The following is a 54,912-nucleotide window of genomic DNA, read 5'->3' as shown; positions in this document are numbered from 1 at the left end:
CGGCCGCCTCCACGCGGGGCGGCACCGCAGCGGTCATCGGCGATCCTGCGGGCGCGGTGGCCGACCGGAGCTCCACGACGTGTCCATGGGACCCTCCCTCTGCCTGAATCTGGTGGGTGGCGCTGGGCTGTGAAGCGATTCCAGCAAACGGTTCTGTCGTGGCCCTGTGGTGCACCTGTCCCGCTGCCGCCGCGGTCTGTGCTCGCTCTGTCGTCCTAAAAAGATGACTAGTATTTTGGGGACGTTAGGACGCAACTACGGCATCGCTGGCGAAAGCTGATCGCTCTGGAAAGTAACGCTCTGGATACTGTTCGTATGTTCTTCCAGGTCCTGGGGCCGGTACAGATGCTGATGCAGCACGGTGCCTCCCTCCCCCTTCGGGGCGCCCGGTTGTCGACTCTGCTGGCACTGCTGCTCGTCCAAGCACCCGCGGTGGTGAAACGGGATTTTCTGATCGAGGAATTATGGGCCGGCCGACCCGTCAAGGACCCGGTCAACGCTTTGCACCTGCACATAGCCAAGCTGCGCGTCCTGCTGGGCAAGAACAGCGGCCTGCTGCAGACCCGGAAGGGCCTCGGATACCGGATGGGACTCTCGGCGGACATGCTCGACGCGACCCGCTTCGCACGGCTCGCCGTCGAGGGCAACGACCACCTCGACCGAGGGCGCCCGGCCGAAGCGGCGGCGGTGCTGCAGGAGGCACTGCGGCTGTGGCGGGGCCCGGCGCTGGCGGGCGCGGGCGACTCCGTGGCCATCGCCGGTGAGCGGGCGCGATTGCATGAACTGCGCGTCGTGGCATCCGAGCACCTCGCGGAGGCGCGGCTTGCCCAGGGGCAGCACGTCGCCCTGGTGCCGGAGCTGAAGGCGCTGGTCGCCGAGCACCCGCTGCGCGAGAGTCTGCGCGGGCTGCTGATGCGGGCGCTCTACGGAGCGGGCCAACAGGCCGAGGCGCTCGAGGTTTTCGACGCCACGCGCGGAGTACTCCGCGACGCCCTGGGGGTGAGTCCTTCCCCTCCCTTGCGCGCACTGCACGCCGCTCTACTGGCCCACGACACGCACGCACTGAACGCCCCGCGACGGGGGCTCACCGCCACGACGCCGCCGCCGGGGCCTCAGAACGCCCTGAGCCGGGTGGGTCCCGGGTCAGGGTCAGGGCCCCGGACCACCGGTGAGACGGGCCGGACGGGCGGACTCGTCCCGCCGCTCGACGCGTTCGTCGGACGGCGCGCGGACCTCGGGACCATCACAGCAGCGGTGCGGCGGAACCGCCTGGTGACCGTGGTCGGTCCGGGCGGCGTGGGCAAGACCCGGATCGCCCTCCAGGCGGCGGACAGTCTGCGCGAGGAATTCCCGGACGGCATCTGCCTGGTGGAACTCGCCTCACTTCCCGCCGGTGCCGGCCCCGACCGGCTGATCGCCGCATTCGCCGAGGCGCTCGCCATCCCGGATTCGCCCGACTGGATCCCTCAACTCGCCCGTCTGAAGGCCGCCCTGGCCGGAAAGCGGATGCTCCTCGTGGTCGACACGTGCGAACACGTACGCCAGGGCGCGGCCCACACCGTCGACACCCTGATGCGCGGCTGCTCCGCTCTGACCGTGCTGGCCACGAGCAGGGAGGCGCTGGCCGTGCCCGGCGAAACGGCCTTCCCGCTGCGCCCGTTGCCGCTCGGCGAGGCGGTCGAGCTGTTCCGGGCCCGGATGACCGCGGCCACGCCGGACCTGGGGTGGGATGACGCCACGCGGGCGAGCGCGGCAGCGGTGTGCCGCCGCCTGGACTGCCTGCCGCTGGCCATCGAACTGGCTGTCGGCCGCACCCGCATGCTCACCGTCCCGGACATCGAGGCGCGGCTCGCCGACGGCCTCCATATCCTCTCTCAGGCCCCGGTCCCCGCTCCCGAGCGGCATCGCAGCCTGTACGCGACGCTGGACTGGAGCCATGAACTCCTCGGCGCCGAGGAGAAGCGGGTCTTCCGCGACTTGTCCGTGCTCGGGGGCACCTGGGACCTCGACGCCGCGGAACACGTCTGCGCGGACGCGACCCTGTCCGGCGCGGAGGTGGTAGACACCGTCGGCCGGCTGGTCGGCAAGTCGCTCCTGGCACCCCTGCGGGGAGCGGGCAGCTCACGCTTCCGGATGCTGGAGACGGTGCGCGTCTACGCGCAGCACAAGCTCGTGGCCTCCGGCCGCGAGGAGGAGGTCCGCAACCGCCTCGCGGCCTGGACCTCAACGCAACCCCAGTCGGCCGCCCGGAGCGGTCCCGAGCTCCACAGCGGTCGGCTCCTGGCCCGGCCGATCGCGCCGGCCTGGCGCGATGCCATGTGGACCGCGAGAAGCCAGGGCGCGTGCCGGAGTTGCTCTCTCACGAGCTGAGCACACACAGCGGCTCTGCGCGGCGGCGCGCCAACCCGCTGGACGCCGACGAAACCGCCTAGCGCCCGCGGGCCTGGAGCGACGCCAGATAGGCGTTGTAGGCGGCGAGTTCCTGATCGCCGTCGCGGTCCGCCGTACGGTCGTCGCGCCGCGCCTGGCGCTGGTCGGACCGGTACCACTGGTACACCAGCGCCACCAGCACGATCACCGACGGGACCTCGCTGAACGCCCAGGCTATGCCGCCCGCCGCGTTCTGGTCGGCCAGCGCGTCGATCCCCAGCGAGCCGGGCGGATGCTCGAACGTGCCGACCATGGGCGCGCTCGCCATCATCAGCGCGATCCCGAAGAACGCGTGGAAGGGCATCCCCGCGAACAGCTCCAGCATCCGCATCACATAGCCCGGCCGGTGCGGCCCCGGGTCCACGCCCATGATCGGCCAGAAGAAGACCAGGCCCACCGCGAGGAAGTGGACCATCATCGCGATGTGCCCGGCCTTGGAGCCCATCAGGAAGTCGAACAGCGGGGTGAAGTACAGCCCGTACAGGCTCGCGATGAACAGCGGGATCGTGAACACCGGGTGGGTGATGAACCGCATGTAGCGGCTGTGCAGAAGCGCCACCAGCAGCTCCCGCGGCCCCTTGCGGCCCCGCCCGGCCGCCGGCAGGGCGCGCAGGGCCAGCGTCACCGGCGCGCCCAGCAGCAGGAGGATGGGGGAGACCATGCTGATGATCATGTGCTGGACCATGTGCACGCTGAACATGACCATGCCGTAGTCGTTCAGCCCGGTGCACATCGCGACCACGATGGTCAGCACACCCGCCACGAACGCCGCCAGCCGCCCGACCGGCCAGCGGTCACCGCGCCGCCGCAGCCGCGCGACGCCCCAGCCGTACAGGGCGAGGGCGAGCACACAGCCGACGAGGAAGAAGGGATCACCGCCGAACTCCAGCCCGCGCGACAGCGTGAACGGCGGCAGATCCATCGTCATGCCGTGCCCGCCGTGATCCATGCCCTATCCCGCGCCTTCCTGGGTTCTCCCGATGCGCACCACAATGTGCTCGCACCAGCCTAGAACCGGTCAGATCACAGCACGCACTCGGCCTCGGTGTACCGCTCGGCGGGGACCGTCTTCAGCCGCTCCACGGCGTCCGCGAGGGGCACCAGCACGATGTCCGTGCCGCGCAGCGCCGTGATCTTGCCGAACTCGCCGCGGTGCGCCGCTTCCACGGCGTGCCAGCCGAAGCGGGTGGCCAGGACCCGGTCGTACGCCGTCGGCGTGCCGCCGCGCTGCACATGGCCCAGGATCACCGGCCGGGCCTCCTTCCCCAGCCGCCCTTCCAGCTCGACGGAGAGCAGGCGGGCGATACCGGCGAACCGCTCGTGGCCGTAGACGTCCCGCTCCCCGGACGCGTACTCCATCGTGCCCTCGCGCGGCTTGGCGCCCTCGGCGGCCACCACGATGGCGAACTTCTTGCCCGCCTCGAACCGTGCCCCGACGGTCGCGGCCAGCTCCTCGATGTCGAACGGGCGCTCCGGTACGACGATCGCGTGGGCGCCCGCGGCCATGCCCGAGTGCAGCGCGATCCAGCCGGTGTGGCGTCCCATGACCTCGACGATCAGCACCCGCTGATGGGACTCCGCGGTGGTCTTGAGCCGGTCCAGGGCCTCGGTCGCCACCCCGACCGCGGTGTCGAAGCCGAAGGTCACATCGGTCGAGGCGATGTCGTTGTCGATCGTCTTCGGCACTCCGACGATCGGCAGCCCGGCGTCCGACAGCATCCGGGCCGCCTTCAGGGTGCCCTCGCCGCCGATCGGGATGACCGCGTCCAGGCCCAGCTCCTCGACATGGCCCTTCGCGCGCTCCACCCCGTCGCGCAGGTGCGCGGGCTGCACCCGGGTGGAGCCGAGGATGGTGCCGCCGAGGGCCAGGATGCCGCCCACGGCGTCCAGGTCGAGCTTGCGGTAGTCACACTCCAGCAGGCCCTTCCAGCCGTCCTGGAAGCCGATCACCTCGTCGCCGTGGTCGACGACGGCGCGGTGGACGATGGACCTGATGACCGCGTTCAGCCCGGGGCAGTCGCCGCCGGACGTGAGCACACCGATGCGCATGGCGCGTGATTCCTCTGTCTGCGAGAGGCCGACGGCCGGACCGCGCTGTCCGGCGGGACGACCGCCACCCTACAAGCGACCGGGCGGGCCCGCCGGGGACCCGCCCGGGAACGGGTCAGGCGGGCTGGGCGGTGGCCGCCGCGATCCGCTCGTTGCGCAGCGCCTCGTACCACTGGTCGTCGACCGGCGGCAGCCCGTTCACATCGAGCGCCAGCTTCAGCAGATGGTCCGCGATGTGCGGATTGCGGGCCATCACCGGACCGTGCATGTACGTCCCGAAGACGGTGTCCTTGTACGCGCCCTCGTAGCCGTCGCCCGTGCCGTTGCCGTTGCCGAACCGGACGCGCGCGAAGGGGCGCGCGGTCGGGCCCAGATGGGTCACGCCCTGGTGGTTCTCGAACCCGGTCAGCGGCGGCAGGCCCAGCGGGTCGTCGATGTCGGCCAGCACATCGCCGACGCAGCGGGCCCCCTCGCCGCGGGTGCTGATCACGTCCAGCAGCCCCAGGCCCTGCTGGCGCTGGCCGAGGTCGTTGATGAACTCGTGGCCGAGGATCTGGTACCCCGCGCACACCGAGAAGACGATCGCCCCGTTGGCGACCGCGCGGTTCAGCCCGCCGTCCCGGATCAGCCGCTCGGCGGCCAGCCGCTGCGGGCGGTCCTCACCGCCGCCGATCAGGTAGATGTCCCCGGAGGTGGGGATCTGCTGGTCGGAGCGGACGTCCAGGCGGGAGACGTCCAGCCCGCGCTGGCGCGCCCGGCGCTCCACCACCAGGACGTTGCCCTGGTCGCCGTACGTGCTCAGCAGGTCGGGGTAGACCCAGACCAGACGCAGGCCGTTCTGGCTCGTGCTACGCATCGTCGTGTCTCCTCGTACGGGGGTCAGTTGCCGACCCGGCGGCGCAGGTCCTGGAACGCGGTGTAGTTGGCGATCACCTCGATGCGGCCGGGCGGGGAGATCCGCACCGCCTCGTCCGCGTCGGCGCAGACCCGGAAGTCGAGCCCGGCGACCTCCAGGCGCACCGCGAGGTCCAGCTTGCGGTCGCCGATCACGCAGATCGGGTGCCCGGCGAGCCGGGTGTAGTCCACGTCCCACAGCCAGGAGGTGTCGGTGCCGTCCGCGCCGCGCGCGTTCACCGAGAGGATCACCGGGGTGGGCGGCGGGTCGATCAGCGAGAACGTCTCCAGCCAGCCGGCCGGGTTCTTCGCCAGCAGCAGCCGCAGCTGCCGCTCCTGGAAGGTGACCACGTCATAGCGGCCGGCGACGGCCTGCACCTGGTACATCCGCTCCAGCGCGACCTGCGGGGGCACGCCGAAGGTCGCGGCCACGGCCGCCGAGGTGGCCGCGTTCGCCTTGTTCGCGCGGCCGGGCAGCTGGAGGTGGATCGGCCAGGCCGCGCCGTGCGGGTCCAGCACGTAGTCGCCGTTCAGCGCCCAGCTGGGCACCGGGCGGCGGAAGCCGCACTCGCCGCACACCCAGTCGTCGCCGGGGCGCTGGAGCACCCCGCCGCACGACGGGCAGGACCAGGCGTCGTCCTTCCACTCCTGGCCCGCGGCCACCCACACCACATTGGGGCTGGAGGAGGCGGCCCAGACGATGAGCGGGTCGTCCGCGTTCGCGATCACCGTGGCCTTCGTACCGGCCAGGCCCTCGCGCCACTTCTCGGCGAGCATCCGGGTCTCGGCGGCCCGGTCGAGCTGGTCGCGCGAGAGGTTGAGCAGCGCGATGGCCTTGGGCTCGGTGTCGCGGGCGACCCCGGCGAGGTACTTCTCGTCGACCTCGATCACGCCGTAGCGGGCGTCGGAGCCGCCCGCCAGGGCCGAGGTGATGCCCGCGGGCATATTGGCCCCGAGCGCGTTGGAGACCACCGGGCCCGCGGCCCGCAGCGCCTCGGCGATCAGCCGGGTGGTCGTCGTCTTGCCGTTGGTCGCCGACACCAGGATCACGTCCAGGTGGTTCGCCAGCCTGCTGAGCAGATCGGGGTCGAGGCGCAGGGCCACCTTGCCGCCGATCACCGATCCGCTGCCGCGGCCCGCGGCCTTCGACACCGCCGCCGCGGCCTTGCCCGCCGTCACGGCCAGCTTGGCACGTGGCGACAGCGGCTCTGAGTTGCCTGCCATCGTCTCTCGATCCTCCTCGCATACCGGCGCCGCACCTGCCCCCCGAGGCACCGGTGGTACGCCCCCTCCGTGCCGAATCGCCAGCCGGGAGGCCACGGTCGGGGATCAGCCTATCGAGATCCGGCCGGTGTCCCGAATTCCGTCGGCCCTTCCGGGGGACCGTACGCTTGGCTCTCATGCGAAACGGCGCGATCCCGGGGAGCCGGGGGAGGGTGCGGCCCCTGCGGCTGCTCGGTGATCAGGCGCTGCGCGCGCCCTGCGAGGAGGTCACCGCGTTCGACGCCGGGCTCGCCGGGCTGGTCGAGGACCTGTTCGCCACGATGTACGCGGCGGGCGGGGTGGGCCTCGCCGCGAACCAGATCGGCGTGGGGCTGCGGGTCTTCGTGTACGACTGCCCGGACGACGAGGAGCGGCGTCATCTGGGCCATGTGGTGAACCCCCGCACGGTCACGGCCGACGGGGTGACCGTGCGGGGCGCTGAGGGCTGTCTGTCGCTGCCGGGCATCGAGGCGGGCACCCCGCGCTTCGACCGGGCGGTGGTGGAGGGCGTGACGGTGACCGGGGAGCCGGTGCGGGTCGAGGGCAGCGGCTTCTTCGCCCGCTGTCTGCAGCACGAATGCGACCACCTGGACGGCGGGCTGTTCCTGGACCGGCTGGACGGCTTGCGGCGGCGCCGGGTGCTGTGGGCGGCCCGCCGCGCCCCGTGGGCGCGCGAGCGGGCGTAGAGCGGGGGCTTCCGTGACGAGGCCCGTGAACGAGGCCCGTAAGGGGGCGCTCAGAACCCCGGGGCGCCGATCCGGTCGTCCACCAGGGCCAGCCTGCCCCACAGCAGATCGGTGAGGTGATGCACCAGCTGCTCGCGCGAGCAGGGCCGCTCCCGCAGCCACCAGTCGCCTGCGGCGTGCATCATGCCGACGATCCCATGGCCCCAGATCCGGGCCACCTCCTCGCCGCCGGGGCCGAGTTCGACCCGGTCGGCGATCACCTTGGCCAGCTCGTCGCCCATGCGGCGCAGCAGCGGGGCGGAGTGGTGGCCCACGTCGAAGCCCTGTTCCTGCTCCTGCTGCTGGCCCTGGTCGGCCGGATGCATCAGGAAGCGGTAGACCTGGGGCCGGGCCTCTATGGCCGCCAGATAGGTGTCCAGTGTGGCCGCCACCCGTCCGCGGCGGTCGGGCGCGGGGGCGTCCAGGGCGTTGCGCAGCGAGGCGAGCAGGCCGTCGGTGTGGCGTACCGCGAGGGCGCGGTAGAGCCCTCCCTTGTCGCCGAAATGGCGGTACAGAATGGGCTTGGTGATGCCCGCTTCCGCGGCGATCGCGTTCATCGAGGCTTCGGGGCCGTCGCGCAGCACCACCCGGTCGGCGGCCTCCAGCAGCTCCTTGCGCCGCCGTGCGGCGGCCTGCTGCTGGTGGTCCTCGCGCTGGCTGGTCCCGGTCTCCATGACGTGGCCTCCCCGCCCCCTGATGTTTCACGCGTTACATGTATGGGCTCCGCGTATCTGCGCAACGTAACACCCGCCCGGGACAAGGGGTTCGCGCGGCCGTGGAGTTGACATCTCCTACTGGCCGGTAACAGACTGCTGTTACCGTAGGTAACAGCAGATGCAGCAGGTGGAGGGGCCATGGCGGAGTTCTCGTTCGAACTCAACGAAGATCAGAAGGCAGTGCGCGAGTGGATCCACGGCTTCGCCGCGGACGTCATGCGCCCCGCCGCCGCGGAATGGGACGAGCGCGAGGAAACCCCCTGGCCGATTATCCAGGAGGCCGCCAAGATCGGCCTGTATTCCCTGGACTTCTACGCCCAGCAGTACTTCGACCCCACCGGCCTCGGCATCCCCATGACCATGGAGGAGCTGTTCTGGGGCGACGCGGGCATCGCCCTGTCCATCGTCGGCACCGGCCTGGCCGCCGTCGGCGTGCTCGCCAACGGCACCGAGGAGCAGATCGGCACCTGGATCCCGCAGATGTACGGCGACGCCAATGACGTGAAGGTCGCCGCCTTCTGCTCCTCCGAGCCCGACGCGGGCTCCGACGTCTCCGCCATGCGCACCCGGGCCGTCTACGACGAGGCCAAGGACGAATGGGTCATCAACGGCACCAAGACCTGGGCCACCAACGGCGGCATCGCGGGCGTCCACGTCGTGGTCGCGGCCGTCGACCCGGAGCTCGGCTCCAAGGGCCACGCGTCCTTCATCATCCCGCCCGGCACCCCCGGCCTGTCCCAGGGCCAGAAGTTCAAGAAGCACGGCATCCGCGCCTCCCATACCGCCGAGGTGGTCCTCGACGGCGTACGGGTGCCCGGCAGCTGCCTGCTCGGCGGCAAGGAGAAGCTGGACGAACGCCTCGCCCGCGCCCGCGAGCGGGCCACGGCGGGCGGGGAGCGGCTGAAGAACGCCGCGATGGCCACCTTCGAGGCGTCCCGCCCGGCCGTCGGCGCCATGGCCGTCGGCACCGCCCGCGCCGCGTACGAGGTCGCGCTCGACTACGCCAAGACCCGGCAGCAGTTCGGCCGCCCCGTCATCGACAACCAGGGCGTCGCCTTCCAGCTCGCCGACATGCGCACCCGGATCGACGCCTCGCGCCTGCTGGTGTGGCGCGCCTCCTGGATGGCCGTGAACGGCAAGCCCTTCGACTCGGCCGAGGGCTCCATGTCCAAGCTGTTCGCCAGCGAGACCGCCAAGACGGTCACCGCCCAGGCGGTCCAGATCCTCGGCGGCAACGGCTTCACCCGCGAGTACCCGGTCGAGCGGATGCACCGCGACGCAGCGATCTACACCATCTTCGAGGGCACCAGCGAGATCCAGCGCCTGGTCATCGCCCGCACCCTCTCCGGCGTCCCGATCCGCTAGGACTCTCCCGCATCACCTCGCGCCGAAGCGGCGTTTGCGCCCCGCGAACGCCGCCAGCAGGCCGCGCAGTTCCTCCGCCGTGAAGTCCGGCCACAGCGTGTCCACGAAGAACAGCTCCGCGTAGGCCGCGCGCCACAGCATGAAGTTCGAGATCCGCTGCTCCCCGGACGTCCGCACCAGCATGTCGATGTCCGGGAGGTCGCCGTGCGGCAGGTGCCGGGTGAACAGCGCCTCGTCGATCAGGCCCGGGTCCAGCGCCCCGTCCGCCGAGGCCCGCGCCAGCGATGTCGCCGCGCGGGCGATCTCCTCCCGCCCGCCGTGGTTGAAGCAGAAGGCCAGCGTCATCGCGCGGTTGCCGGCCGTCTCGGCCTCGGCCCGGCGCAGCGCGGCCAGGGTGGAGCGGGGGAGGCGGGCCTCGGAGCCGAGCCAGCGCAGCCGTACGCCGCGCTCGCCGTACGCGCGGAAGACGTCGGCCAGCTGGGCGGTGAGCCGCATGAGGGCGGCCACCTCGGCGCGCGGCCGGTTCCAGTTCTCGGTGGAGAAGAAGAACAGCGACAGATGCTCGACGCCCTCCTCCAGCGCCGTGTCCACCACGCGCGGCAGCGCCAGCACCCCCGCCTCATGGCCCCGGGTGCGGGAGAGGCCGCGTGAGGACGCCCAGCGGCCGTTGCCGTCCATGATGATGGCCAGGTGCCGCGGCCGCGCCGAGCTCTCCTCCCGGGGGCCGCGCTGCCGTACGACGGCGGCCTTCCCTGCGACGGACGCCCGCAAGCGCCGTTTGACCGAGGGCACTCTCCAGGCTCCGACCTCGAACACCCGCGCGTCCCTCCGCCTCGGCTTCCCCGGTGCCGTGTCTGACGACGGGGCGGGGCCGCGGGTTACCTGCCCGGTGGCCGAACCATTCGTTTGGTCGGCACGGCCGGCCGGTTCGGCGACGGCCCTCGTCATGGTTTCCGCGCGACGCCCCCGTGCACATCCGTCGTCTCGACGGGCGTCCCGGACGGCCCGGGCCGCCACAGCGGACACGAGACGATACCGGGTTCGACCAGCTCCAGGCCGTCGTAGAAGCGGCTGATCTCCTCGAGGCCGCGCAGCACGTACGGCACGGCGCCGGTGTCGTCGTAGCCCTGCTGGGCCTCCTTGAGCGCCTGGTCGGTGTCGGTGCTGTCGTAGTGCACGAAGTAGCTGCCGGAGGGCAGTGCCTGCTGTAACCGGCGGACGATCGACACCGCCGCGTCGTAGTCCTGGATGTGCCCGAGGATGCCCATCAGCATCAGGGCGATGGGCTGCTCGAAGTCCAGCGTCTTCGCCGCCATCTCCAGGATCCGCTCCGGCTCGTGCAGATCGGCGTCGATGTAGTCGGTCTCGCCCTCGGGGGTGCTGGTGAGCAGCGCCTGCGCGTGCCGGAGCACCAGCGGGTCGTTGTCGACGTAGACGATCCGGGCCTCGGGCGCCACCCGCTGGGCGACCTGGTGGGTGTTGTCGTAGGTGGGCAGCCCGGTGCCGATGTCCAGGAACTGGCGGATCCCGCACTCGCCCGCCACATGGGTGACGGTGCGGATGAGGTACGCGCGCGAGGCGCGGGCCATGACCTCGATGTTCGGGGCGACCTCCCGGTACTGGTCACCGGCGATCCGGTCGACCTCGTAGTTGTCCTTGCCGCCCATCCAGTAGTTCCAGATCCGGGCCGAGTGCGGGACGGTCGTGTCGATCTTCGACCACGCCCGCTGGTCGGGGCCGGGGCCGGGGGCGGACGAACCGTTGGTCATCGGGACTTCTCCTGCCGTACGTGATGCCTGTGGGAGGCTCCAACTTACCGACTCTGCCCGGGAGTTCAGCGATTCCCGGCATAGCGGCGGACGGGTGAGCGAATCCGTGGCAGGCGGCGGGCGAAGGAGGCCGTCTGGAGCGTCACCGGAGTCTCGCCCGGGCCCGGCTCCGCGCCCGGACCGGAACCGGGCTCCATCGGCGGCTCCTCGTCGACCGTGACCACCGGGGCGTGCTGGGCGAGGGTGCGGAAGGCGTGGTCGAAGCCGGTCAGCGCGGCGTCGATCTCCGCGAGGTCCGCCGCGCCGGCGCCGCGCGCGGCCAGCCGGTCCTCCAGCACGGTCGCGGGCGCGGTCACATGGACGAACGCCCCGTCGCGCTCGGCCACCGCCTCCGCGAAGTCGAACGCCTGGATCCAGGTGACCCGGGAGTGCCCGCGCCGCAGCGGCCCGTAGACCAGCTCGCCGACCAGCCCCGCGTCCACCGCGAGCGCCCCGTCGTGCTGGAGCAGCTCGCGGTAGGGCCGGACCGGGTCCAGGTGCGGGAGGTCGGGGGAGGGGCGGGTGACGGCGAAGCCGTGCCGCTCCGCGAGCCCGGCCAGCAGCCCGTCCCGGCGGACGCCGTCACACCCCTCGACGATCAGTGTGCGCCGCTGTGGATACGCGTGCTGGAGCTTCATCCCGTCTTCCCGTCGTTCCGGAGCGACCCGGATTGGATGGAGGGACGACACCGCCGCCCGCCACGGCGCCTTCAGTGTGCGTGGCGGGGTGGCGGGGGCGGGAGTGCGCTACGGGGTTGTGCGGTTGTGCGCCCGTAGTGGTTTTCGAACCATGGCCCGTCAGGGGGTACGCCCGGCGCGCCTTGGGGGCGGCCGCCGGATGGGGGCCTGTGTGAGGCCTGCGCGATGCCGACGCGAGGGGCCTAGGCGATGAGGAAGTCGGCCTCGCCCGCCTTGGCGGCCTCCAGGAAGGAGGCGACCTCGGAACGGGTGTAGATCAGGGCGGGCCCGTCCGGGTCGGTGGACTGGCGGAGGGCCACCCGGCCGTCCGCCAGCCGCTTGGCCTCGATGCAGGTGCCTCCGTTGGACCCGCTCCAGGGCTTTTCCCAGCCCTCCGTACCCAGGTCCGTGGCCGGCATCCCGGTGTAGACGGGGTCTGTCATCACAGCTCCTTACGCAGTTCGGCCAGGATGGTGCTGGTGTCGCCGATCGGGTCCGCCTGGACCGCCATCCGGTCCAGGACCTCCAGATAGGCCCCGACCTCCTTCGGCCGGTCCACGTAGACCGCGCCGGTGAGGTTCTCGGTGTAGACGACGTCGGGCAGTTCGGAGAACCCGAAGCGGAAGTAGTGGAAGGGGCCGAAGGCCCCGGGGTGCGGCCCGGACGCGAAGCGCATGATCTGCAGCCGGACCTTCGGCATCGACAGCGCGTCGATGATGTGATCGATCTGGCGCCGCATCACCTCGCTGGGACCGACGGGGCGGCGCAGCACGGTTTCGTCGAGGATGGCCCACATGATCGGCGCGTCCGGCTTGGTGAGCAGGCTCTGCCGCTGGAGGCGCAGGGCGATCCGGCGCTCCAACTCCTCCTCGGTGTCGTTGGGGAAGCCGATACGGAGCACCGCCCGGGCGTAGTCCTCGGTCTGCAGCAGCCCGGGGACGTAGTGCGGCTCATACGCACGGATGACGGTGGCCTCGCTCTCCAAGCTGACATACGCACTGAACCAGTCGGGCAGTACGTCCCGGAACTGATGCCACCAGCCGGGCTGGTTGGCCTCCCGGGCGAGGGCGAGGAAGCTCTCGATCTCCGGTCCCCGGACGCCGTAATTCCGCAGCAGTTCCTTGACGTACGGGATCTTGAGGCCGACTTCCGCCTTCTCCATCCGGCGCACCGTCAACGGGGTCACTTCGATGGCCTGAGCTGCCTCTTCGAAGGAAAACCGGGCCCTCTCCCGCAAGTGCCGCAACCGCTTGCCGAGGACCCTGCGTAAGACGGTGGGGGCGGCGCCGCTCGGCCGTGCCTCGCTCACGTCCCGCCTCCCGGAGTGGCTGTCATATGCCTGCACAGTGTGCCTGGACAGTGTGCCACGAGCCCGACGACACAGACAGGGCTATGCGGATCGTTCTGAAATTATCAGAACGAAGGTTGCGGGGTGAGTGACCCACCACGCATAGTGAGCGGGTGACCCATCTCACCCTCCACGGCGGGGGCTCCCAACCTCCTTTGTCCACAACGTCGTTGACACAGCCGTTGAGTACGGCGCCGTGCGGCGGGGATCCCGAAACCCTCCGTGGCGCGTGCCGGGGAGGGTTACGGTGATGCCGGGCGCACAGCCGGGAAGCGGGCGCCAGGGCGCCCCCGCCAACGCCGCGTTGGCCGCGGCCCTCAAGGAATCCGGTTGCTCCTACGCCTCGTTGGCGCACCGGGTCAACGAACTGGGCCGCAGACAAGGACACGAGTCGAACTACGACAAGGCGTCCGTCACCCGCTGGTTGCAGGGCGGACAGCCGCGCGGCAACACGCCCGAACTGATCGCCGCCGTGCTCTCCCACCGGCTCGGCCGGCCGCTGGCGCCCGCCGAGCTCGGCTTCATCGCCGACCGTCAGCGCCCCGTCGTCGCCAGAGCGCTGGCCTACCGGGAGGACGTAGCAGAGACCTTGCACACGCTCGCCGAACTCGGCTCCACCGATATCTCCCGCCGCAGCCTGCTGGGCGCGGTGCCCTTCGTCGCCGGAGCCCTGGTGACCCCGCAGCGCGAATGGCTGCTGTGGCTGGTCGAGAACCAGGACACCCCCCGGCTCTCCTCCGCGGCCGATGGCGGCCGTGTCGAGCAGGTCCACGCGGCCATCAGCATGTTCGACGAGATGGACAACCGCTTCGGCGGCGGCCAGGTCCGCGCCAGCATCGTGCTCTATCTGTCGACCGAGGTCGTGCCGATGCTCCAGCAGCGCGGCGCGCCGCCGCACGAGCGGCGCCAGCTGTTCACCGCGGCCGCCAAGCTGGCCGCGATGGCCGGCTGGAGTTCCTACGACAACGCCGAATACGGCCTGGCCCAGCGCTATATGACCCAGGCGCTGCGGCTGTGCGCCGAGGGCGGCGACCGGGTGCTCGGCGGCCAGATCCTGGCCGGCCTGTCCCATCTGGCCACCAACCTCGGCCAGGCGGAGTCGGGCGTCGAACTGGCCCGGGTCGGCGTCGCCACCGCGAAGAACGCGGGCAGTCCGCTCGGTCTGATGCGGCTGCACGCCATGGCCGCCCGCGGTCATGCGGCGCTCGACCAGCCCCGGGAGGCGTCCAAGGCGCTGCGCGCCGCCGAAGCCCAGCTGGAGGCGAGCCGGGGCGCCCAGCAGGAGTCGCCCTGGGTGCGCTTCCTGGACCACCACTATCTGGCGGCCGAGGCGGCCCTGTGCTTCCGGGACCTGGGCAACGCGACGGAGGCCGAGAACGCGGCCACCGAGTCGGTGCGCGCCAACGCCGACCGGCGCCGCCGCCAGGCCATCAGCCGCTCCGTCCTCGCCACGGCCTACCTCCAGCAGAACCGGCTGGACGAGGCCATCGGCACCGCGGGCGAGGCGCTGGACACCCTCAGCGGGGTGCACAGCGAGCGCTCGATCCAGGCGCTGCGCGACTTCCGCAGCCGGCTGCGGCCCCGGCGGGGCGAGCCCATGGTGCGCGAGTTCGAGCATCGCTCCCGGGCGGTGCTCGGGTCCGCGGCCTGACCGCGGCGCGCGGCGGGCCCCCGGAGCGGGGGACCGGGGGTCTGCCGGGCGTACGGGCGTACGGGCGTACGGGCGTGGAGGGGGTCACCGGATCGGGTGACACCCCCCTTCGTCCCCTTCGTCGCCGATGGGGCGTCAGTAGCCGTTCGGGGTGGGGGCGTTCTGGGCCCGGTCCACGGGCACATGCGCGCCCGAGACCCCGCTGGAGGCGTCGGAGAGCAGAAACGCCACGACCCGGGCGACCTCCAGCGGTGTGACCAGCCGGCCGGCCGGAACCTCGGCCGTGAACCGGGCGTACCTCTCCGGCTCCTCGGCGCGCATCCGGTCCCAGCGCTTGCCGGGGATGAGCATCGAGCCGGGTGAGACCGCGTTCACCCGGATGTGGTCCGGGCCCAGTTCGCGGGCGAGTGAGGCCGCCAGATGGATCTGGGCGGCCTTGGCCGCCCCGTACTGCGCCTGCGGTCCCGGTTTCCAGCCGGAGATGGAGGCGACCACCACCACCGAGCCGCCGCCGCTGTGCCGCAGATGCGGCACAGCGGCCTTGACCAGCCGCGCCGTATGGCCGACGTTCAGCTCCCAGGTCGCCGACCAGTCCCGGGCGTCCGCCTCCTGCAGTCCGCGGCCCCGCGCTCCACCCGCGCACGCCACGACGCCGTCCAGCCCGCCGAAACGTTCCGCTGATGCCTGGACGAATGCCTCCAGCCGGTCCGGCGCGGTGAGATCGAGGGCCTCGGTGAACAGCGCCCCCGGCGGGCTCGTATCCGGCTCCGAGGACAGCGACGCCTCGAGGGCCCGCAAGTCCTCGGCCGTCCGCGCACAGGTGGCCACCCGCGCGCCGGTGGCGGCCAGCAGCCGCACGATCTGTTCGCCGAGCCCCCGGGTGCCCCCGGTGACCAGCACGCGCTTGCCGTCCAGACGGAACACACCGGGCAGGCCGGGCCCAGCGGCCGGGGCGGATTCCCCGCCGCGGTCCCCGCTCACGCCTGCCCCGCCAGAGCCGTGCGGCCCGAACCACTACGCCCGTACAACCGGACAACCCCCATGCCCTCTCGCCCACCGGTCGGTTCAACCGTTTTTCTACATGACGGTGACCGATGACGCTCCGAGCTGCCGTCGAAGGAGGAACCATGCCGGTATCCGGCATCCATCGCGACCGCGTCGACTCCGTCCGTGGCAGCCGGTCCAGGCGGGTCGGACGGGGGGCGCGCACCAACCGCCACCGGCTCAGATGCAGCGCTGTCAGTCGCCGGCAAGCGCCTACCCGCGTAACCGAATGTCAACCACTCCATGTGCCTGTATGTCATGAGAGCCCACAGACCGACGAGGACGGACACCGTGAGCCGATCCCTCCCAGGACTGCCGCAGCGGCCGGCACCGGCCGATGACGAGGACCTGGGGCGCGATCGCCCTGCCCTCGCGGTGTCCGTCAACCGCCACTGCATCCGGATCACCGGGCCCGAACCGCGCGGGGAGGGGCCGATGAGCGCCCTGGTCGCCCGCCGCCTCTTCCGGGCCGAATTCCCCGCCCTTCCCGACCGTGCCGCCGCGGTGCGGCGCATGGTCACCGGCCATCTGAACGACTGGCGGCTCGGCGCGCTCGTCGACGGTGCCGTCCTCGCCACCAACGAACTGTTCGCCAACGCGGTCGAGCACGGCAGCTCCGGCCCCGCCGACACCGTGACCATCACCGTCTCCCTGGAGGCCGCCGGATGCTTCGGCCATGAGCTGCGGGTCGAGGTGGCCGACGGCTCGCCCGTCATTCCCGTCTTCCGCCGCGCTTCGCCGACCGAGGAGTGCGGCCGCGGTCTCGCCATCGTCGACTGCCTCGCCAGCGACTGGGGCACCGAGCCGCCGGACCCCGGGGGCGAGGGGAAGAAGGTGTGGTTCACCCTGCCGCTCGAGCGCGCCTCATGAGCCCTGTGGGCGGCACCGTGGAGACCGATGCGGCCGACTGGCTGCTGTCCGCCAGCGACGACCCCGGGCGGATACGGCTCCAGTGGGCCAGCGGCGAGGGCCTCGCCGATCTGCCGGTGGGCACCGTCTTCGACCTGGTCCGGATGGCCGACGACATCGGCACGGCGGTGATCCAGTCCCTGCAGCGGCGCGACGCCGCGACGGGGCCCGTGATGCTGGCGACTACGAGCCATGTGCTGACCTTCCTCGTCCCGCCCGGCTCCGCGGCCGAGTGGAAGCGCTGGCTGGCCGGGACCCCGTACGCCCGCCGCCGCACGGTCGCGGCGGCCGGGGCGGGCCGGGTGCTGCGATGCCCCCGCCCGGGGTGCGTGCGGCGCGGCCATGTCTGGCTGACCCGGCCCGGCGACGGCCTCACCGACAGCCGTACGCTGCGGGCGGCCCTGGAGGAGGCGGCGGGGCGCTGAGGGGCCCGACCCCACCCCGCCGCCTCCGCGCAGGTGGGGACGTAGCATCGTGTCGTGGCATGAACACCATCGCCCTCTGGGAACTGGCCGCGCTCGCCGGTGCGGCCCTGCTCGTCGGCTTCTCGAAGACCGCCGTCAGCGGGGCCAACACGGTCAGCCTCGCCATCTTCGCGGCCGTACTGCCCGCCCGTGAGTCGACGGGGGTGCTGCTGCCGCTGCTCATCGTCGGCGATGTGCTCGCCGTGTTCACCTACCGGCGGCACGCCCACTGGGCCACCCTGTGGCGGCTGCTTCCCGCGGTCGCGGTCGGGGTGGTGGCGGGCTGGGCGTTCATGCTGTGGGCCGACGACGCGGCGGTGCGCGTGTCGATCGGCGCGATCCTGCTGTTCATGGCCGCCGTCACGGTGTGGCGACGGCGTACGGGGGCGGACGGGGCGGCGGCCGGTCAGCCGGCCGGCGGCGCCGGGGGCCGGGCCAAGGCCGGTTCGTACGGCGCCCTCGGCGGGTTCACCACCATGGTCGCCAACGCGGGCGGCCCGGTGATGTCTCTCTACCTGATCTCCTCCGGTTTCCGGAAGCTCGGCTTCCTGGGCACCTCGGCCTGGTTCTTCTTCATCGTGAACGTGTGCAAGGTGCCCTTCAGTGTCGGTCTCGGCCTGATCGACGGCGACTCCCTGAAGCTGGACGCGGGCCTCGCCCTCTTCGTGATCCCCGGCGCCATCCTCGGCAAGCTGTGTGTCGACCGCATCGACCAGCTGCTCTTCGAGCGGCTGGTGATCGCGGCGACCGTGGTGGGCGGACTGCAGCTGCTGCTGCGCTGACCGGCCCGAGCGCTGACCGTGGCGCACTGCCGCGGAGCCAAAGAGAGCGATAGCGTACTGAACGAGGTGGATTGCATCACCAACGCGTTAACCGAATAAGGGGGTTGTTCCGGTATGAAATCGCCCAGACTCAGTGGCTTACGTGGAACGTTCGCCGTCCTCATCGCCGCGTTCGCCGTCGTCCTCGGCCTGGCCGCGCAGGCCGGGACGGCCCGGGCAGATGACGGACCGGGGCTGACCGGCCTGAGCTTCACGTCGGTCAACAGCGGCCGCAACCTGGACGTACAGAACGGCAACACCGGGGACGGCGTCTTCATCGTCACCAACTCCGCGCCGGGCCACCATCAGAAGTGGCACGCCAACACGCAGGCCGACGGGGCGTTCACCCTCGTCAACGACGACACCGGCAAGTGCGTCGAAGCCGGCTACCCGCTCAGGCAGCAGTCCTGTTCCGCGTCGTCCGGCCAGCGCTGGTACTTCCAGCCCGTGAGCGGCGCCGGCGACACGTTCATGATCCGCAACGCCGGTGACAACAAGTGCATCGACGTCGTCCTGGCCGCCCAGTACGACGACGCGTGGACCCAGACCTACGGCTGCAACGGCAGCAAGGCGCAGCAGTGGAAGATCCCCTCGTCGGCGACCGGCGCCGCGCTCCGGGCCGCTGTGGATCACGCGTCGAAGCGCTGCCAGAAGGACGCGGCGACCTGCTCGTGGACGAAGGGTTCCCAGGCCCCGGCCGAGCCGCTGCCGAAGAGTTGCGTCTCTCCCGTCTGGTACAACGGCACCGAGGCGCCGGTCCCGTGGACGTTCTCGCTGAAGACCAGCACCGGCTGGTCGAGCAAGCTCGGGGTGTCGTTCACCGGGCAGATCGGCGCGGGAAGCGCGAGCCCTGTTCAGACCAGCGTCAGCCTCACCATCTCCGGTGAGGTCAGCTACAGCCTGAGTGAGGAGCTCGGCAACAGCCTGACGATCAGCGTGCCGTCGCATCAGTACGGATGGGTGGCGCTGTCGGAGCTGGCGACGAAGGTGACCGGTGAATGGACCTTCGACGCGAACGGTTTCCCGTGGAAGGCGCAGGACACCGTCACGGTCCCGCTGCGGAGCGACGACCAGGGCCGGTCCAGCATCTATCTGGCGCAGACCAGCCCGGACTTCACGTCCTGCAACAGCTGAGCCGGAAGGTGGGTCCGCGCGGCCGTGCGGACCCACCGTCTACGCCCAAGCCGCCCGGTGGGCTGTGGCGAAGTCCCGGAACGACCGGGGCTCGCGGCCGGTGATCCGGAGGACCGTATCCGTCGTACGGTCCTCCGCGCCGCCCCGGATGTCCTCGTCCAGGCCCGCCAGCACCGCCGCGAACTCCTGCGGTATCCCCGCGTCCGCCAGCCTCTCCCGCAGCGCCCCGGCCGTCACCGTGACATGGTCGACCCGGCGCCCGGAGACCTCGGCCACGACGCGCGCCGCGTCCGCGTAGCTGAGCGCCTGCGGGCCGGTGATGACGTGGTCCGTGTTGTGCGGGCGGTCGTCCAGCAAGGCCCGGACGGCGACGGCGGCGATGTCGTCCGCGTCGACGAAGGCGACCCGGCCGTCACCGGTGGCGGTGACGATCCAGCCCTCGCCGCGGATGGCATGGGCCACCGCGTGGTCGCCGGTGAAGTTCTGCATGAACCACGAGGGCCGCAGCACCGCCCATTCGGGCACCGTGTCCCGCACGAGCCGGTGCAGGGCGCCCAGGCCAGGGGCGTCGGCGGGGACCGCGGAGGAGCTGAGCAGCACCACCCGCCGTACGCCCCGGCGGAGCGCGGCGGCGAGGAACGGTTCGACGAGGGGCACCGGGTCGGCCTCGCCGACGGGGGCGACCAGATAGATCCGCTCCGCCCCGCTCAGCGCGGCGGCGTGGGTGGCCGGGTCGTACCAGTCGAAGCGCACCCCCTCCGGGCCGGGCCGCCGGGCCGCCGCCCGGACCGGCACCCCGCGCTCCCGCAAGCGCCGTACGACGCGCGAGCCGGTGTTCCCGGTCGCGCCGGTGACCAGCACGGTGGGTTCAGCCATCGGTCCGGCCTCCCTCGGCGGCGAACGTCAGCCCGTCGTCCAGCATGAGCGGATTCCAGTAGTCCCGGTAGGAGACGATCTCGCCGTCCCGGACGGTGATGACGGCCACGTAGTCGATCCGGTGCGCGCGGCCGGTGGCGACGGCGACGGCGTCCACCGTGAACTCCACGATCAGCACGCCCGGGTCCGCGGTCCGGTGGACGGCCTCGTGGACGACGGCCCGCAGATCGATGTGGTCGGTGTAGTCGCGCACGTACTCCCGCACCGCCTCGCGGCCCTCCAGCCTGCGCGGCCACCCGGGCGGGGCGAACGGGAACTCCATGGTGCCGTCCTCGGCCCACAGATCCGCGAACCCCTGCATGTCGTGGGCGAGCAGAAGCTCCCTGGCCCGCTCGTACACCCTGACGCGTTCGTCCATGACGGTTTCTCCTCCGGTGGATGGACGGAATGAATGGACGGGACGGTACCGTCCCGTTCGCAATGTAAACAGAACGATACCGTCTCGTCCATCTGGTAGGGTCGGCCCATGCCGGACCCCTCCCGCCCCGCCTCGCCCGCCCGGCGCGCCCCGAGCGGCGCCGCCACGCTGCGCCCCCACAAGACCGAGGCCATCCGCGCCGCCGTGCTCGACGAACTCGCCGAACAGGGCTACGCGCGGCTGTCGATGGAGGCGGTCGCCAAGCGGGCCGGGGTCGGCAAGAGCGCGCTGTACCGGCGCTGGTCCTCCAAGCAGCAGATGGTCATCGACATCGCATCCGAACTGAGCGTCGCGATGGTCGACCTGCCCGACTCCGGGTCGCTGCGCGGCGATGTGCTCGCCGCGCTGCGCGCGGTCACCGACTGGCTGACCCATCCGCGGTTCAGCCGCATCATCCCGGACCTGATCGCCGAGGCACGCCGGGACGAGGCGCTGTCGCGGGCGCTCGCCGACAGCATCGGCGGGCCGCGCCGCGCCCGCGCGGCCGCGCTGCTGGACCGCGCGATCGCGCGCGATGAGCTGCCGCCGGACACCGACCGCGAACTGGCGCTCGATCTGCTCGCCGCGCCCGTCTACTGGCGCATCGCGGTGCGGGGCGTGCCGCCGGAGCCCGGCTATCTGGAGCGCACCGCCGACCTCGTCGTGCACGCCCTGTCGGCCCGGGGCGCGCGAGCCCGGCAGAATCCGGAAGACACCCCCTAGTTCCCCGTATGGGCCCGGAAAACAGGGCGGAGCGGTACGCGCCGCCGCATCATCCTGGGGAGGGCGAGCCATCGCCCGCGGGGCGGCCGCGCCGCGCACCTGCCGACGACCGCGACCCGAGGAGCCCCCATGCCCATCGGTCTCTCCGTCCACATCGGACTCAACCAGGTCGATCCCGTGGCGTACGACGGCTGGAACGGCGAGCTGAGCGCCGGCGAGCAGGACGCGGCCGACATGGCCCGGCTCGCCGGTGCCGCGGGCTTCGAGGTCGGCGGCCCGCTGCTGACCGGCGCCGCCACCGCCGAGGCGGTCACCTCCGCGCTGGAGACCGCGGCCGGCCGGCTGGCCGAGGGCGACATCCTCTTCCTCACCTACTCCGGCCACGGCGGCCAGGTGCCCGACCTCAACCACGAGGAGACCGGCGACCGGCTGGACGGGACCTGGGCGCTGTACGACCGTCAGCTGGTCGACGACGAGCTGTTCGGGCTGTTCGGCAAGTTCGCCAAGGGTGTGCGGATCTGGATGCTCTCCGACAGCTGCCACAGCGGCACCGTCGCCCTGCGGCTGCCCGAGATGCTCAGCCCCGGCGAACTCGGACGCCGCTTCGCCACCGACGACCCCCGCGAGGTCGGCAGGAGACTGCGGGCCATGCCCCAGCCCGTGCAGTCCGCGCTCTACGCACGGGACCGCGACCTCTACGACCGGATCCAGAAGATCCACACCGCCAAGGACCTGGCGAAGATCGACGCCGAAGTGCTGCACATCTCCGGCTGCCAGGACAACCAGACCTCCGCCGACGGCGTCGTCAACGGGCTGTTCACCGGCACCCTGCTGGAGGTCTGGCGGGGCGGCGCGTTCCCCGGCAGCTACCGCGCACTGCACCGGGAGATCGTCAGAAGGATGCCCCCGGACCAGACCCCCCATCTGTCGCTGGCCGGATCCGCGCGCCCCGTCTTCGCCCGGCAGCGCCCGTTCACCATCTGACCGTGACCGCGTCCCCCATCGGTGGTGCGGTGGTGCGCCGGGCGAGGTATGACAGAGGGAGGGCACGGCGAGCCGGTGAGGTGCCGGTATGACGACGCATGACCGTCTTGACCAGGACAGCGAGGCGGCCCGGACGGGCGGGGACGGCCTGACCACCGTCGCGGGCGGGGTGCTGGACCTCCTGCGGGTCGCCGCCGTGGTGCTGGACGCCGACGGCCGTATCACCCTGTGGAGCCCCGAGGCGGAGCTGCTGTTCGGCTTTCCGGCGGCCGAGGCCCTGGGCCGCCGCGCGGACCGGCTGCTCGTCCGCCCGGAGGACCGGCGGGCGGCCGTGGAGCTGTTCGCCCGGGTCCGGGCGGGCGACACCTGGGCGGGCGTCTTCCCCGTCCGGCGCCGGGACGGCGCCACCGTGCGCGTCGAGTTCCACACCATGGGCCTCCACGACGTGCACGACGACGCGTACGCCCTCGGTCTGGCCGCCGCCGAGGAGACCGTACGGAGGGTCGAGACCGACCTGGCCGTATCGGGCCTGCTGATCGAACAGTCGCCCGTCGGCCTCGCGGTCTTCGACACCGAGCTGCGGTGGCTGCGCGCCAACCCCTCGCTGCAGCGCATGAACGGCATGGCCGAAACCCTGGTGCGCGGGCGCCGGATCAGCGAGATGCTGCCCGGGCTCGACACCGAGGCCATCGAGACCGCCATGCGGCGCGTTCTGGCCACCGGGGAACCGATCCTGGACCAGCAGACCATCGGCCGGACCCCCGCCGACCCCGACCACGACCACGCCTGGTCGGAGTCGTACTACCGGCTGGAGGACTCCGGCGGCCGGGTCCTGGGCATCGCCATCTCGATCATCGACGTGTCCGCACGCCACCGGGCGGCCAGCGAGATCGCCGAGGCGCGCGAGCGACTGGCCGTCGTCGCCGACGCGGGCGTCCGCATCGGCACCACCCTGGACCTGCGGCAAACCGCACAGGAACTCGCCGACGTGGCGGTGCCCCGGCTCGCCGACCTCGCGGCCGTCGACGTCCTCGACGCGGTGGTGCACCGCGAACCCGTGGCCCGGGTGCGCAGCGACGGCTCCGCCCGCTTCCGGGCGCTCGCCGTCGCCGCGGGCTACCCCACCGACGCCGTCCACGCCGCCGACCCGGTCGGCGAGATCGCCCGCTACGGCCCGAGCCGCCTGATCACCCGGTGCGTGCGCGACGGCAAGCCGATCCTGCTGCCGCACACCTCCGAGCAGGACATACGCCGTATCGCGCGCGACGACGACGCCGCCGAGGTGCTGCGGCGCGAGGGCGTCCACTCCTCCATCGCGGCCCCGCTCATCGCCCGCGGCAGCGTGCTCGGCACCCTCAGCCTGCACCGCACGGTCAACGCCAGGCCCTTCGACGAGGACGACCTCACCCTCGCCAGTGAGCTGGCCATCCGCGCCGCCCTGGCCATCGACAACGCCCGGCTGTACGGGCGTGAACGGGACGCCGCACTGACCCTCCAGCGCAGCCTGCTGTCCCTGCCGCCGCGCGAACTCGACGGCCTGGAGACCGCCTCCCGCTATCTGCCCGCGGTCAGCGCCGCGGGCGGCGACTGGTTCGATGTGCTGCCGCTGCGGGGCGGCAGGGTCGGCCTGGTCGTCGGGGACGTCATGGGCAAGGGCATCCACGCCGCCGCGATCATGGGGCAGCTGCGCACCGCGACCCGCGCCTTCTCCAGGCTCGACGTGCCGCCCGTCGAACTGCTGCGCCACCTCGACGAGATCACCCGGACCCTGGGGGACTCCATCGCCACCTGCCTGTACGCGGTCTGCGACCCGCGCACCGGGTACTGCCAGCTCTCCACCGCGGGCCATCTGCCGCCGGTCCTGGTCCACCCGGGCGGCGACGCCGAGCTGATCGACGCCCCCACCGGCGCACCGCTGGGCGTCGGCGGCGTTCCGTTCGCCGCGGTCGACTGCGAACTGGCCGAGGGCGCGGTGCTGGCCCTGTTCACCGACGGTCTGGTGGAGAAGCGGCACGAATCGCTGGACGTCGGACTGCACACCCTGGTCCAGCTGCTGCGCCGCTACCACCACGGCCCGCTGGAGCGGATCTGCGACCAGGTGCTGGCCGCGCTGCACGGGGCGCCGGACGACGATGTCGCGCTGCTGCTGGCCCGGCTGTGCGGGCGCTCGCCCTCCGCTGAGGAACGTGGTTACGGTGGATAGTCCGTATATGGCCGTAAACGCCGCATTGGGTGGTATCCCATGCACCGCATCGCCCGCGGTTCCGCCGTCCTGATCACCCTGGTCGCCGTCGGCCTCGGCACCCCGGCCGCGGCCCTCGCCGCCGCCGAACGGACGCCGGAGCCGAGGCACGGACCCGAGCCGCAGGTCGCCGTCATCGGCACCGGCGGCACCATCGCGGGCGTGAGCAAGAGCCGGGTGTCCTTCCAGAACTACGCGTCCGGACAGCTCCCGGTGTCCCGGCTGGTCGATGACCTCAGACCCGAGGTGAACCGGCTCGCGGACGTCACGACCCGGCAGTTCGGCAACAAGGACTCCAACGACTACTCCCTCCCCGAGTACCGGAAGCTCACCGCCGCGGTCGACGACGCGCTGCGCACCAACGACGCGGTCGTCGTCACCACCGGCACGGACACCATGGAGGAGTTCGCGTACTGGCTGGACCTCACCGTCCGCAGCGACAAGCCCGTGGTGCTCACCGGCGCGCTGCGCCCCTGGACGGTCATCGGCTCCGACGGCCCCGCCAACCTCTACAACGCGATCCGCCTCGCCGCGAGCGGCCGCACCACCTGCTTCGGCACCGTCGTCATGCTCAACGACCAGATCCAGGCCGCCCGCGAGGTCCGCAAGGCCGACGCGCTGCGGCTCAACGCCTTCACCAGCGGCAGCAGCGGTGAGCTGGGCGTCGTCGACCAGAACCACATCCGCATCGACCGGGCCCCGGCGCGCGTCCAGGAATGCGGCAAGCCGGGCTGGAAGACCCCCTTCGACCTGGACCGCATCGCCCGGCGGCCGCTGCCGAAGGTCGAGATCGCCTACAGCTACCAGGGCGCCGGGCCCGAGGCCATCAAGGCGTTCGCCGACGCGGGCGCAGCGGGCGTCGTCACCGCGGGCACCGGCGCGGGCGGCCTCTCCCCGGCCATGGCGGAGGCGCGCGCGGACGCGGTGAAGAACGGCGTGGTCTTCGCGTCGTCCTCCCGCACCGGCTCGGGGACGGTGTACGACCCGCACGTACGCGGTGTCGTCGGCGCCGAGGACCTGACCCCGCAGAAGGCCCGGCTGCTGCTGACGCTGTCGCTGGCGAGGACCCACAACGAGGACCGGATCCAGCACTGGTTCGCCACCCTGGGCACCGAACCGCTGGTGTCACCCCGGCGGTAGCCGCCGGTCACTCCCCGCGGAACGTGCGGCGGTAGGCGCTCGGGGAGACGCCCAGCGCCTCGCGCAGATGCATCCGCAGCGACGCCGCCGTGCCGAAGCCCGCCTCCGCCGCCACCTGGTCCACCGGCAGATCCGTCTCCTCCAGGAGCTGGCACGCCCGCTCCACCCGGCGCCGGGTCAGCCACCGCACGGGCGTCATCCCGACCTCCTCCCGGAACCGGCGCGAGAAGGTCCGCACGCTCATCGACTCGCGCGCGGCCAGCTCCGCGAGGGTCAGCGGGCGGTCGAGGCGGGTCAGTGCCCAGGCCCGCGCCTCCGTCGTGGAGGAGCCGCGCGGCGCGGGGACGGGGCGGCGGATGAACTGGGCCTGGCCGCCGTCGCGGTGCGGCGCCACCACCGCGCCCCGCGCGACCTCACCGGCCACCGCGGAGCCGTGGTCGAGCCGGATCAGATGCAGCAGCAGGTCGATGCCGGAGGCGTCCCCGGCGGAGGTGAGGACGTCGCCCTCGTCCGTGTACAGGACGTCGGGGTCCAGCTCGACCGACGGGAACAGCGCCCGGAACTGGTCCGCGGCCTGCCAGTGCGTCGTCGCCCGGCGCCCGTCCAGCAACCCGGCCGCCGCCAGGACGAAGGCGCCGGTGCAGATGGACGCGACGCGGGTGCCGGGCCGCCGGATACGGGCGAAGGCCCCCGCCAGCGCCGGGCCGAGACGGCCCTCGGTCTGCGGCTCGTCCTTCTCGTTGGCGGCCGGGACGATCACCGTGTCGGCCTCGGCCAGCGCCTCCGGGCCGTGGGCGACGTTCACGCTGACATCGGAGTCCGTACGCACCTCACCGGGCATCAGCGCACACGTCACCACCTCGTACAGCGGCTCACCGGCAGCCGAGACGGCCCGCCCGAACAGGCGGTGCGCCATGCCCAGCTCGAACGGCAGCATCCCGTGCCGCACCAGCACGGCCACCCGGTGCCGGTCCGGATGCGCGAAGACAGAGGCCATGGCCGTGATTGTCGCACCCTCACTGCTTGGCGCGGCTCGGCTGGACCCGCTTCGGCTCGCCCTTCATCTTGGGGTGCTCGGGCGGATACGGAAGGTCGCCGAGACCGTGCTCCCGCTCGTCCCGGTCGGCCAGTTCCAGCGCGGCCTCCAGCCGGTACGCGTGCTCGTCCATGTCCGCGTGCACATCGCCCACCTCCCGGTAGCGCACCGGCATGGTCGCCAGGTCGAAGTCGCGCGGCCGGGCGTCGGGCACCTCCTCCCAGCGCAGCGGCGCGGAGACCGGGGCGTGCGGCTGGGGGCGTACGGAATAGGCGCTGGCGATGGTGCGGTCCCGCGCGGTCTGGTTGTAGTCCACGAAGATCTTCTCGCCGCGCTCCTCCTTCCACCACGCCGTGGTGATCCGCTCCGGCGCCCGCCGCTCCAGCTCCCGCGCGACCGCGATCGCCGAGCGCCGCACCTGGGTGAAGGTCCACTCCGGCGCGATGGGCACGAAGACGTGCAGTCCCCGCCCGCCCGAGGTCTTGGGCCAGCCCCGCAGCCCCAGCTCGTCCAGCACCTCGCGGAGCTCGCCCGCGGCCCGTACCGCGTCCCGGTAGTCCGTGCCCGGCTGCGGGTCGAGGTCGATGCGCAGCTCATCGGGGTGCTCGGTGTCGGGGCGCCGCACCGGCCACGGGTGGAAGGTCAGACAGCCCAGGTTCGCGGCCCACACCACGGCCGCCACCTCGGTGGGGCACATCTCGTCGGCGTACCGCCCGCTGGGGAAGGAGATGCGGCCGGTCGGGGTCCAGTCGGGCAGGTTCTTCGGCGCCCGCTTCTGGAAGAACGATTCCCCCGTCACCCCGTCGGGGTAGCGCTCCAGCGTCGTCGGCCGGTCCCGCAGCGCCCGCAGCGCGCCGTCGCCGACGGCGAGGTAGTAGCGGGCGAGGTCGAGCTTGGTGAAGCCCCGCTCCGGGAAGTACACCTTCCCGGGGTTGGACAGCCGCACCGTGCGCCCACCGACGTCAAGCTCCACCGTCTCTGCCATACCCCAACGCTAGGTCCACTCCGCCCGCTCCACCTCCCGGCGGGCGCGCGGGCCCCGGCGGCCGCACAATCGAAGACATCATGGACCTTCCGGTGATGCCCCCGGTGGCACCGATGCTGGCCAAGTCGGTGGCCACGATCCCGCCCGGGATGCGGTACGAGGCGAAGTGGGACGGCTTCCGGGCCATCGTGTTCCGCGACGGGGACGAGATCGAGATCGGAAGCCGGACGGCCAAGCCGCTCACCCGCTACTTCCCCGAACTCGTCGACGCCTTCCGCACCCGGCTGCCGCCGCGCTGCGTCCTGGACGGCGAGATCGTCATCGCGCGCGGCGGCCGTCTGGACTTCGACGCCCTCCTGGAGCGCATCCACCCCGCCGACTCCCGGGTGCGGATGCTGGCCCGGACCACCCCGGCGGGCTTCGTCGCCTTCGACCTCCTCGCCCTCGGCGACACCTCGCTCATGGACGGGCCTCTCGGCGAGCGTCGCGACGCCCTCACCGAGGCGCTGCGCGAGGCCGCCGCCCCCGTGTTCACCGCCCCCTGGACCGACGACCTCGACGTGGCGCGGCAGTGGTTCGACCACTACGAGGGCGCCGGGCTCGACGGCATCGTCGCCAAGCGCCCCGACCTCGGCTACCGGCCCGGCGAACGCGTCATGGTCAAGGTCAAGCACGAGCGGACCGCCGACTGCGTGGTGGCCGGGCTGCGGCTGCACAAGTCCGGACCGGTCGTCGGCTCCCTGCTGCTCGGCCTGCACGACGCCACCGGCCGCCTCCAGCACGTCGGCGTCTGCGCCGCCTTCCCGATGCGCCGCCGCCAGGAGCTGATGACCGAGCTGGAGCCGCTGCGCATGGAGTCGGTCGAGGGCCACCCGTGGGCCGACTGGGCGCGCGAGGAGGCGCACACCCGGAGCCGGATGCCGGGCGCGCCCAGCCGCTGGACCGGCGTCAAGGACCTGTCGTGGCTGCCGCTGCGCCCGGAGCGGGTGTGCGAGGTGGCGTACGACCACATGCAGGGCGACCGCTTCCGGCACACCGCCCGGTTCCGGCGCTGGCGGCCCGACCGCGAGCCGGAGAGCTGCACCTACGCGCAGCTGGAGGAGCCGGTCTCGTACGACCTGCGCGAGGTGCTGGGCACCTGGCCGGCCACTGGCTAGCCACGGCGTGCGCCGCCCCGCTGCTCGGCCATCCGCGCGAACCAGTCGCGCGCCGCCTCCGCCGCCTGCTCCAGCGCCCCGGGCTCCTCGAAGAGATGGGTGGCCCCGGGCACCACATGCAGCTCGTGCGGCGCGGCCAGCATCGCGGCGGCCTGCTCGTTCAGCCGCAGCACCTCATGGTCGTCCCCGCCCACCACCAGCAGCACCGGCGCGCGCACCCGGTTCAGCACCCCGCCCGCCAGGTCGGGGCGGCCGCCCCGGGACACCACGGCCCGCACCCGCTCCGGCCGCTCCGCCGCGGCGGTCAGGGCTGCCGCCGCGCCCGTACTGGCGCCGAACAGGCCCACCGGCAGCCCGCTGGTGCCGGGGTGGCCGGCGAGCCAGTCGACCGCCGCCACCAGCCGCCGCCCCAGCAGCGGGATGTCGAAGCGGTGCTCCGCGGTGATCGCGTCCACCCGCTCCTCGGCGTCGGTGAGCAGGTCGAACAGCAGCGTCGCGAGCCCTGCCGACTGGAGCACCCCGGCCACCGCGCGGTTGCGCGGGCTGTGCCGGGAACTGCCGCTGCCGTGCGCGAAGGCCACGACACCGGTGGGCTGTCCGGGCTGCTCAGGCTGTCCGGGAAGGGCCAGATCGCCCACGAGCAGGGCGTCGTCCGCGGCGATACGGGCGGTCTCGGAGCGCATCGGCACCTCCTGCCGGGGGAGCGGGGGCGTTAACGGGTCACGCGTGGGCCAGCAGCCCTTGGCGCAGCTCGCTGTAGAGCCGGGACAGCCGGCGGGATATGTGCATCTGCGAGAAGCCGAGGATCTCACCGATCTGGCTCTGCGAAAGGCCGGCGAAGAACCGCAGGTAGAGCACGTAGCGGTCCTGTTCGGAGAGGTTCGCGATGAGCACCCGCAACGACTCCCGGTTGACGACCCGTTCGATCGCGGCGTCGTCCGCGCCCACCGTCTCGGCGAGCAGCCGCTCCTCGGCGCCCTGCACGGCGGCGTTGAGGGACAGCGGGGTGCAGGAGGCGCTGGCCTCCAGACCGGCGCGTACGTCCTCCTGCGGCATACCGGTACGAGTGCTGATCTCCCCGACGGTCGGGGTACGGCCGCCCAGCTCCTGCTCCAGCGCGTCGCGCGCCGAGCGGGTGCGGGAGCGGACCTCCTGGATGTTGCGCGGGATGTGCAGCGTCCACAGATAGTCGCGGAAGTGCCGCTTCAGCTCACCGGTGATGACGGGGATCGCGTACGAGGGGAAGGCGTGGCCGAGGTCCGGGTTGTAGCGGTCCACGGCCTTCACCAGGGCCAGCGAGGCGACCTGGGTGAGGTCTTCGATGTTCTCGCCCTTGTTGCGGAAGCGCAGCGCCAGACGCTTGGCGACCGGCAGCCACTCGCAGATGATCGCCTCGCGCAGCGCGTCGCGTTCGGGCCCGGAGGGGAGCCGGGACAGTCGCAGAAAGGCGCCGCCGGTGTCGGGGGTGTCGTCATGGCGTCGGCGGCGAGTCGCGGTTGCTGGCATGGTCACTCGCCTCCGTGGTCCGATGTCACGGCCTGCCCGCGGCACAGCGGTGATGCGGTGAGGCCCCGCTCTTGAAGGGGGCGATCGGTTTCACGGTCGGTTCTGCGGTCGCAACCAGGCTCGCATGCACCCCAAGATCGTGCAATTCGGCCAAATCGCCCCATCTTTTCAACGCCTTTGGGGGGAATTGTGACGCTGGGTGATTCGGTGCCGGAGCGTTGGGTATCCGCCGGTGATGGACGCCACCCTTCGTCTCGCCCAGCAGCCCGAGGCCGACGCCCTGCTCGCGCGCAGCCCCCTCGCCCTCCTGACCGGCATGCTGCTCGACCAGCAGGTGCCCATGGAATGGGCGTTCACCGGCCCGTACACCATCGCGCGGCGGATGGGCGCCGACGACCTGGACGCCCATGAGATCGCCGCGTACGACCCCGAGCGGTTCTCGGAGCTGCTGTCGGAGAAGCCGGCCGTGCACCGCTACCCCGGATCGATGGCCAAGCGGATCCAGCAGCTGTGCCAGTACCTGGTCGAGCACTACGACGGTGACGCGGCCGCCCTGTGGCGCGATGCCCCCACCGGCGCCGAACTCCTCCGGCGGCTGAACGCCCTGCCCGGCTACGGCAAGCAGAAGGCGCAGATCTTCGCCGCCCTCCTCGGCAAGCGGTTCGAGGTACGGCCCGAGGGCTGGCGCGAGGCGGCGGGGGCGTACGGCGAGGAGGGCTCGTACCGCTCGGTGGCCGACATCACCGGACCGGAGTCACTGGACAAGGTGCGTGCCCACAAGCAGCAGATGAAGCGGCAGGCCAAGGAGCGCGGCGCCGGGGGCTGAGACCGCGAGGCGCGGCCGGTGTCAGGCCGTGCCCAGCGCGCCGCGCAGGGTGTCCACGGCGAGGGTGAGCGCGGCCCGTGCGGCATGGGTGTCGCGCAGCGCGTCGAGCATCAGGAAGTCATGGATGATGCCCTGCATCCGCAGCGCGGTCACCGGCACACCGGCGTCGCGGAGCTTGTTCGCGTACGCCTCGCCCTCGTCCCGCAGCACATCGGCCTCACCGGTGATGACCAGCGCGGGTGGCAGCCCCTTGAGCTGGTCGGTGTCCGCGCGCAGCGGGGAGGCGGTGATCTCGGCGCGCTGCGCGGGGTCGGTCGTGTACTGGTCCCAGAACCACTTCATGCCCTCGCGGGTCAGGAAGTAGCCCTCGGCGAACTGCTCGTACGAGCCGGTGTCGAAGCTCGCGTCGGTCACCGGGTAGAACAGCACCTGCTGGACGAAGGTGACATCGCCGCGCTCCTTGGCCATCAGCGTCAGCGCGGCGGTCATGTTGCCGCCCACCGAGTCCCCGGCCACCGCGAGCCGGTTCGCGTCGAGCCCGGCGCCCTCGCCGTGCGCCACGACCCACTGCCCGACCGCGTAACACTGCTCCAGGGCCACCGGGTAGCGGGCCTCGGGGGAGAGGTCGTACTCGGGGAACACCACGGCCGCGCCGACCCCGACCGCCAGCTCCCGGGCCAGCCGGTCATGCGTGTGCGCGTTGCCGAACACCCAGCCCGCGCCGTGCACATAGAGGATCACCGGAAGCGTCCCGGAGACATTCGGCGGACGGAGGATCCGCGCCCGCACCCCACCGGCCGGAATGCCGGTGACGCCGATCCACTCCTCGTCCACCTCGGGTTTGGGAACCTCCCCGGACTGCACCGCGTCGACCGTCCTGCGGCCCTCCGCGGGCGACATCTCGTACAGAAACGGCGGCTGCGCGGTGGCCTCGGCGAACGCGGCGGCTGCGGGCTCCAGAACGGGTCGGGGCGGTGCGGTGCGCGGCATCTGCGGCTCCTTGGCGGTCCGGGATTCCGAGCCTCTCACCGCCCGCGCGACCGCACCCATCCGCTTACGCCGGCAGGGCTATGCGGCGCCTCTGGGACCCCATTCCCGATCAGGCCGGACCGGATCAGGTCAGCGGGCCCGGCGCCGGGGAGGGATCGGGGACCGGATCGGGGCCCGGGGGATGGGGCACCGGATCCGGGGACGGGCCCGGAAGCGGCCCCGGCGTGGGGCTCGGCGGCTCCGGCGGAGGCGACGGCACCGGATCCGGCGGCGGCCCCGGAGGCGGCCCGGGCACGGGCCCCGGCGCGGGTCCCGGCTCGGGGCCGCCCGGCCCCGGCGACGGGGTCGGGTTCGGCGGCACGGGGTCGTCGGGCCGCGTCGGGTCGGCGGTGGAAAGCGGATCGGTCTGCCGTGCCACGATGTCCTCCAAAAGCTCATGAGACGGTGGCCACGTCATCTGCGGGTCGGGTGCCCGATCGCCCCCTGTCCACGCATGACTACGGCTGAATTCATCTGGGAGTCCCGTCGTCCACGATAGTGACCTCGACGCCCCCGGCGCGCAGCGCCCGGAGCTCCTCCTGGTCGGAGCCGCTGTCGGTCACCAGGGTCCAGCCGGGTGGCAGCCGTACCCAGGTGTGGAACGGGCGGCGGCCCACCTTGGCCGAGTGCGCCAGCACGTACACCTTCTCGGCGCGCCGGGCCATCAGCTCCTTGAGCCGGGTCTGCCGCAGATCCGCCTCGCAGATGCCGTGTTCGGCCGTCACCCCGTCGGCGCCCAGGAAGACCCGGTCGAACGTCATGCGCTCCAGCGCCGCCTCGGCGAGCGGGCCCAGGAAGCTCTGGCTCAGCGGCCGGAGCGTACCGCCCAGGCACTCGACCCGCACGGACTCCACGTCGGCCAGCTCCTGGAGCGCGGTGAGCCCGGTCGTGGCCACCGTCAGCCCCTCGGCCGTGCGCAGCTCATGGGCGAGGGCGCCGACGGTCGACCCCGCGTCCAGCAGCACCGTCTCGCCGGTACGGACGGTGGACGCCGCCCAGCGGGCGATGGCCCGCTTCGCCTCGAACGCCTCGCCGGTGCGCTGGCGCAGCGACGCCTCGGGGTGGGCGACCAGGGCCATCGCCCCGCCGTACGTCCGCGCCAGCCGGCCGTCGGCGGTCAGCTGGGCGAGGTCGCGGCGGATGGTGGAGGCGGTGACCCCGAAGGCACGGGACAGCTCCTCCACGCTGGCGAGGCCCGTGGTCGTCGCGAGGTGGACGATCTGGTCGCGCCGGGCCCGTGCTCCCTGTACCGGCAATGTCACGCGTCCTTCTCGGTCCGTCGGTGGTGGGCTTCAGCGGGTGGGCGACGGCGACATGTCGGCGGCCTGCCGCAGCGCCTCGATCATGCTACCGGCGTCGGCCTTGCCGGTACCGGCGATGTCGAACGCGGTGCCGTGGTCGACGGAGGTACGGATGACCGGGAGGCCGACGGTGAGGTTGACCCCGGCCTCCAGGCCCAGCACCTTGACCGGGCCGTGCCCCTGGTCGTGGTACATGGCCACGATCAGGTCGTAGTCGCCGCGCCCGGCCAGGAAGAAGGCGGTGTCGGCGGGGAGCGGCCCGCGGGCGTCGATGCCGTCCCCCCGCAGTACCTCCAGCGCGGGCACGATCTTCTCCTCCTCCTCGCCGTAGCCGAACAGCCCGTTCTCCCCGGCGTGCGGATTGATGCCGCACACCCCGATCACCGGCTGCGGGGTACCGGCCCGGACCATCGCGTCGTGGCCGCGGCGCACGGTGCGTTCGACCAGACCCGGCTCGATCTTGTTGACGGCGTCGATGAGCCCGATGTGGGTGGTGACGTGGATGACCTTCACCGTCGGGGTGGCCAGCATCATCGACACCTCCTCGACACCGGTGAGATGGGCCAGCAGCTCGGTGTGGCCGGGGAAGACGTGCCCGCCGGCGTGCAGGGCCTCCTTGTTCAGCGGCGCCGTGCAGATGCCCTGCACCTCGCCGTCCATGGCGAGCCGGGCGGCCGCCCGTACGTACTGGTACGCGGCGTCCCCGGCGACCGGGGACAGCTCGCCCCAGGGCAGGTCGGCGGGGAGCAGCCCGAGGTCGATGACGTTGATCCGGTCCGGGGTGAACTCGGCCTCGGCGGGCGCGCCGACCGTGACGATCTCGCACGCTATGCCGCGCAGCCGGGCCGCCTGCCGCAGCCGCTCCGCGTCCCCGATGACCACCGGGCGGCAGCGCCGCAGGGTCTCCGGGGCGAGCAGGGCGGGGACGATCACCTCGGGCCCGATGCCCGCGCCGTCGCCCATGGTCACCGCGATGAGCGGGAGCGGGCCGGCGGCGTCGAGGTTGGTGGGTGCGTTCATGAGGTGACCTTCCGTTCGGTCGAGTGGGGGCGCAGCGCCCGGACGATGTGACGCAGGGAATCGGGATCGCCGAAGCTGCCCGGGCGGGTCACGACGGATCGCCCGTCGGGAGTGCGGAGGTGTACGGCGCCGTGGTGCACCTGCCCGACGGGGTCGAGCCGGGTGATCGCGAGCGCGTCCAGGACCCGGCGTGCGGTTTCCCCGCCGGTCAGGACGAGGTCGACGGCGCCGCCGTGCGTGGTGAGGGTGCCGGCGACGGTACGGGCCAGCCCGTGCACGAGATGCCGGGCGGGTACGGGGGTGGTGTCGATGACCTCCGCCGCGGCGGCCGTCGCGGGGTCTACCGCGCCGCGCGGCGGACCGGCGGCCGGGGCGATGGTGACGACCGTGACGGGGGCCGTCAGCGGGGGCAGTGCGGCCGCGGGCGGCACCGACAGCAGGCCGACCAGGTCGAGCGCGACATGTACGGCCCCGTCGGCGACCAGTCGGCGCACCTGCTCGACGGCGCCCGGCTCGGCCGTACCGACGACGACCAGCACGGGCCGGTCGGCGGCCTCCGTGGCTTCGGCCCGCAGCGCGGTTGCCGCGCGCGGCGCCGCGTTCGCCGTCCCGGGGCGCGCCGCGATGTCCGGCCGCGCCGCGGTATCGGCCCGCGCCGGGCGCGCGTCACCGCCCGCCGTGGCGGGCAGGCCCGCCAGGTGGCGGCCGAGGGCGACCGCCAGGCCGCCGGTGCCGACCAGGTGCGGCCGCGGGCCCCCGGCGAGGGAGGCCTCGACGATCGCGTCCAGGTCGGCGTCCGTCTCGGCGTCGCAGACCGCGACCCGTCCCGCCGCCACCGCGGCCCGCAGGGCTGCCACCAGGGTGTGCCGCGAGGCGCGTACGGTCGCGAGGGGGACGAGCGCGGTGGGCAGTCCGCCCAGCGCGTCGGCCACCGAGGACGGCGGGGCCGTGGCCTCGGCGCGCCAGGCCTCGCTCTCGTGCAGCGGCACCCCGCCGATGTGCACCACGCCCGCGCGCACCACGCGCCCGGCGACCGGCAGGGCGGGGGCGACGACCACGCCCGCCCCGTCCGCGGCCAACGCGGCGACTTCGGCGGCGACATTGCCGCGCAGCAGTGAGTCGATCTTCTTCAGGACCAGGGTGCCGCCCGTGGCGGTCCGCCGCAGCGCGCCGCGGACCGCGTCGGCCGCGTCCTCGGCCGGGCAGTACCGCGAGTCGAGGTCCAGCACGGTCACGGTGTGCGCGTCCGCCGCGGACATCTGCTCGGGACGCGTGCCATCGGGCCCAAGAAGCAGCACACGACTGCGCGTTGTGCGCGAACTCAGCCCGGCGGCCGTCTCGGCGGCACCGGACAGGTCGTCCGCGACGGCCAGCACGCTCCGGACGGGCGGCAACTCCACCGGTACCTCCTTGAATGGCCATGACAGGGGGAGTGATCAGACGTGATCAGATGCGATCAGACGACGGACACGCTGTCTCCGTGGTCTCGATGATGACACACGTTGCGCGAACCGCGCGAGAGGTATTGCGTAAAGCGCGCAGTCATGTCACGGTGACCGCCGCGACACCTTGACCCGTCCGGCCCTCGGTCCGAGCGGGTCGAGCGAGCCGGTCGCTCGCCTCAGAACCGCCGAGAGGTCACCGATGACCCGTATCCCCCAAGACCCGGCCAGCAGTGGTCCGGACGTCCGCGGTCCGGACATCAGCCGCCGGGCCATGCTCCGCCTCGGAGCGGGCGCCTCCGCAGGTCTCGCCCTCGCCCCGCTCGCCGGGTGCGCGGGCCCCACCGGTGGCCCCGGCCCCGGTGCCATCAGCCTGGGGCTGAACCGTTCCCTGGTCAGCCTCGACAACAAGCTCAACCAATTCGACGCCGCCGTCACGGTGCAGCGCGCGGTCCGCCAGGGCCTGACCCGGATGGGCAAGGGGCTCCTGCCGGAGCTGGTGCTCGCCGACCGGTTCGAGATGACCGAGCCCACCCGCTGGACGGTGCGGCTGCGGGACGGGGTGCGCTACTCCGACGGCAGCCCGGTCACCGTCAAGGACGTGGCGACCGCGCTGAAGATGTACTGGGGCGTCAACGGCTCGTTCATCGTCGGGCTCTTCCCCGAGCGGCCCGCCCTCGAACCGGTGGACGAGCGCACCTTCTATCTGCACACCAAGCGCCCGGTCCCCATCCTCGACCAGCTGATGGCCAACATCCTCATCAGCCCGGCCGCCAAGAACCGGCCCGAGGAGCTGTCCGGCGGCGCCGGCTCCGGCCCGTACGTGGTCACCTCGGCGAACTCCGGCACCGGTGAATACGCGCTCGCCGCCAACCGGCACTACTGGGGGCGCCGCCCCGCCACCCCACAGGTGCGGGTCCGCTTCGTCCCCGAGGAGTCCAGCCGCGTGGTCGCCCTCCGCAGCGGCGAGCTGGACGTCATCGACACCATCACCCCCGACTCGGCCGAGCAGTTGCGCGGACTGCCCGGGGTGCGTCTCGACCGCACCACCGGCACCCGCGTCAACCAGCTGTTCTTCAACTTCCGCAAGCCCCGCGGCCATCCGCTCGCCGATCCGCGGGTGCGCGAGGCGCTGAGCTACGCCATCGACGGCAAGTCCCTGGTCGACGATGTGCTCACCGGCTCCGCCCAGCAGGCCGAGGGCGTGGTCCCGCTCGCGCTCAAGGGCGCGATACGCACCGGCGGTTACGTCCACGACCCCGGCAAGGCGCGCAAGCAGCTCACCGCGCTCGGCCACCGCGACCTCAAGGTGAAGATCATCTGGGAGTCCGGGGAGTTCCCCGGCGACACCTCGGTGATGGAAGCGGTCCTGGAGATGCTGCGCTCCGTGGGAGTCCGCGCGACCCTCCAGCAGTTCGAGCCCGGCGGCGACATCCAGCAGTGGCGGCAGGGCCGCCGCGGCGACTGGGATGTCCTCGGCAACGGCTTCTCCGTCCCCACCGGACACGCCAGCACCAGCCTCCAGGGCATGTACGGCGGCACTCCGGAGAAGGAGAAGACCCGCGACACCTATCAGGGCTACGTCTTCCCGGAGATCGCCGACCGGCTGGCCGACGCCTCCGCCGAAACCGACGAGAAGACCCGCAACGCCAAGCTCGCCGCCGTCCAGAAGGAAATCTGGAACACCCGCCCCTGCCTGTGGGCCTTCGTCCCCGATGTGGTGCTGGCCCGCCGCTCCCGGGTCCGGGACGTGAGGCTCCTGCAGCTCAACTCCTACGACCTCGCCGCCGTGCGCCTGGAGGGCTGAGCCGTGCCGCGCTATCTGATACGCCGCCTTGGCCAGAGCGTCCTGACCATCTTCCTGACCCTCTCCACCGTCTTCGTCCTGGTGCGCATGGCACCCGGCGACCCGGCCGCCGCCCTGGCCGGGCCCAACCCCAGCAGCGCGGACCTCGCCCGGATCCGTGAACAGTTCGGGCTGGATCAGAGCCTGCTCACCCAGTACGGCGTCTTCCTGCGCGATCTGTTCACCGGCGACCTCGGGACCAGCTACTCCTTCCACGCCCCCGCCTTCGACGTGGTGTTCGACCGGGTCCCCTACACCATCACCCTCGCCCTCTCCGCGATCCTGCTCACCACCGTGGTCGCCGTGCCGCTGGGCGTGTGGATGGCCCGCCGCGCCGACACCAAGCGCGAGATCGGCGCCAATGTGCTGACCATCGCCGGACAGTCCATGCCGGACTTCTGGATCGGCGTCATGCTGCTGACCGTCTTCGCCGTGGTGATGCCGGTGATGCCCGCCTCCGGCTTCACCACCTGGAGCGGCCTGGTGCTGCCCACCGTCACCGTGGCGACCCTGCAGATGGCGCTCATCTCCCGGCTGGTGCGGCGCGAGATGGTTGCGGCCCTCAGCTCGCCGTACGTCACCACCGCCCGCTCCCGCGGTGTCTCCGAGCGCGCCCTGACCTGGCGTTACGCCATGGGCAACTCCGCCATCCCGGTGCTCACCGCGCTCGGCACCCGGTTCGCCGCGATGCTCAACGGCGTCGTGGTGGTCGAGGTGGTCTTCGGCTGGCCCGGCGTCGGCTCGCTGGTCGTCCGCGCCCTGGAGACCCGCGACTACCCGCTGATCCAGGCGACCGTGCTGGTCACCGCCGCGCTGGCGGTCCTCGTCCAACTCCTCATCGACCTGGCCTACCCGCTGCTCGACCCGCGGGTACGCCTGGGAAAGGCGGCCTGAGAGATGAAAGGCGCTCTCGAACCCCCGGCCCCCACCGGCTCCCCGGCCCCCGGCTCACCGGCCCCCGCCGAGGCCACGCCCGCGCCCCGCCCCAGCCGGGTCACCGCCGGCGACCTGTCCCGCGCGGCCGCCACCCGGCGCCATCGCAGCGCGAGCCTCAAGCTGTGGGCGGGCGCGGTGTGCACCCTGCTGGTGGTGGTGCCCGTCGCCCTCGCACAGGTGCTGCCGCTGTCCGGCGCGAACGACCAGGACCTGTCCCGGCGCCGGCTCCCCCCGCTGACCGACGGCCATCTCTTCGGCACCGACCAGCTCGGCCGCGACCTGCTCTCCCGGGTGCTGCACGGCGGCCAGGTGTCCCTGTCGATCGGTGTGCTCGCCGTCCTCGTCTCCGGCCTCATCGGCATCGTCGCGGGCGCGGCCGCCGGATACTTCGGCCGCTGGGTGGACGCCATCGTCTCCCGGCTGCTGGAGGCGCAGATGTCGCTGCCGCTGCTGATGATGCTGCTGCTCGTCGTCGCCCTGTTCGGCCCGTCCGTCACCGTCATCACCTGCGTGATCGCCATCGCCCAGTGGCCGGAGGTGGCCCGGCTGACCCGCTCGCTGGTGCTGGTCGAACGCGAGAAACCGTACGTGGCCGCCGCCCGGGTGCTGGGGCTGCGCCAGATCGCCATCCTGGCCCGCCACATCATCCCCAACATCGTCCGCCAGGCGTCCCTCGTCGTCCTGCTGCTGCTCGCCCAGGCCGTCCTGCTGGAGAGCGCGCTCAGCTACCTCGGCGCCGGACCCCAGCGGCCGTTCGCCACCTGGGGGCGCATCATCTCCGACGGCCAGGACTACATCACCACCTCCTGGTGGCTGGTGACCCTGCCCGGCCTCGTCATCGCCCTGCTGGTGGTCGGGGTCAACCTGCTGGGCGACGGGCTGCGCGACCGTACCCGCCGACGTACGACGGAGGGCTCCTGATGAGCGACCGACAAGCCCCGCTGCTGGAGGTCGAGGACCTCCAGATCGAGCTGATCAGCGACCGCGGCGTGGTCCGCGCGGTCGACGGCGTCGGCTTCACCCTCGCCGCGGGCGAGACCGTGACCCTCATCGGCGAGTCCGGCTCCGGCAAGTCCACCACCGCGATGGGCCTGCTGCGGCTGCTGCCCGAGGGGCTGGCCGTGCTATCCGGCACCGCCCGCGTCCGGGGCGTCGACGTCATCGCCGACCCCCGGGCGGCCCGCCGGATCCGCGGCCGCGGCGTCTCCCTCATCCCGCAGGACCCCATGACCGCGCTCAGCCCGGTGCACACCATCGGCCGCCAGCTCGGCGAGGCGCTGCGGATCCGCCACCCGGAGCTGTCCCGCGCCGACGCCCGCGCCAAGGGCATCGAACTGCTCGGCCGGGTACGGATCCCCCGCCCCGAGACCCGGTGGGGCGCCTACCCCCACCAGTTCTCCGGCGGCATGCTGCAGCGCGTCCTCATCGCCATCGCGCTCGCCGCCGAACCCGAGCTGCTGGTCGCCGACGAGCCGACCTCGGCGCTCGACGTCACCGTCCAGGCCGGCGTCCTCGACCTCCTGATGGAGCTCCAGGAACGCACCGGCATCGGCATCCTCATGATCACCCACGATCTGGGCGTGGCCCGGCTGGTCTCCGACCGCATCCACGTCATGCGCGGCGGCCGGTTCGTGGAATCCGGCCCCGTCGAACAGATCGTGGAACACCCCGCCGAGCAGTACACCCGCGATCTGCTCGCCGCCGTCCCCACCCTCGGCCCCTGGGACGAGACCTCCGCCCTCCCCGCCGCCGTCCCCGAGGAGGCGCTGTGACCACACCCCTGCTGGCCGTCGAGGACCTGGTGGTCGAATACCCGGTCCCGGGCGGCGTGTTCCGCGCCGTGGACGGCGTCGGCTTCACCGTCGCGCCCGGCGGCGCGCTCGCCATCGTCGGCGAGTCCGGCTGCGGCAAGTCCACCATCGCCCGCTCCCTCGTCCGGCTGCTGCGCCCCACCGAGGGGCGCATCCTGCTCGACGGCACCGACATCGCGTCGCTGCCCGAGCGGCGGCTGCGGCCGCTGCGGCGCCGGGTGCAGATGGTCTTCCAGGACCCGTACGGCTCACTGGACCCGCATCTGACCGCCGAGGAGATCGTGGCCGAGCCGCTGCGGCTGGCCGGGACGCGGTCCGCCGCCGAGCGCGGCCGCCGGGCCGCCCAGCTGATCGACCAGGTGGGCCTGCCCTCCAGCGCCCTCCAGCGGCGCCCCGCCGAGTTCTCCGGCGGCCAGCGCCAGCGGATCGGCATCGCCCGCGCCCTGGCCAGCGGGCCCGAGCTGCTGGTCTGCGACGAGGCCACGTCCGCGCTGGACGTCTCCGTACAGGCCCAGGTGCTCCAGCTGCTGCGCGAACTCCAGGCCGAACAGAACCTCGCCTACATCGTCATCTCCCACAACCTCGGAGTGGTCCGCGAGATCAGCTCCGAGGTGGTGGTGATGCGCAGCGGGCGGATCGTCGAATCGGGACCGACCGCGGACGTGCTCGCCGCGCCCACCCAGCCGTACACCAGGGCGCTGCGGCGGGCGGCACTCGACCCGGCGACGATGCGGGGACGCAAACCGCGGGCCCTGGTGTCCGCGATCGCCACCGACCGCGATCATGATCGTGACCAGGACCCTCACCAGGAATCAGGAGCACCGCAGTGAACGCGCACGCGCAGACCGACACCACCTCCCAGGCGTCGCCCGGCGGGGTGACCCTGCCCGGGGCCCCGGTGCCGCTGTCCCGGCTGGTGCTGGGCACCATGACCTTCGGCGACACGGTGGACCGGGAGGGCGCCGCGGCGATGCTGGACGCCGCGCTCGACGCCGGGGTGACGGGCGTGGACACCGCCAACGCCTACGTCGGGGGCGTCACCGAGACCATCCTCGCCGAGCTGCTGCCCGGCCGCCGCGACCGGATCGTCCTCGCCACCAAGGCCGGTATGCCGCACGCCGACGCCGGTGAGCACTCCCCGCTGTCCGCGCGCGGCATGCGCGCGGCCCTCGAAGGCAGCCTCCGCCGCCTCGGCACCGACCACGTCGACCTCTTCTACCTCCACCAGCCCGACCGCGCGGCGCCGCTGGAGGAGACGCTGAGCACGGTTGCCGAGTTCGTCGCCGAGGGCAAGATCCGCGCACTCGGCGTCTCCAACTACGCCGCCTGGCAGATCGCCGAGCTGACCCACACCGCCGACCGGGTCGGCGCCCCGCGCCCGGTGGTGGCGCAGCAGCTGTACAACCTGCTGGCCCGGCGCATCGAGGAGGAGTACCGGGAGTACGCGGCCACCAGCGGCCTGCGCACCATGGTCTACAACCCGCTCGGCGGCGGCCTGCTGACGGGGCGTCATGTCTTCGAGGAGACCCCCGAGTCCGGCCGCTTCGGCGACTCCAAGCTCGCCGCGATGTACCGGCAGCGCTACTGGGACCCCCGGCTCTTCGAGGCGGTCCGCGACCTGGGACGGATCGCGGATGAGGCGTCCATCCCGCTGACGGATCTGTCGCTGCGCTGGCTGCTGGGCCGCGACGGCGTGGACGCCCTGCTGCTGGGCGGCTCCCGGATCGAGCATCTGCGGGCCAACCTGGCGGCCGCCGCCGCGGGGCCGCTGCCGGCGGACGTGGTGGCGGCGTGCGACGAGGTGGGCGCCCGGCTGAGGGGCCCGATGCCCGCGTACAACCGCTGACCACCGCCAACCGCTGACCACCGCGTTCGAGCCGAAGACCCGCGTACCACCGCACACCCTGAGGAGCCCGGCGCCATGACCGCCGACCATGACACCGCGATACCGCTGACGGACGGGCGGCTCCGGCCGCGGCCGGGCGACCCGGCGCGCCAGGAGGCGTTCCTGCCCGCACCGGCCGTCCAGAACCACGCCGCCAACCTGACCGTGCTGCCCGGCGGCGACCTCGGCTGCGTATGGTTCGGCGGCACCCAGGAGGGCGTGCCGGACATCTCCGTGTGGTTCTCCCGGCTGGCGCCCGGCTCCGGCACCTGGTCCGGGCCCGTACGGCTCTCCGACGACCCGCAGCGCTCCGAGCAGAACCCGCTGCTGTTCCCCACCCCGGCCGGTGAGCTGTGGTTGCTCTACACCGCCCAGCGGGCGGGCAACCAGGACACCGCGGAGGTCCGGGTGCGGGTGTCGGACGACAACGGGGAGACCTGGGGCGCGCCGCGCACCCTGTTCCCGGCCACCGGCGGGGGCGGGGTGTTCATCCGCCAGCCGATCGCGGTCCTGGACGACGGGCGGTGGCTGCTGCCGGTGTTCCACTGCGTGTCGACCCCGGGCGCCAAATGGGTGGGCGACCATGACACCAGCGCGGTGATGATCAGCGACGATCAGGGCCGCACCTGGCGGGAGCGGCCGGTGCCGGGCTCCACGGGGTGTGTGCACATGAACGTCCACCCGCTGTCCGACGGCACCCTGCTGGCGCTGTTCCGCAGCCGCTGGGCCGACGCGGTGTACCGCTCGCACAGCACGGACGGCGGGGAGAACTGGAGCGAGCCGGAGCCGACCGAGCTGCCCAACAACAACTCCTCCGTCCAGTACGTCCCGCTCGGCGACGGACGGCTGGCGCTGGTGTACAACCACAGCAGCCGCGCGGACGCCACGGCCCGCCGGGTGTCGCTCTACGACGAGATCGACGACGACGGGCAGGCGGGCGACTCCCCGGCCGCCGCGCCCTCACAGCCCGCCCAGCCGGAGGACGCCCCCGGCGCCTTCTGGGGCGCGCCCCGGGCGCCGATGACCCTCGCGCTGTCCGCCGACGGCGGACACACCTGGCCCGTACGGCGCGATCTCGACGTCGGCGACGGACACTGCCTGACCAACAACTCACGCGACCGGCTCAACCGGGAGCTGTCGTACCCCACCATCCGGCAGACCCCGGACGGCACGCTGCACATCGCGTACACCTACCACCGCCAGGCCATCAAGTACGTCCGCGTCAGCCCGGACTGGGCCGCGGATGGCTGAGCCCCGCCACCGCCACGCGGTGGTCACCGGCGTCAGTTCCGGTATCGGCGCGGCCATCGCCACCCGGCTGCTGGACGAGGGGTGGCGGATCACCGGGATCAGCCGTACGGCGCCGTCCCACGGGCACGAGCGGCTGCGCTGGCTCCCGGCCGACCTGGCCCGGCCGGAGGAGCTGCCGGCGGCGCTCACTCCGATGGCCGAGGACGGCCCGCTGGACGCCCTCGTCCACGCGGCGGGCGTCCAGCGCTCCGCCCGGCTGGGCGAACTGCGGCCCGAGGACGGGTCCCTCATGTGGCGCGTCCACGTCCAGGCGGCCACCGTCCTGGCGGACGCGCTGGTGGACCGGGTGCGGGACGGCGGACGGCTGGTGCTGGTGGGCAGCCGGACCATGACGGGTGTGCCGGGCAAGAGCCAGTACGCGGCCACCAAGGCGGCGCTGGCGGGTCTGGCCCGGTCGTGGGCGGCCGAACTGGCGCCGCGCGGGGTCACTGTGAACGTGGTGGCCCCGGGGCCGACGGACACCCCGATGCTGCGGGACCCGGGCCGCAGCCGTACCCCGCCCGTCGTTCCGCCGCTCGGCCGGCTCGTACGGCCCGAGGAGGTGGCCGGGCTGACGTCGTTCCTGCTGGGCCCGGAGGGCGGTTCGGTGACCGGCCAGACGCTGGTGATGTGCGGGGGCGCCTCGCTGTGACGACCGTGGTCAGGGCCGTGGTGTGGTCATGGCCCTGACACGGAATCTCTTCGTGATGTTCACCATTGGACGATCCTGTGTCTGACACGCTTTCGGGGATCGAACAACGGTCGTAAATCGGGGAGAGGACACCACACATGACCCGTGTGACCCGCTGGAAATCCCTGGCGCTGCTGGCCGGCGTCGTGACGGTCGCCGTCACGGCGCAGACCCCGGCCACCGCGACACCCGCCGCCACCACGTACGACGACACGTACTACAAGGACGCGACGGGCAAGACGGGGGAGCCGCTGAAGGACGCCCTGCACCAGATCATCAGCAGGGACGTCAGCAAGCTGTCGTACGACGAGGTCTGGGACGCCCTCAAGAAGACCGACGAGGACCCGGACAACTCCGCCAACGTCATCCTGCTCTACACCGGCCGTTCCCAGAGCAAGGACTCGAACGGCGGAAACGCCGACGACTGGAACCGCGAACACGTCTGGGCGAAGTCGCACGGCGACTTCGGTACCGCCACCGGACCCGGCACGGACATCCACCATCTGCGCCCGGCCGATGTCTCGGTCAACAGCACCCGTGGCAACAAGGACTTCGACGAGGGCGGCTCGGAGGTGGGGGAGGCGCCGGGCAACCGCACCGACGACGACTCCTTCGAGCCCCGTGACCAGGTCAAGGGCGATGTGGCCCGGATGATCCTGTACATGTCGGTCCGCTACGAGGGTGGCGAGGGCTTCCCCGACCTGGAGCCCAATGACAAGGTCGACAACGGCAGCCGGCCTTTCATGGGGCGGCTGTCGGTGCTGAAGAAGTGGAACGACGAGGACCCGCCGGACGCCTTCGAGAAGAAGCGCAACCAGGTCATCTACGACGACTTCCAGCACAACCGCAACCCGTTCATCGACCACCCGGAGTGGGTCGCCGAGATCTGGAAGTAGCCCGGTTCCGGAAGGACCCGGTCCCGCGCTTCGCGCGCCGGTCAGGCGCCCCGGGCCGCCGCCAGCAGTTCGGCGGTGGGCCCGGGGTGTCCGGGGCGGGCCTGCAGCGAGGGCAGCAGCAGGGTCCACAGTTCGGCCAGATGGTCCTCGACGAGCCGCCGCCCGTCGAGGGCCTCGGACACCGTGTGCAGGCCGAAGAAGGCGCACACGATGGTCCGGGCGGCGGGCAGCGGATCGACATGGGCGGCCAGCTCGCCCTCGCCGTGGGCCCGTTCCAGCATGGCCCCGACGGCGTCGATCCAGCCGATGAACGGGGGCGGGAAGGGCGCCGCGATCAGGGAGCGCTCGGTCCACAGCCGGGCCCCCGCCCGTACCACGATGTCATCGCGGAAGGCGCGGGCCACCGCGAAGCTGAGCCGGACGAGCTGCTCCAGGGCGGGCACCCGGAGCCCGGTGTGCCGCTGGATCAGGGGCGGCCAGGTGGCGAAGTGTTCCTGCACCACGGCGAGCGCGAGTCTTTCCTTGCTGGTGTAGTGGAAGTAAATGGCGCCGCTGGTGTGACCCGACCGGGCGGTGATGTCGCTGATGCTCGTTCCGGCGTATCCGCGTTCGTCGAAAAGGGATGCGGCCGCTTCCAGAAGAGACCGGCGTGTTTGTTCGGCCCGCTCTTGCACGTGTTCGTCGTCCTATCAGTCAGCCGGTCCGGTGTGACGGAGTGAACTTAGCGGACTTTCGGCCGCCGATGGTGATGAGGACAGACAGGTCAAACATTATTAGTATTTTATGGTGATCGTTCGTGAGGCTCGCGGCCTTTCGGAGCCGACCGGTCCCACCGGTCGGCCGCTCAGCTGGTCCCGCACCGTGGCACGTGAGGCCGTGCACCGGGTGTCGGTGGCCGAGGTGCTGCTCACCGACGTCCGTACGCTGGGTGACGGCCGGTTCGAGGCGGCCGCCCAGTGGCCCCGGTCCCATCCGACGTTCCCGCACGGCGGGGACGGCCGCCACCATCCGCTGATGATCGCCGAAACCCTGCGCGAACTGGGGATCTACATCCCGACCCGGTACTACGCCGTGCCCGCGGGCGCGCACTTCCTGATCCGGGACCTGTTCTTCCGGCTCGAGCCGGAGGCCGAGCCCCGCGCCCCGTACGGGGCGACCGACATCACCTGCCGGATCGCGGTGACGGACGTCCGCACCGCGGCACCCTCCGGGCGGTTCGTGTCCGGGATGCGGCTCGACGTCGGTCTGTGGGCGGGTGGCCGGATCTTCGCGCGGGCCGGGGGCACCGCCCGCTTCCTCGACGGCACGGCGTACGCGGAGACCCGCTCCGCGCACTCGGGTCAGACCGCCAGGCGCCGGCTGCGTGCCGCCGTACGGCCCTCACCAGGGCAGTTGGGCGTCACCGCGCCCCGGGACGTGCTGGTGGTGCGGGACGGGGGAGTGGTGTACCTGGACCCCGCGGACACCCGTCACCCGTTCTTCTTCGACCACTGGAGCGACCATGTGCCGGGGCTGGTGCTGCTGGAGGGCGCCCGGCAGGCCGCGGCGCTGGCCAGCGGGGGCCTGCTGATCCGCCCCCTCGCCTGCCGGATGAAGGCGATCCGCTTCACCGAATCCCATCCGCCCGCCGTCGTCGAGTGCGTCTCCCACGGCAGAACGTGTGTCTTCCGGCTGCGCCAGGCGGACATCTGCACGGCGGTCGGTGTGCTCCAGTACGGCTGACCGCACACCAGAACGACGAACATGCTGCACGACGAACACAGCGAGCCACGAACGCACTGAGCGACGAACAAACCGCCGACGCTGAGTGACCCCTTGCCTACTCCGAGTCATCTCACTAACGTAGTGATCGTTATGTTTCGGGCAGGCAATTCTCCGCCTGTACGGCGTTCATAAGCGCATTCCGCGTGCGGCGCCGCAAGCGAATTCACCGCGCTGCTCCCCGTGGTCACAGGCACGCCCTGCGCCGATTCCCCCCATCTCTCCTGGAACGGCAGGCAGATGACAGCAGAAACCCTTCTCGCATGGACCCCCGCCGCCATCGTCTTCGACTGCGACGGCACTCTGATGGACTCCGAACGGCACTGGGAAAAGGCCCGCGAAGTGGTGCTCGCGGACTACGGGGCCGTCACCGACGAGGAGTTCGCGCGGCGCACCAAGGGGCTCCACTACACCGAATGCGGCCGCATGCTGGCCGAATTCGCCGGACTTCCCGACCTCGCCGACGAAATGACCCGGCAGCTGCTCAGCGCCTTCCGCAGACTGGTGGCGGACGACCCGGTCACCATGCCCGGCGCGGCCGAACTGGTCCACAAGGCGGCGGCGTTCGCACCGCTGGCCGTGGCGAGCAACTGCCCGCGCGACGTGGTCGAGGACGGGCTGTCCAAGGCCGGGCTGCTGCGCTACTTCGACCATGTGCTGGTCCCCGGCGGGGAAGTGCGGCCCAAACCGTATCCCGATGTGTATCTGGCGGCCGCCCGCCTGTGCGGTGCGGCCCCCGGCGACGCGCTCGCGGTGGAGGACTCCCACTGCGGCTTCCTGTCCGCCTCCCGGGCCGGGCTGAGGGTGCTCGGCGTGGGACCCCGCAAACCGGTCGACGAGCGTCCGCCGGTGGATCTGTGGGTCTCCACGCTCGCCGACCCCGACCTGCTCAAGTGGGCTGATTCCTGCGCGGCTTGAGGACCGAGCGTGGCACCGGTCAGTCCATCTTCATCCCGTCGTGGGACTGCGACTTCTCATGGGACTTCGAACCGCCCTGGGACTTCGACCCACCGTGGTGCATCATCGAGCCCTGCTCGATGTCCCCGCCGAGCTTCGCGCGCAGCGGCTCGAGGGATCCCGAGGACTGACCGGTGACCGACCAGCGGGCGCCGACCAGATACATGCCCCCGTAGTCCTTCGAGGTGTTCAGCCAGTCCGTCTGGCCCTTCTCGGTCGCAAAGGTGACCATGGTGTACCGGTCGCCCTTGCTGGACTTGCAGGCACCCTGGCGCAGTTCGTCCGCCTCGGTGACGATGGTCGCCTTGCAGCCGATGGCATCGGCGATCTGCGTCAGGGCCGCCGGCTTCCCGGGCTTCCCCAGCTCCTTGGCGGCGGGCGCCTTCTCCTTCCCCGGCTTCTTCACATGGGCCTGGCCGCTCCCGCCGCAGCCGCTCACCACGCCGCTCACGAACAGCAGCGCCGCGCAGAGCGCGGTGGCACGAAGTGCGCGTGACACATCAACCTCCCGTCGACATCCGGCGGGTGGCCCGGAGCGCACCGCTCCGGGGCCCGCCGAGGTGGACCATCCTGCCGTCTTACTGGCCCGCCTTCTTGCCCTTGTCGGTCACCGCGAACCAGGTGCCCTTCACACCCTGGCCGTTGGTGTCCCCGGGCTTCTTGTCACCGACGAAGGTGTACAGCAGCCAGCAGTCGAACGCGGCCTGCTTGGAGCCGTCGGGGCGCTTGAAGGAGGTGACCTTCGAGGCGTCCACACCGGCGACCTTGGTGGTGTCGACGGCCTTGACCGGCTTCCACTTGTCCAGGCAGGCGGCGTCGACACAGGCCGTCTTCATCGGCCAGGCGCTGTCCTTGTCGAACCGGTAGACGGTCATGCCCTTGCCGTCCACCATGATCCTGCCGAGGTCGGCGTTGTTGCTGACCATCAGCTGCAGGGCGCCGCCCGCGGCCTTCTTGCCGGCCGGCTTTCCGTCCGGGGCCAGCGCATTCCAGGTGCCGCCCACGCCCTGGCCCTTGGTGTCGCCCGCCTTGGTGTCACCCGCGTAGCGGTAGACCGGCCAGCCCTCCAGGGTCAGCTGCTCGGTGCCGTCGGCGCGCTTGACCTTGCCCAGCTTGCTGGAGTCGATGCCCGCGCCGGCGAGGGCGTCGTCCGCGGGCACCGGCGGCCACTTGGTGGCGCACGCGTCGTTGCAGTTGGACTTGGCCGGCTTGGGGGTGTCCTCGTCGAACCGGTAGAGGGTCATCCCGGCGCTGTCGGCGACGAACTTGCCCAGCTTGGCGTCGGTCTTGACCGCGAGCTGCTTCGCCGCGCCCGTCTTGCTGTCACCGCTGCCCGCCGCGGAGCCACTGCCCGCCGCGCTGCCGTACCCACCGGTCGCGCCGGCCCCCGCGGCCGCCGCACCCGCCCCCGCCGACGCCGAAGCACCCACGCCCGCACTCGCCGCCTGGCTGCTGCCGCCCACGGGCTGGACGTTCGCGCTGCCCGCGGAGGTGTCATTGCTGCCACACGCCGCCGTCAGCATGACCATTGCCACGGACACTCCCGCGAATGCGATCTGACGCCGCTTCTCCATGACCACTCCCTGCGAAAAATCCTTATCGGTGTCCGGCGGTGTAGGCGCCGACACCATGCCCATACGGAGCCCGTGCCGAGCGACGTTCAGCCGGTTAAAAATTTGTCACCAGACGCAAAAAACGCTGGATACGTGAGCGCACAGCAATCGACGGCCGTTGGTTCAACGGCCGTCGTGGAAGCGGTACTTGTGGGCGGGGCTACTCCTCGATGCGCAGCGCGAGCGCGGGGCAGCGGCGCACCGCGCGCACCGCCTGGCCGCGCAGCTGGCGGGGTACGTCCATCCGGGCGGAGGACGGATAGCCGTCGATGCCCAGCGTCAGTACCTCGGGCGGCAGGATGTCCGCGCACAGCCCATGGCCCTGGCACAGCGACCAGTCCACCAGGAGCTTCTCCGTCGGGCCCCGCTGCTGCCGCTCCGCGCGCGGGGGCGCGGACGCCGGACCGGGCGGCAGGGCCAGCGGCTGGGTCTCCTCGGGCATCGGCAGTACGCCGATCGTCGGCCGCCCGCAGCCGGCGCCGAGGGCATGGGACTCGAACTCCTCGGGAAACGCGTCCAGCGCGGTGGTCACGAAACCGGCCGTGCCATCGGGGTGGCTGCACGCGCCCCGTTTGCGCACCGAGTTGATGTACGCGCGCACATTGTCGATGGCCGACTGGCCGCCGCCCCGCTCCACCTGGCCGATGGCGTCCGCGAGCGCGGGCAGCCCGATGAAGCAGGGGCCGCACTGACCGGCCGTCTCGGCGGCCAGCCAGCGGGCCACCCGCGCGGTCTCGCCGAGCGGGCAGGTGTCCTCGGGGATGGGCAGCACCGCGCCCGCGCCCAGCCGCGCGCCGTGCTTCTTCATGGACTCGCGCGAGATGGTGGTGGCGTTGATGCTCTTCGGGTCCAGCCACTTGCCGTGGTAGCCGCCCACCAGCACACCCTGGCCGGGGGAGAGCCCGCACAGCTCCAGGATGTACGTGAGCGGCACCCCGGTCGGCGTCTCCATCACGTACTTGCCGCCGACCGTCAGCAGCGTCGTGCCCGGTTCGGTGGGCAGCCCCACCGAGCGGTACGGCAGGGCGCCCATCCGCGCCGCGATGGCGAGCTGGGCGTAGGTCTCGGTGTTGGACAGCAGGGTCGGCAGCCCGCCGAGACCGTTCTCGCTGGACCGGATCTTCCGGCCGTTGGGGATGGCCGGGGCGCCGCTGATGCCGTTGATGACGGCGCCGCCCTCACCGGCCACGAACCGGTCGGGCGTCACGCTCACTTCCACCGGGACCCCGCTGGGGCCGCGCTCGGCGATGGCGGCGTTCAGCGACTCCTCGACATCCGGCCGGTGGCAGGCGATGACGACTTCCTCGGCACCGATCGCCTCGGCGGCCAGGGTGGCGCCGTCGATGACCAGATGCGGGGTGTGCAGCAGCAGCGCGGTGTCTTTGAGGCAACTGGGTTCGCCCTCGCTGCCGTTGACCACCACGTTGCAGCGGCCACCCGCGCGGCCCGCCGCCTCGACGACCGCGGTCACCTTCTTGGCGAAGGGGAAACCGGCCCCGCCGCGCCCGCGGAGATCGATGTTCTCCGCGAGCGCGACGAGTTCGTCAGCCCGCAGGGCGGGCATTGTGCCGTGCACCGTCAGGTGGCCGACTCGGTCGAGCCGGTACGCCTCGTCCAGCCCGGCGAGCAGCCGGGGCGGATCGACACAGGCCAGCCTGGGTTTTGTCTTGATCACCGGTCCCACCCACGGGAGGCACCGAGCCGTTCACCGTCCCGCCGGCCCGAGTCGGCCGAACGGGGCCGCGGCACTGTGGGCGCGGCGCGCCGCGTGCGGCCTTCCTGCAGGCCGCGGGCGGGAGGATTCCTCACCGAGATGCCGTCCCCTCGATCGTCGTCCTGGCTGCGCCGGGCTGCGAGCCGCATCCACAGCGCGATGGCCACTCCGGCCAGAGCCGCGATGTAGCCGTATGTCGCCCAGATCTTGGCCTCACGTCCGGCCTTCAGGCCGTGGATCAGCGCGAGACCCCAGGCGGGGTAGGCGCCCACGTGGAGCGCCCGCCACCACCGGTACCGCCAGCGGGAGTTGCCCGCTGCGGCGAACGAGCTGCGGACCGCTCCGGTCACCGCCGCGATGACGAAGAGGTAACCGGCAATGGTGCCCAGCCCGATCAGTACCGGCTGCTTTGCGTCAGCGAACGGTAGCACGATCGAAGCCGCGTTCGTGTGGCTCTCCGCGACCTTCACCCAGATGTGAACACCGAGGAAGATGAGGCCGGCGACCGCGGCCGCCCGGTGGATGCCCTGGGCGATCAGGCGGTGGTTGGAGTGCAGGATCAGCTGGTCGGTCGCGGCGAGCCCCCACAGCACCGCTGAGCTGAGGCAGACCAGGGCGAGCACCCCGGCTCCGAAGTCGAGGAACGCGAAAGTCTGGCTGAAAGCACCGGCGTTGTACGTCACGATGAGGGACAGCACGAGGGTCGCGACGATAGCGTAGATGCGGATGTTCCGGGACCACCCGATACCGGGCTGGTCCCGCCGAGTCCGGCGAGCGGCTCGTCGTCCTCCAGGTGCTTGGCGTCCCCCGTGGCGCCCCTGTGAGGGAGAAGGCGTTTGGGACATGGACATTGGAGCCTCCCGATCGCGCGTGTTCCGCGCGGATGACGAGATACGTCAAAGTCGTCTTGGGGGCAGCAGCTTCTCGGAACTACACGTGATCTCCATAAGATTTGTCGTAACGTGACAACTTCTCGTGTATGAACACTGCCCAGACCGTCTTCGGCTGATCCACTGTCATCCCGATGGCAAAGACCCGGCAAAGCGCCGGGATCGGTAGGGGCGAGGGTCCTCTATGAGGTAGCGGAGGACCCTCGACTCCCTTCCCGGACCGGACGAGCCGGAGACGGAGGCAACCTCCACGGGTCCGACCGACCCCCCAACGGTCGGGCCTCCCCCCGGCAAGAACGAGGTAATGATGGGCGAACTGGTGAACCGCATCTGGTCCCGCCCCCGTGGCGAGTGGACCCGCGTGCTGCGCAATGAGCTCCCGTCCCTGGCCGACGAGGTGATCGAGAACCTCCGGCACAGAATCCCGGGATTCGCCGACCTTCTGGAGGACACTGAGCGCGACAAGGTCCGCTGGGATGTCGAGCAGGCGCTCCTGGCGGCGCTCGGCTACCGGAAGCCGGGCGAGGAGGGCGCCGGGACACCGGCCCTCTCCGAGGCCGCCTACGGCGAGGAGCCGCCCACCGACATTCCGCCCGAGCGGGCCCGGCGCGACCTGTTCGAGGCCCTGATCGGCGAAGTCTCGGTGTCCGAGCGGACCCTGGCCGAGCTGTCCCGGGCGGCCCGCTGGCCGCTGCCGGAGACCGTCCAGGCCATCGCCCTGCCCACCCCGGGCGAGGCGCCGCCACTGGCCGCCGTGCTGGGAGACACCCTCATCGGCGCCGTCGGCGACGAGCTGTGCCTGCTGATCCCCGACCCGGACGCGGACCCCGGCCCCGCCCCCGACCAGGGCGCGGAGCGGCTTCAGGACGGTGAGCGGGACCCGGACCGGGAAGCGCCGGCGGACCCCGGCACCCGTGGCGCGCTGGAAACCGCGCTGCGCGGCCGGACCGCCGCGGTCGGCCATGTGGTGCCGCTCAACGACGCGGCGTCATCGGTCCGTTGGGCCCGCCGGCTGCTGACCATGGCCCCTGGCCGTGGCGGCCCCGACCCCCGGGTGCTCTTCGTCGACGACCATCTGTCGATGCTGCTGCTGCTCCAGGACGAGTCCCTGGTCCGGGCGCTGGCCGCGCGCTGGCTCAAGCCGCTGGTCGGGCTGACCCCCCGGCAGAGCGAACGGCTGCAGATGACCCTGCTGGCCTGGCTGGAGGGCGGTGGCGCCCCCGAGGCGGCCAAGGCGCTGAAGGTGCATCCGCAGACCGTGCGGTACCGGCTGCGCCAGATCGAGAAGCTCTTCGGCCCGGGCCTGCGTGACCCGCGAATACGGTTCGAGCTGGAGATGGCGTTGCGCGGCCGCAGGCTGATGGCGCAGATGGACCGCATCCGGCGCCATGCGTCCCGGGCGAGCCGACGACCCCGCACCGGCGCTGCCCCAGGCGTCCGTCCGCTGGGTATCGCCCGGGAGGCGCGCGTCAACGGACTCTGACCACACGGATATCAGCAGGGACTGCCGGCCGCGGTTGCGCGGTCGGCAGTCCGGCATGTGGTCAGCGCATCGACCGCGTCGCCGGGGGGTTCGCGGTGGGATTCGCCGTGGTGTTCGCCGTGCGCATCGCGGCGTTGAGGCCCAGCAATTCCTTGTACGCGTGGGCACAGAAGGCGCACTCGGCCAGATGGCGCGCGAGCGCGTGGCCACGCACTCCGCCGCGCCGCACCGAGGCGCCCAGCATGGCGCTGAAGTGGCGGCAGCGGTCGTTCGCCGCGGACTCCAGATGGGACTGCAGATACGACTCGCGCAGCCCCTCCCGGGCGCGGAAGGCCAGCGATGTGACCCCGCTGGGGGAGATGCCCAGTAAGGCCGCCACGCGGTGCGGCGGTTCCTCCTCGACCAGGGTGTGCCACAGCACGGTCCGCCACCGCTCCGGAAGCCTGCGGAAACTGCGGACGAGCAGCTGACGGTCCTCGCGCGCCACCAGATGCCACTGGGGGTCGGCCGTGGGCGCGTACTGCCGCCAGGACTCGAAGTCCGCGGTCAGCAGGACCTGGCGCTCGCCCTCGCTCCATTCGAGCGCCGTGTGGCGCACGACGGTCAGCAGATACGGCCGCCACGGGCCCCGCGGACCGCCGCCCGCCCGGACGGCCTGGAACGTGCGGATGAACGCCTCGGAGGCCAGGTCCTCGGCGTCATGGAGCGCCCGGCAGCAGGTGCGGGCGTACGAGAGCGTCGCCTGGTGGTGGCGGCGGTACAGGATGTCGCCCGAGGCCGGGCTGGTGGCGCCCGAGGCGTACTCCTCCCGGAGCCGGCCGGTCAGCTCCTGGTCGGAGGGCGCACCGGCGCCGGTGGCGGCCACCCCCCGCACACACGGACCGCCCGGCTCCCACATGGCGGGGAGGACCGGACGGTCGGGGTGGCCGGGGTGGCCGGGATGGTCCCCGGCGGAGTCGTCGGCGGCCGCGTCACCCCCGGCACGATGGTGGGAAGCGGCGCGGCGGGGGGGGGGGGGGGGGGGGGGGGGCGCCCGGGGGGGGGGGCCCCCCCCGGGGGGCCGGGGGGCGGCCGTGGTTGTGGGCGCCCGGCCGAAGAGATTGGGAGGACCGGGATC

54 protein-coding genes (1 of these 54 cut by a window edge) are annotated in these 54,912 nt (G+C 72.2%); 26 read left to right on the top strand and 28 right to left on the bottom strand.

Annotated elements, in window-relative coordinates:
- Window positions 1-37: the beginning of a phosphotransferase gene (locus ACFZCY_RS16405; protein WP_391173323.1), read on the bottom strand. The gene continues 1,091 nt to the left of window position 1, outside the view; only the first 37 of its 1,128 coding nucleotides appear in the window; it begins with the start codon at window positions 35-37; its stop codon lies off the left edge, out of view.
- A gap of 278 nt (window positions 38-315) precedes the next feature.
- Here ACFZCY_RS16405 and ACFZCY_RS16400 point away from each other — a divergent pair, with 278 nt between their 5' ends.
- Window positions 316-2,370: a BTAD domain-containing putative transcriptional regulator gene (locus ACFZCY_RS16400; protein ID WP_391173320.1), complete on the top strand. Its 2,055-nt coding sequence runs from the start codon at window positions 316-318 to the stop codon at window positions 2,368-2,370.
- A gap of 58 nt (window positions 2,371-2,428) precedes the next feature.
- Here ACFZCY_RS16400 and ACFZCY_RS16395 read toward each other — a convergent pair whose 3' ends face one another.
- The 4 genes from ACFZCY_RS16395 to ACFZCY_RS16380 all read right to left on the bottom strand — a co-directional run bounded on the left by ACFZCY_RS16395 (window position 2,429) and on the right by ACFZCY_RS16380 (window position 6,597).
- The gene (locus ACFZCY_RS16395; protein ID WP_391173317.1) at window positions 2,429-3,379 is read right to left on the bottom strand and encodes a cytochrome c oxidase assembly protein; all 951 of its coding nucleotides are present in this window, start codon (window positions 3,377-3,379) and stop codon (window positions 2,429-2,431) included.
- Window positions 3,380-3,453: 74 nt separating this feature from the next.
- Complete coding sequence (locus ACFZCY_RS16390) at window positions 3,454-4,479, bottom strand: ATP-dependent 6-phosphofructokinase (protein ID WP_391173315.1); 1,026 nt, start codon at window positions 4,477-4,479, stop codon at window positions 3,454-3,456.
- Between the two features lie 115 nt (window positions 4,480-4,594).
- The gene (locus ACFZCY_RS16385; RefSeq protein ID WP_391173312.1) at window positions 4,595-5,335 is read right to left on the bottom strand and encodes a type 1 glutamine amidotransferase; all 741 of its coding nucleotides are present in this window, start codon (window positions 5,333-5,335) and stop codon (window positions 4,595-4,597) included.
- Window positions 5,336-5,358: 23 nt separating this feature from the next.
- Complete coding sequence (locus tag ACFZCY_RS16380; protein WP_361484378.1) at window positions 5,359-6,597, bottom strand: MurT ligase domain-containing protein; 1,239 nt, start codon at window positions 6,595-6,597, stop codon at window positions 5,359-5,361.
- 176 nt (window positions 6,598-6,773) lie between these two features.
- Here ACFZCY_RS16380 and def point away from each other — a divergent pair, with 176 nt between their 5' ends.
- Window positions 6,774-7,322 (top strand): peptide deformylase, encoded by a 549-nt coding sequence (gene def / locus ACFZCY_RS16375; protein WP_391173308.1) that lies wholly within the window; start codon window positions 6,774-6,776, stop codon window positions 7,320-7,322.
- 50 nt (window positions 7,323-7,372) lie between these two features.
- On the opposite strand, the gene ACFZCY_RS16370 is transcribed toward def, so the two are convergent.
- Window positions 7,373-8,035: a TetR family transcriptional regulator gene (locus tag ACFZCY_RS16370; protein ID WP_391173301.1), complete on the bottom strand. Its 663-nt coding sequence runs from the start codon at window positions 8,033-8,035 to the stop codon at window positions 7,373-7,375.
- Window positions 8,036-8,215: 180 nt separating this feature from the next.
- Between ACFZCY_RS16370 and ACFZCY_RS16365 the strand changes: the two genes are divergently transcribed.
- Window positions 8,216-9,442, top strand: a complete 1,227-nt coding sequence (locus tag ACFZCY_RS16365; protein ID WP_391173298.1) for an acyl-CoA dehydrogenase family protein — start codon at window positions 8,216-8,218, stop codon at window positions 9,440-9,442.
- A gap of 12 nt (window positions 9,443-9,454) precedes the next feature.
- Here ACFZCY_RS16365 and uppS read toward each other — a convergent pair whose 3' ends face one another.
- The 5 genes from uppS to ACFZCY_RS16340 all read right to left on the bottom strand — a co-directional run bounded on the left by uppS (window position 9,455) and on the right by ACFZCY_RS16340 (window position 13,236).
- Complete coding sequence (uppS, locus tag ACFZCY_RS16360) at window positions 9,455-10,258, bottom strand: polyprenyl diphosphate synthase (protein WP_391173295.1); 804 nt, start codon at window positions 10,256-10,258, stop codon at window positions 9,455-9,457.
- A gap of 128 nt (window positions 10,259-10,386) precedes the next feature.
- Window positions 10,387-11,211 carry an SAM-dependent methyltransferase gene (locus tag ACFZCY_RS16355; protein WP_391173291.1) on the bottom strand — a complete coding sequence of 275 codons (825 nt, stop codon included), beginning with the start codon at window positions 11,209-11,211 and terminating at the stop codon, window positions 10,387-10,389.
- 65 nt (window positions 11,212-11,276) lie between these two features.
- Window positions 11,277-11,888, bottom strand: a complete 612-nt coding sequence (locus tag ACFZCY_RS16350; protein WP_391173289.1) for a hypothetical protein — start codon at window positions 11,886-11,888, stop codon at window positions 11,277-11,279.
- Between the two features lie 242 nt (window positions 11,889-12,130).
- Window positions 12,131-12,370 (bottom strand): DUF397 domain-containing protein, encoded by a 240-nt coding sequence (locus ACFZCY_RS16345; protein ID WP_391173287.1) that lies wholly within the window; start codon window positions 12,368-12,370, stop codon window positions 12,131-12,133.
- A complete protein-coding gene (locus ACFZCY_RS16340; RefSeq protein ID WP_391173285.1) occupies window positions 12,370-13,236 on the bottom strand; it encodes a Scr1 family TA system antitoxin-like transcriptional regulator in 867 nt (288 codons plus the stop codon). The genes ACFZCY_RS16345 and ACFZCY_RS16340 overlap by 1 nt, the downstream gene beginning before the upstream one ends.
- Window positions 13,237-13,525: 289 nt before the next feature.
- Between ACFZCY_RS16340 and ACFZCY_RS16335 the strand changes: the two genes are divergently transcribed.
- Window positions 13,526-14,926: a hypothetical protein gene (locus tag ACFZCY_RS16335; RefSeq protein WP_391173282.1), complete on the top strand. Its 1,401-nt coding sequence runs from the start codon at window positions 13,526-13,528 to the stop codon at window positions 14,924-14,926.
- A gap of 135 nt (window positions 14,927-15,061) precedes the next feature.
- On the opposite strand, the gene ACFZCY_RS16330 is transcribed toward ACFZCY_RS16335, so the two are convergent.
- On the bottom strand, window positions 15,062-15,907 hold the full coding sequence (locus ACFZCY_RS16330) for an SDR family oxidoreductase (protein WP_391173280.1): 846 nt from the start codon (window positions 15,905-15,907) through the stop codon (window positions 15,062-15,064).
- A gap of 354 nt (window positions 15,908-16,261) precedes the next feature.
- Between ACFZCY_RS16330 and ACFZCY_RS16325 the strand changes: the two genes are divergently transcribed.
- From ACFZCY_RS16325 to ACFZCY_RS16310, 4 genes are all read left to right on the top strand, one after another.
- The gene (locus ACFZCY_RS16325) at window positions 16,262-16,840 is read left to right on the top strand and encodes an ATP-binding protein (protein WP_391173276.1); all 579 of its coding nucleotides are present in this window, start codon (window positions 16,262-16,264) and stop codon (window positions 16,838-16,840) included.
- Entirely contained in the window at window positions 16,837-17,304 is a 468-nt protein-coding gene (locus ACFZCY_RS16320) for a hypothetical protein (protein ID WP_391173273.1), read from the top strand. Before ACFZCY_RS16325 ends, ACFZCY_RS16320 begins: the two co-directional genes overlap by 4 nt.
- 59 nt (window positions 17,305-17,363) lie before the next feature.
- Window positions 17,364-18,125, top strand: coding sequence for a TSUP family transporter (locus tag ACFZCY_RS16315; RefSeq protein ID WP_391173270.1), 762 nt, complete (start codon window positions 17,364-17,366; stop codon window positions 18,123-18,125).
- A gap of 114 nt (window positions 18,126-18,239) precedes the next feature.
- A complete protein-coding gene (locus ACFZCY_RS16310) occupies window positions 18,240-19,298 on the top strand; it encodes an RICIN domain-containing protein (protein WP_391173267.1) in 1,059 nt (352 codons plus the stop codon).
- Between the two features lie 39 nt (window positions 19,299-19,337).
- Here the strand turns inward: ACFZCY_RS16310 and ACFZCY_RS16305 are convergent, their stop codons facing one another.
- Window positions 19,338-20,174 carry an NmrA family NAD(P)-binding protein gene (locus ACFZCY_RS16305; RefSeq protein ID WP_391173264.1) on the bottom strand — a complete coding sequence of 279 codons (837 nt, stop codon included), beginning with the start codon at window positions 20,172-20,174 and terminating at the stop codon, window positions 19,338-19,340.
- A complete protein-coding gene (locus ACFZCY_RS16300; RefSeq protein WP_391173261.1) occupies window positions 20,167-20,592 on the bottom strand; it encodes a nuclear transport factor 2 family protein in 426 nt (141 codons plus the stop codon). Before ACFZCY_RS16300 ends, ACFZCY_RS16305 begins: the two co-directional genes overlap by 8 nt.
- A gap of 108 nt (window positions 20,593-20,700) precedes the next feature.
- Between ACFZCY_RS16300 and ACFZCY_RS16295 the strand changes: the two genes are divergently transcribed.
- The 4 genes from ACFZCY_RS16295 (at window position 20,701) to ACFZCY_RS16280 (ending at window position 25,720) form a co-directional block, all read left to right on the top strand.
- The gene (locus ACFZCY_RS16295) at window positions 20,701-21,354 is read left to right on the top strand and encodes a TetR/AcrR family transcriptional regulator C-terminal ligand-binding domain-containing protein (RefSeq protein WP_391173258.1); all 654 of its coding nucleotides are present in this window, start codon (window positions 20,701-20,703) and stop codon (window positions 21,352-21,354) included.
- A gap of 129 nt (window positions 21,355-21,483) precedes the next feature.
- Window positions 21,484-22,338: a caspase family protein gene (locus tag ACFZCY_RS16290; protein WP_391173255.1), complete on the top strand. Its 855-nt coding sequence runs from the start codon at window positions 21,484-21,486 to the stop codon at window positions 22,336-22,338.
- Window positions 22,339-22,426: 88 nt separating this feature from the next.
- Window positions 22,427-24,541, top strand: a complete 2,115-nt coding sequence (locus ACFZCY_RS16285) for a SpoIIE family protein phosphatase (protein WP_391173252.1) — start codon at window positions 22,427-22,429, stop codon at window positions 24,539-24,541.
- A 39-nt stretch (window positions 24,542-24,580) separates the two neighbouring features.
- Window positions 24,581-25,720: an asparaginase domain-containing protein gene (locus ACFZCY_RS16280; protein ID WP_391173248.1), complete on the top strand. Its 1,140-nt coding sequence runs from the start codon at window positions 24,581-24,583 to the stop codon at window positions 25,718-25,720.
- 7 nt (window positions 25,721-25,727) lie between these two features.
- Here ACFZCY_RS16280 and ACFZCY_RS16275 read toward each other — a convergent pair whose 3' ends face one another.
- Both ACFZCY_RS16275 and ligD read right to left on the bottom strand, forming a co-directional pair.
- The gene (locus ACFZCY_RS16275) at window positions 25,728-26,717 is read right to left on the bottom strand and encodes a helix-turn-helix domain-containing protein (protein ID WP_391173245.1); all 990 of its coding nucleotides are present in this window, start codon (window positions 26,715-26,717) and stop codon (window positions 25,728-25,730) included.
- A 19-nt stretch (window positions 26,718-26,736) separates the two neighbouring features.
- Complete coding sequence (gene ligD, locus ACFZCY_RS16270) at window positions 26,737-27,741, bottom strand: non-homologous end-joining DNA ligase (protein ID WP_391173242.1); 1,005 nt, start codon at window positions 27,739-27,741, stop codon at window positions 26,737-26,739.
- An 80-nt stretch (window positions 27,742-27,821) separates the two neighbouring features.
- Between ligD and ACFZCY_RS16265 the strand changes: the two genes are divergently transcribed.
- Window positions 27,822-28,898, top strand: a complete 1,077-nt coding sequence (locus ACFZCY_RS16265) for an ATP-dependent DNA ligase (RefSeq protein WP_391173239.1) — start codon at window positions 27,822-27,824, stop codon at window positions 28,896-28,898.
- Here the strand turns inward: ACFZCY_RS16265 and ACFZCY_RS16260 are convergent.
- Both ACFZCY_RS16260 and ACFZCY_RS16255 read right to left on the bottom strand, forming a co-directional pair.
- Window positions 28,895-29,581, bottom strand: a complete 687-nt coding sequence (locus ACFZCY_RS16260; protein WP_391173236.1) for a dienelactone hydrolase family protein — start codon at window positions 29,579-29,581, stop codon at window positions 28,895-28,897. The two genes, ACFZCY_RS16265 and ACFZCY_RS16260, sit on opposite strands and share 4 nt — an antisense overlap.
- 37 nt (window positions 29,582-29,618) lie before the next feature.
- Window positions 29,619-30,404 carry a sigma-70 family RNA polymerase sigma factor gene (locus ACFZCY_RS16255; protein ID WP_055551547.1) on the bottom strand — a complete coding sequence of 262 codons (786 nt, stop codon included), beginning with the start codon at window positions 30,402-30,404 and terminating at the stop codon, window positions 29,619-29,621.
- Between the two features lie 235 nt (window positions 30,405-30,639).
- On the opposite strand from ACFZCY_RS16255, the gene ACFZCY_RS16250 reads away from it, so the two are divergent.
- Window positions 30,640-31,230: an HhH-GPD-type base excision DNA repair protein gene (locus ACFZCY_RS16250; protein WP_391173233.1), complete on the top strand. Its 591-nt coding sequence runs from the start codon at window positions 30,640-30,642 to the stop codon at window positions 31,228-31,230.
- 21 nt (window positions 31,231-31,251) lie between these two features.
- Here ACFZCY_RS16250 and ACFZCY_RS16245 read toward each other — a convergent pair whose 3' ends face one another.
- From ACFZCY_RS16245 to ACFZCY_RS16230, 4 genes are all read right to left on the bottom strand, one after another.
- Entirely contained in the window at window positions 31,252-32,220 is a 969-nt protein-coding gene (locus tag ACFZCY_RS16245) for an alpha/beta hydrolase fold domain-containing protein (protein WP_391173230.1), read from the bottom strand.
- 509 nt (window positions 32,221-32,729) lie between these two features.
- A complete protein-coding gene (locus tag ACFZCY_RS16240; RefSeq protein ID WP_391173681.1) occupies window positions 32,730-33,515 on the bottom strand; it encodes a DeoR family transcriptional regulator in 786 nt (261 codons plus the stop codon).
- 36 nt (window positions 33,516-33,551) lie between these two features.
- Window positions 33,552-34,580 carry a 4-hydroxythreonine-4-phosphate dehydrogenase PdxA gene (pdxA, locus tag ACFZCY_RS16235; protein WP_391173226.1) on the bottom strand — a complete coding sequence of 343 codons (1,029 nt, stop codon included), beginning with the start codon at window positions 34,578-34,580 and terminating at the stop codon, window positions 33,552-33,554.
- Window positions 34,577-35,980 (bottom strand): four-carbon acid sugar kinase family protein, encoded by a 1,404-nt coding sequence (locus ACFZCY_RS16230; RefSeq protein WP_391173222.1) that lies wholly within the window; start codon window positions 35,978-35,980, stop codon window positions 34,577-34,579. The genes pdxA and ACFZCY_RS16230 overlap by 4 nt, the downstream gene beginning before the upstream one ends.
- A gap of 244 nt (window positions 35,981-36,224) precedes the next feature.
- Here ACFZCY_RS16230 and ACFZCY_RS16225 point away from each other — a divergent pair, with 244 nt between their 5' ends.
- The 9 genes from ACFZCY_RS16225 to ACFZCY_RS16185 all read left to right on the top strand — a co-directional run bounded on the left by ACFZCY_RS16225 (window position 36,225) and on the right by ACFZCY_RS16185 (window position 45,377).
- A complete protein-coding gene (locus ACFZCY_RS16225; protein WP_391173219.1) occupies window positions 36,225-37,829 on the top strand; it encodes an ABC transporter substrate-binding protein in 1,605 nt (534 codons plus the stop codon).
- A gap of 3 nt (window positions 37,830-37,832) precedes the next feature.
- Window positions 37,833-38,762, top strand: a complete 930-nt coding sequence (locus ACFZCY_RS16220; protein ID WP_391173216.1) for an ABC transporter permease subunit — start codon at window positions 37,833-37,835, stop codon at window positions 38,760-38,762.
- A 3-nt stretch (window positions 38,763-38,765) separates the two neighbouring features.
- Entirely contained in the window at window positions 38,766-39,725 is a 960-nt protein-coding gene (locus tag ACFZCY_RS16215; protein ID WP_391173213.1) for an ABC transporter permease subunit, read from the top strand.
- Entirely contained in the window at window positions 39,725-40,576 is an 852-nt protein-coding gene (locus tag ACFZCY_RS16210; RefSeq protein WP_391173209.1) for an ATP-binding cassette domain-containing protein, read from the top strand. Before ACFZCY_RS16215 ends, ACFZCY_RS16210 begins: the two co-directional genes overlap by 1 nt.
- Window positions 40,573-41,445 (top strand): ATP-binding cassette domain-containing protein, encoded by an 873-nt coding sequence (locus ACFZCY_RS16205; protein ID WP_391173205.1) that lies wholly within the window; start codon window positions 40,573-40,575, stop codon window positions 41,443-41,445. The genes ACFZCY_RS16210 and ACFZCY_RS16205 overlap by 4 nt, the downstream gene beginning before the upstream one ends.
- Complete coding sequence (locus ACFZCY_RS16200; protein ID WP_391173203.1) at window positions 41,442-42,461, top strand: aldo/keto reductase; 1,020 nt, start codon at window positions 41,442-41,444, stop codon at window positions 42,459-42,461. The genes ACFZCY_RS16205 and ACFZCY_RS16200 overlap by 4 nt, the downstream gene beginning before the upstream one ends.
- Window positions 42,462-42,536: 75 nt before the next feature.
- Window positions 42,537-43,751: an exo-alpha-sialidase gene (locus ACFZCY_RS16195; protein WP_391173200.1), complete on the top strand. Its 1,215-nt coding sequence runs from the start codon at window positions 42,537-42,539 to the stop codon at window positions 43,749-43,751.
- Window positions 43,744-44,442, top strand: coding sequence for an SDR family oxidoreductase (locus ACFZCY_RS16190; protein ID WP_391173197.1), 699 nt, complete (start codon window positions 43,744-43,746; stop codon window positions 44,440-44,442). Before ACFZCY_RS16195 ends, ACFZCY_RS16190 begins: the two co-directional genes overlap by 8 nt.
- A 137-nt stretch (window positions 44,443-44,579) precedes the next feature.
- Complete coding sequence (locus ACFZCY_RS16185; RefSeq protein ID WP_391173194.1) at window positions 44,580-45,377, top strand: endonuclease; 798 nt, start codon at window positions 44,580-44,582, stop codon at window positions 45,375-45,377.
- Window positions 45,378-45,418: 41 nt separating this feature from the next.
- Here the strand turns inward: ACFZCY_RS16185 and ACFZCY_RS16180 are convergent, their stop codons facing one another.
- Window positions 45,419-46,051, bottom strand: a complete 633-nt coding sequence (locus ACFZCY_RS16180) for a ScbR family autoregulator-binding transcription factor (protein WP_391173192.1) — start codon at window positions 46,049-46,051, stop codon at window positions 45,419-45,421.
- Window positions 46,052-46,238: 187 nt separating this feature from the next.
- Between ACFZCY_RS16180 and ACFZCY_RS16175 the strand changes: the two genes are divergently transcribed.
- Both ACFZCY_RS16175 and ACFZCY_RS16170 read left to right on the top strand, forming a co-directional pair.
- A complete protein-coding gene (locus tag ACFZCY_RS16175) occupies window positions 46,239-47,099 on the top strand; it encodes a ScbA/BarX family gamma-butyrolactone biosynthesis protein (protein WP_391173189.1) in 861 nt (286 codons plus the stop codon).
- Window positions 47,100-47,378: 279 nt separating this feature from the next.
- Window positions 47,379-48,056 (top strand): HAD-IA family hydrolase, encoded by a 678-nt coding sequence (locus ACFZCY_RS16170; protein ID WP_391173186.1) that lies wholly within the window; start codon window positions 47,379-47,381, stop codon window positions 48,054-48,056.
- Window positions 48,057-48,075: 19 nt separating this feature from the next.
- Here the strand turns inward: ACFZCY_RS16170 and ACFZCY_RS16165 are convergent, their stop codons facing one another.
- The 4 genes from ACFZCY_RS16165 to ACFZCY_RS16150 all read right to left on the bottom strand — a co-directional run bounded on the left by ACFZCY_RS16165 (window position 48,076) and on the right by ACFZCY_RS16150 (window position 52,120).
- Complete coding sequence (locus tag ACFZCY_RS16165; RefSeq protein ID WP_391173183.1) at window positions 48,076-48,594, bottom strand: hypothetical protein; 519 nt, start codon at window positions 48,592-48,594, stop codon at window positions 48,076-48,078.
- 79 nt (window positions 48,595-48,673) lie between these two features.
- Window positions 48,674-49,669, bottom strand: coding sequence for an SCO0930 family lipoprotein (locus tag ACFZCY_RS16160; protein WP_391173180.1), 996 nt, complete (start codon window positions 49,667-49,669; stop codon window positions 48,674-48,676).
- Between the two features lie 199 nt (window positions 49,670-49,868).
- Entirely contained in the window at window positions 49,869-51,383 is a 1,515-nt protein-coding gene (locus ACFZCY_RS16155; protein ID WP_391173177.1) for an NADH-ubiquinone oxidoreductase-F iron-sulfur binding region domain-containing protein, read from the bottom strand.
- On the bottom strand, window positions 51,380-52,120 hold the full coding sequence (locus ACFZCY_RS16150; RefSeq protein WP_391173174.1) for a hypothetical protein: 741 nt from the start codon (window positions 52,118-52,120) through the stop codon (window positions 51,380-51,382). The genes ACFZCY_RS16155 and ACFZCY_RS16150 overlap by 4 nt, the downstream gene beginning before the upstream one ends.
- 496 nt (window positions 52,121-52,616) lie before the next feature.
- Between ACFZCY_RS16150 and ACFZCY_RS16145 the strand changes: the two genes are divergently transcribed.
- The gene (locus ACFZCY_RS16145; protein WP_391173171.1) at window positions 52,617-53,795 is read left to right on the top strand and encodes a helix-turn-helix domain-containing protein; all 1,179 of its coding nucleotides are present in this window, start codon (window positions 52,617-52,619) and stop codon (window positions 53,793-53,795) included.
- Between the two features lie 61 nt (window positions 53,796-53,856).
- Here the strand turns inward: ACFZCY_RS16145 and ACFZCY_RS16140 are convergent, their stop codons facing one another.
- On the bottom strand, window positions 53,857-54,660 hold the full coding sequence (locus tag ACFZCY_RS16140; protein WP_391173168.1) for a sigma-70 family RNA polymerase sigma factor: 804 nt from the start codon (window positions 54,658-54,660) through the stop codon (window positions 53,857-53,859).
- Window positions 54,661-54,912 lie beyond the last annotated feature (252 nt).

Source organism: Streptomyces sp. NPDC007983, assembly GCF_042958345.1.
Classification (GTDB): Bacteria; Actinomycetota; Actinomycetes; order Streptomycetales; family Streptomycetaceae; genus Streptomyces.
The sequence above is the reverse complement of the archived record's forward strand: the minus strand, read 5'-3'. Positions and strand labels throughout refer to the sequence as shown.

Coding starts and splice junctions, on each gene's coding strand:
- ACFZCY_RS16400 (WP_391173320.1), top strand. CDS start 316: ATGTTCTTCCAGGTCCTGGGGCCGGTACAGATGCTGATGCAGCACGGT.
- ACFZCY_RS16395 (WP_391173317.1), bottom strand. CDS start 3,379: ATGGATCACGGCGGGCACGGCATGACGATGGATCTGCCGCCGTTCACG.
- ACFZCY_RS16390 (WP_391173315.1), bottom strand. CDS start 4,479: ATGCGCATCGGTGTGCTCACGTCCGGCGGCGACTGCCCCGGGCTGAAC.
- ACFZCY_RS16385 (WP_391173312.1), bottom strand. CDS start 5,335: ATGCGTAGCACGAGCCAGAACGGCCTGCGTCTGGTCTGGGTCTACCCC.
- ACFZCY_RS16380 (WP_361484378.1), bottom strand. CDS start 6,597: ATGGCAGGCAACTCAGAGCCGCTGTCGCCACGTGCCAAGCTGGCCGTG.
- def (WP_391173308.1), top strand. CDS start 6,774: ATGCGAAACGGCGCGATCCCGGGGAGCCGGGGGAGGGTGCGGCCCCTG.
- ACFZCY_RS16370 (WP_391173301.1), bottom strand. CDS start 8,035: ATGGAGACCGGGACCAGCCAGCGCGAGGACCACCAGCAGCAGGCCGCC.
- ACFZCY_RS16365 (WP_391173298.1), top strand. CDS start 8,216: ATGGCGGAGTTCTCGTTCGAACTCAACGAAGATCAGAAGGCAGTGCGC.
- ACFZCY_RS16355 (WP_391173291.1), bottom strand. CDS start 11,211: ATGACCAACGGTTCGTCCGCCCCCGGCCCCGGCCCCGACCAGCGGGCG.
- ACFZCY_RS16350 (WP_391173289.1), bottom strand. CDS start 11,888: ATGAAGCTCCAGCACGCGTATCCACAGCGGCGCACACTGATCGTCGAG.
- ACFZCY_RS16345 (WP_391173287.1), bottom strand. CDS start 12,370: ATGACAGACCCCGTCTACACCGGGATGCCGGCCACGGACCTGGGTACG.
- ACFZCY_RS16335 (WP_391173282.1), top strand. CDS start 13,526: ATGCCGGGCGCACAGCCGGGAAGCGGGCGCCAGGGCGCCCCCGCCAAC.
- ACFZCY_RS16320 (WP_391173273.1), top strand. CDS start 16,837: ATGAGCCCTGTGGGCGGCACCGTGGAGACCGATGCGGCCGACTGGCTG.
- ACFZCY_RS16315 (WP_391173270.1), top strand. CDS start 17,364: ATGAACACCATCGCCCTCTGGGAACTGGCCGCGCTCGCCGGTGCGGCC.
- ACFZCY_RS16310 (WP_391173267.1), top strand. CDS start 18,240: ATGAAATCGCCCAGACTCAGTGGCTTACGTGGAACGTTCGCCGTCCTC.
- ACFZCY_RS16305 (WP_391173264.1), bottom strand. CDS start 20,174: ATGGCTGAACCCACCGTGCTGGTCACCGGCGCGACCGGGAACACCGGC.
- ACFZCY_RS16300 (WP_391173261.1), bottom strand. CDS start 20,592: ATGGACGAACGCGTCAGGGTGTACGAGCGGGCCAGGGAGCTTCTGCTC.
- ACFZCY_RS16295 (WP_391173258.1), top strand. CDS start 20,701: ATGCCGGACCCCTCCCGCCCCGCCTCGCCCGCCCGGCGCGCCCCGAGC.
- ACFZCY_RS16290 (WP_391173255.1), top strand. CDS start 21,484: ATGCCCATCGGTCTCTCCGTCCACATCGGACTCAACCAGGTCGATCCC.
- ACFZCY_RS16285 (WP_391173252.1), top strand. CDS start 22,427: ATGACGACGCATGACCGTCTTGACCAGGACAGCGAGGCGGCCCGGACG.
- ACFZCY_RS16280 (WP_391173248.1), top strand. CDS start 24,581: ATGCACCGCATCGCCCGCGGTTCCGCCGTCCTGATCACCCTGGTCGCC.
- ACFZCY_RS16275 (WP_391173245.1), bottom strand. CDS start 26,717: ATGGCCTCTGTCTTCGCGCATCCGGACCGGCACCGGGTGGCCGTGCTG.
- ligD (WP_391173242.1), bottom strand. CDS start 27,741: ATGGCAGAGACGGTGGAGCTTGACGTCGGTGGGCGCACGGTGCGGCTG.
- ACFZCY_RS16265 (WP_391173239.1), top strand. CDS start 27,822: ATGGACCTTCCGGTGATGCCCCCGGTGGCACCGATGCTGGCCAAGTCG.
- ACFZCY_RS16260 (WP_391173236.1), bottom strand. CDS start 29,581: ATGCGCTCCGAGACCGCCCGTATCGCCGCGGACGACGCCCTGCTCGTG.
- ACFZCY_RS16255 (WP_055551547.1), bottom strand. CDS start 30,404: ATGCCAGCAACCGCGACTCGCCGCCGACGCCATGACGACACCCCCGAC.
- ACFZCY_RS16250 (WP_391173233.1), top strand. CDS start 30,640: ATGGACGCCACCCTTCGTCTCGCCCAGCAGCCCGAGGCCGACGCCCTG.
- ACFZCY_RS16245 (WP_391173230.1), bottom strand. CDS start 32,220: ATGCCGCGCACCGCACCGCCCCGACCCGTTCTGGAGCCCGCAGCCGCC.
- pdxA (WP_391173226.1), bottom strand. CDS start 34,580: ATGAACGCACCCACCAACCTCGACGCCGCCGGCCCGCTCCCGCTCATC.
- ACFZCY_RS16225 (WP_391173219.1), top strand. CDS start 36,225: ATGACCCGTATCCCCCAAGACCCGGCCAGCAGTGGTCCGGACGTCCGC.
- ACFZCY_RS16215 (WP_391173213.1), top strand. CDS start 38,766: ATGAAAGGCGCTCTCGAACCCCCGGCCCCCACCGGCTCCCCGGCCCCC.
- ACFZCY_RS16210 (WP_391173209.1), top strand. CDS start 39,725: ATGAGCGACCGACAAGCCCCGCTGCTGGAGGTCGAGGACCTCCAGATC.
- ACFZCY_RS16195 (WP_391173200.1), top strand. CDS start 42,537: ATGACCGCCGACCATGACACCGCGATACCGCTGACGGACGGGCGGCTC.
- ACFZCY_RS16190 (WP_391173197.1), top strand. CDS start 43,744: ATGGCTGAGCCCCGCCACCGCCACGCGGTGGTCACCGGCGTCAGTTCC.
- ACFZCY_RS16185 (WP_391173194.1), top strand. CDS start 44,580: ATGACCCGTGTGACCCGCTGGAAATCCCTGGCGCTGCTGGCCGGCGTC.
- ACFZCY_RS16170 (WP_391173186.1), top strand. CDS start 47,379: ATGACAGCAGAAACCCTTCTCGCATGGACCCCCGCCGCCATCGTCTTC.
- ACFZCY_RS16160 (WP_391173180.1), bottom strand. CDS start 49,669: ATGGAGAAGCGGCGTCAGATCGCATTCGCGGGAGTGTCCGTGGCAATG.
- ACFZCY_RS16145 (WP_391173171.1), top strand. CDS start 52,617: ATGATGGGCGAACTGGTGAACCGCATCTGGTCCCGCCCCCGTGGCGAG.